Source organism: Povalibacter sp., assembly GCF_036735925.1.
Taxonomy (GTDB): domain Bacteria; phylum Pseudomonadota; class Gammaproteobacteria; order Steroidobacterales; family Steroidobacteraceae; genus Steroidobacter.
In genome coordinates this window covers 1-56,677 of sequence record NZ_DAINNK010000020.1, presented here as the reverse complement: position 1 = coordinate 56,677, position 56,677 = coordinate 1, and the positions used below count along the sequence as shown (strand labels likewise).

Sequence of the window (56,677 nt, the reverse complement as noted above, 5' to 3'; positions counted from 1 at the left end):
AAATCCGCGCCACGGCGCGCTGGCCGCTGGATACCTTGAAGCGTCCGGCGGCTGCAGGCCAGTAGGACTGGTCTATCATTGCGCCCCCTCGTTCAACGCCCCTCCCGGATTCCATGGACAAGATTTTTCTCAGCGCGCTGAGCGTCGAATGCATCGTCGGCATCTGGGAATGGGAGCGCCGCGTCAAGCAGACGGTCGTGATCGATATCGAGATGGCGACCGACATCCGCAAGGCGGCCGCGACGGATCGCATCGAAGACACCATCGACTACAAGAAAGTCTCGAAGCGCCTGCTCGCCTTCGTGGGCGAATCGCAATATCACCTGGTCGAGACGCTCACCGAAGAGATCGCGAAGCTCATCGTCACGGAGTTCGGCGTGCAGTGGGTGAAGGTGCATCTGAACAAGCAGGGCGCGATTCGCGGCGCGCGCGATGTCGGGATCGAGATCGAGCGCACGGCGGCGGACTATGCCTGAGGTCTTCGTCGCCGCGGGCAGCAACGTCCAGCCGGAAATCAACCTGCGCAAGGCGCTCGATGCGCTCGAACGCATCTACGCGCCGCTGACGATTTCTCCGGCGTATCGCAACAAAGCCGTGGGATTCGAAGGCGAGGATTTCATCAATCTCGTCCTCGGCTTCATCACGACGGATTCGCTGATCGATGTGCGCCGGAATCTGCAATCCGTCGAAGCGCTTTGCGGACGGGTCCCTGATGCGCCGAAGTGGGCGCCGCGCTCGATGGATCTCGACATCCTGCTCTACGACGATGTCGTGAGCGACGAGCCGGGCTACCTGCTGCCGCGACCGGATCTGGTCAAGCGGCCCTACATGCTGAAGCCGATGGCGGATATCGCGCCGGATCGAATGCATCCGACGCGGCGGCGGACGATGCGGGAGTTATGGGCGGCGTTTGATCAGGGTGGGCATGAAATGAAGGAAGTGCGCGTCTAGCCTTCTGCTTGTGGGGCCGGCTTCAGCCGGCCTGAGAACTGTCAGGCTGAAGCCTGACCTACAAAAGGAATCACACACTCCTCCCGCCATCCACCGCCAGAATCTGCCCCGTCACATACGGCGCATCGACGGCAAAGAACAGCGCCGTGCGCACGATGTCGTCCGGCCCGCCGCGACGCTTCAACAGCGTTTTCTCGACGATCTCCTCCTGCAGCTTCTGATCGAGCCCACCTTCCGGCCAGAGGATCGGGCCGGGAGCGATGCCGTTGACGCGCACGTCCGGGCCGAGTTCGCGCGCCAGCGACTTCGTCAGCATCGCGAGCCCGGCCTTGGCGCTGCAGTACACCGGGTGATTGCGCAGCGGACGCTGCGCGTGGATGTCGATCATGTTGAGGATGAGTCCCTTCGCGTCGCGCAGCGCCGGCCTCGCGGCCTGCGACAGGAACAGCGGCGCCTTCAGGTTGGTGCCCATCAGATCGTCCCAGTCCTCGAGTTCGATGCTGCCGACGGTGGTGGGATAGAACGTCGAGGCATTGTTGATCAGCACATCGAGTCGACCGAACGCCGCCAGCGTCTGTTCGACCAGGCGCGGCAACTGCGCCGTATCGAGCAGGTCCGCGCTCATGGCGATGGCGGAATTCTTCCTGCTCGTGTTGAATTCGTCCCGCAGGCGCCCGGCCTCGCCCGCCGAGTGATGGTGGTGAATGGCCACGCTGGCGCCGGCCGCATGAAAGCCGCGGGCCAGCGCAGCACCGAGGCGCTTCGCCGCTCCGGTGATGAGCACGACACGGCCCGCAAGAGAGTCCGAAGTAATCATGACGGTAATGTTCGCCGAACTGGCCCTGGTTGCAACAGCACGCGAGGCAACGTGAGCGCGGCCGCCGATCTGCCCCCGCTGACCCCGGAGGAAATCGCTCACAGCGAACGGCTGGTGCATCGCATTCGCGACGCCATCGACGCGCACGGCGGCTGGATCAGTTTCGAACGGTTCATGGAAATGGCGCTGTACGAGCCGGGGCTCGGCTACTACAGCGCCGGTTCGACCAAGCTCGGCAGCGCGGGCGATTTCGTCACCGCGCCGGAAATTTCATCGCTGTTCAGCCGCTGCCTCGCCTCGCAATGTGCCGAAGTGCTGCAGACGCTGGGCGGCGGCGACGTACTCGAACTCGGTGCGGGCTCCGGCACGATGGCCGCCGACATCCTGGCCGAACTGGCGAATCAGCAATGCCTGCCCGATCGCTATCTCATTCTCGAAGTCAGCGCCGATCTGCGCGAGCGCCAGCAGCAGACGCTGGCAGCGCGCGTTCCCGAACTGCTCTCTCGCGTGCAGTGGCTGGACGCGTGGCCCGTCGCGCTGAGCGGCGTCATCGTCGCCAATGAAGTGCTCGATGCGCTGCCGGTGCAGCGCTTCTGCATCCGCGGCACGCAGGTGAATGCCGTCGGCGTCACGTGGCAGCTCGGCCGGCTCGACTGGTCGGAAGTCCGCGCCGATCCGGCCCTGGAACTCGCAGTGCGTGCGATCGAGCGTGCGAACGGCGAGCCGTTTCCCGATGGCTATCTGTCCGAGGTGAATCTGCGGCTCGTGCCGTGGATTGCCGGACTCGCCGGCGCGCTCGCCGCGGGTGCCGCGATCTTCATCGACTACGGCCTGCCGCAGCGCGAGTACTACCGCGCCGAGCGTCGCGAAGGCACGCTGCTGTGTCACTACCGTCATCGCTTTCACGATCTTCCGCTGATGAATGTCGGCGTGCAGGACATCGGCGCGTGGGTGGATTTCACCGCCGTCGCCAGCGCGGCGAGCGATGCCGGCATGAATGTCGCCGGTTTTACGACGCAGGCTCATTTCCTGATCGGCTGCGGCATCGAATCGTTCATGGCGAACATTGCCGAACAGCCGGTGACCGAGCGGGTGCAGCTGGCGCGGCAGGTGATGGTGCTGACGCTGCCGGGTGAGATGGGCGAGCGCTTCAAGGTGATCGGACTGACGGCGAACTACGATTACCCGCTGCGCGGCTTCGGGGTTCGCGATCTCAGCGGATCGCTCTGAGGATCTGCTCTTGCTGTGGGGCCGGCTTCAGCCGGCCTTCTGCAATCAGAGGCCGGCTGAAGCCGGCCCCACAGCAAGAGACGACAACCGCGCGATCCGTTCCTTCCGCACCCGCTCCGCAATCTGCAGTCCATCCATCCCCGCCCGTTCCTCCGCGCTCAGGCGCACGCTGGCCGCCGCTTCACGTACGCGACGCAGATACTCGGATTGCGGATACTCGCGCGCCTCCAGTCCTTTCCTTCCGCGCGCATCGGCTTCGCACGCCAGCACGTACTGTTCGAATCGCTCCGGACGCCGGAAGGCATCGAGATGTTCCAGCAGTTCGAGCAAGGTCGATGGCCGCAGTTCGAGCGCCTTGTGCGCGAGCAGGTGATGCCGGCCGACCTGTACCGCCACGTCGCGATACGTATTGGGAATGCGCAGGCGCGTGCAGAGCGATTCGATCAGCTTCGCGCTGCGATGCTCGTGTGCGATGTGTCGCGGCCATTCATCGGGCGGCGTCGTGCCCTTGCCGAGGTCATGAACGAGGGCCGCGAAGCGCACGACCGGGTCCCTGCTCAGTCGCGCGGCCTGCTGCACGACCATCATCGTGTGCACGCCCGAGTCGATCTCTGGATGCCATTTCTCCGGCTGCGGCACGCCGAACAGCGCATCGATCTCCGGGAAGATGATCCTGAGCGCGTGCGTCTCGCGCAGCACTTCGAAGAAGACCCACGGGGCGTCCTGTTCCAGCGCGCGCTGCGTTTCCTGCCAGACACGTTCCGGCACCAGCGCATCGAGTTCGCCGCGCGCCGCGATCTCGCGCATCAGGGCGATCGTTTCGGGGGCGATGCCGAAGCCCAGCGACGCGAAGCGCGATGCGAACCGCGCCGTGCGCAGCACGCGCACCGGATCTTCGACGAACGCCGCCGAGACGTGCCGCAGTACGCGCGAGGCGATGTCGCGCCGACCGCCGAAGGGATCGATGAGCGCGCCGCTGTCGGGATCCTTCGCGATCGCATTGATCGTCAGGTCGCGTCGTTCGAGATCTTCCTCGAGCGTCACGTCGGGCGAGAACCGGGTATCGAAGCCCCGATATCCCGGCCCGGTCTTGCGCTCGGTGCGCGCCAGCGCGTACTCCTCGCCGGTCTGCGGATGCAGGAACACCGGAAAGTCCTTGCCGACGGGCTTGTAACCGGCTGCGGTCAGTTCTTCCGGGCGTGCGCCCACGACGACCCAGTCGCGCTCGCGCACCGGCAAGCCGAGCAGTTCATCGCGGACCGCGCCGCCGACCAGATAGACCTTCATGCCGGGAAGTGTAGTTGGGGAGTGTCTTCCTGTGGGGCCGGCTTTAGCCGGCCTGAGAGAGTCAGGCTGAAGCCTGACCCACAGGTAGAGGGGCGCTCTTCCGTCGCCTTCGTCACTTCCGTCACTATCGGCGCTTTCCTCACCGGACTCGCCATGCCCCTGTCGCTCAGTGCACGCTGTCTCCTGATTCTGCTGCTGAGCGCGCCGTCCCTGTCCGGTTGCTACCTGCTGCAGGCGGCGCAGGGCCAGATGCAGATCGTGTCGAAGCGCGAGCCGATCGGCGATGTCATCGCCGATCCCGCCACGTCCGACAAATTGCGCGGACGGCTGGAATACGTTGCCGCGGCCCGCGATTTCGCCTCGCACGAACTGGGTCTGCCCGACAACGACAGCTATCGCAGCTATGCCGATCTCGGCCGTCCGTACGTCGTCTGGAACGTCTTTGCGACTGACGAGTTTTCCGTCGCGCCGCGTCGCTGGTGTTTTCCGATCGCGGGTTGCGTCGTCTATCGCGGCTACTTCAAGGAGCCGAGCGCGCAGCGCTATGCCCGCAGGATCCGCAGCCACGGCGGCGACGCCATGATCGCCGGCATTCCCGCCTATTCGACGCTCGGGCATTTTCGCGATCCCATCCTCAACACCATGATGGGCTGGAGCGACGCGCAGCTCGCGGCGACGCTGTTTCACGAACTCGCGCACCAGGTTGTCTACGTTCCCGGCGATTCGGAATTCAACGAAGCCTTCGCCACGGCCGTCGAAGAAGCCGGCCTGGAACGCTGGCTCAACGAGCGTGGCCGTGCGCAGGACATGCAGGCGTGGCGCAGCCAGCGCGAACGGCAACAGCAGTTCATCGACTTGCTGCTCGCGACGCGCGAGAAGCTGAAGGATCTCTACGCCTCGAAGATGCCTTCACCCGACATGCGCGCCCGCAAGGCCGAGATTTTCGGCCAGCTCAAGTTCGACTACACGCAGCTGCGTGCGCAGTGGAACGGCTTCGCCGGCTACGACGGGTGGTTCGATCGAGCGCTCGGCAATGCGCATCTGGTGTCGGCCGCGACGTATCACGGCTGCCTGCCCGGCTTTCAGCGGCTGCTGGCCTCGGTGCATGGCGAGCTGCCGAGGTTCTATGAAGAGGTGGAGAGGATTTCGAAGCTGCCGCAGGAGCGGCGCAGAGCGGCAGTGTGCGAAGAGATGGTGCGATGAGCAACGAGCGACGAGCGATGAGCCAGCGTCCGTTCTGGCTCACCGCTCGTCGCTCACCGCCGTCCGCTATCCCTGAATCGGAAACACCAGCGTCGCGTTCCCGCGGCGGATCGTGACCGTAAACGCCTTCGCGTCCTTCACCGCCGCGCGCAACTGCTCCAGGTTCGCGATGCGATTGCGACCGATGCCGACGATCACGTCGTTCGGACGCAGGCCATTCGCCGCCGCGGGGCTGCCTTCGGCCACGCTCTGGATCTGCACGCCGCCATTGCTGCCGGCATTGCTGAGGGCGGCGCCTTCGAACGCGGCATGGACTTCGGCGGCGCGGTCGCCGGAGGCGTCGTCGCGCTCGGCGATCACGGCGGTCACGCGGCGCGGCTGGTTGTCGCGCAGCAGGCCGATGTCCACTTTCTCGCCGATGCGCAGCAGGCCGATGAGGTTGCGGGTTTCGGAGGAGTTCGACACGGTGCGGCCGTTGATCGACGTGATGATGTCGCCGGCCTTGATGCCCGCTTTCTCGGCGGGCGAGTCTTCGACCACCTGACCGACCAGCGCGCCCTTCGAACTGTCGAGGCCGAGGCTCTCGGCGATGGCGGGCGTGAGATTACGCAGCTGCACGCCGAGCATGCCGCGCTTCACTTCGCCGTACTGGATGAGCTGCGTCATCACGGCCTTCACCATGTTCGACGGAATCGCGAAGCCGATGCCGATGTTGCCGCCGCTGCGCGAGAAGATCGCGGTGTTGATGCCGACGAGCTGGCCGTCGAGGTTCACCAGCGCGCCGCCGGAATTGCCGGGGTTGATCGAGGCGTCGGTCTGGATGAAGTCTTCATAGCCTTCCGGGTTGATGCCGGAGCGGCCGAGCGCGCTGATGATGCCGGAGGTCACCGTGTGCTGCAGGCCGAAGGGATTGCCGATCGCGATCACGAAATCGCCGACTTCGGCCTTGTCAGAGTCCGCCAGCGACATTGCGGTGAGACTCTTTGCCGGCACCTTGAGCACGGCGACGTCCGAACCCGTGTCCTTGCCGACGACTTCGGCCTTCACCTGGCGATCGTCCTGCAGCGACACCGTGATTTCATCGGCGTTCTCGATCACGTGCGCATTGGTGATGAGATAGCCGTTCTTGGCATCGACGATCACGCCCGAGCCCGCACTCTGGAATTCGCGCTGCCGCGGCACGTTCGGCGCGTCGAAGAAGCGGCGGAAGAACGGATCGTCGAGCAGCGGATTGCGCGCTTCCTGGATCTTGCCGCGCGTCGCGATGTTCACGACCGCCGGCGAAGTCTTCTTGATGATCGGCGCCAGCGAAGGTACCGGCGTATCGCCGACCTTTTCCGGCAACTGCGCCTGGGCGCTGAAGCTGGCGAACATGACGAGAGCGGTGAGCGCGCTGAAGGCCTTTCTCATGGAGTATTTCTCTGTACCGGATGCAAAAGCGCCGGGGATTCTAGCCGTGAACCCGCGGATCGTGCTTGCAGGAGAGCCTGCGGCGATGCGGAAAGTTCCGGGCCTGGCACGATGCTGCACAACTCTGTGGACAACCCGTGCATCGCCTGTGCGTGGACTGTGGTCTCGCTGTGCGGTCTCATTCTGCACCACAATATCTTGTGCTCGATCGGGTGCCGCCTTTTTCCTACGTACCAACCCTTGCATTCGGAAATTTGCGTTTGGAATACGGCAATCCATTAATTTCAAACATCTTTTCTGGTCCGTGAACCACTTAACATTGGTGTTGACGGCCTTGTGACAGCGGCATAGATTTCCTCCCCTGACACAAGATGTTGTGGTAGGCGATCACGGGTGATACCCCGTTCCGCGGACTACGGAATACCCCGGTAATCCAGCCTGGATCGACGCCCGCATGGAGTCAGGAAGGACTGTACGCAGCCTCGCCCGCCCACCGCACAAGAGCGGGGCGCAGTACAGGTGGAACCCAGGGTTTCCCGCCCTCATAAACACGGGGAGCGCACACCGGCATGAAGACGACGGCAATCAAGCTTGAGCCTATGGACGTAAACAGCATTCCATTTCAGGAGGCCTCGCTCGATATCTGGGAAAAGAAGTATCGGCTGACTGCCAAAGACGGCACGCCGATCGATCGCACGATGGACGAGACATACCAGCGCGTCGCCCGTGCGCTCGCCGATGTCGAACGCGAAGAAGTCCGTACCGAGTGGTACGAAAAGTTTCTCTGGGCGCTGCGCAAGGGAACGATCCCGGCCGGCCGCATCACTTCCAACGCAGGCGCGCAGGAGCACAAGCCCGCGACGTCCACGATCAACTGCACCGTGTCGGGCACCATCACCGACTCGATGGACGATATTTTAGCTAAAGTTCACGAAGCAGGACTCACGCTCAAGGCTGGCTGCGGTATCGGTTACGAATTCTCAACGATGCGGCCGCGCGGCGCCTACGTTTCCGGCGCGGGCGCCTACACGTCCGGCCCCCTGTCGTTCATGGATATCTACGACAAGATGTGCTTCACCGTGTCCTCGGCCGGCGGCCGTCGCGGCGCGCAGATGGGTACCTTCGACGTCGGCCATCCCGACGTGCTCGAGTTCGTCCGCGCCAAGCGCGAGGCGGGCCGCCTGCGCCAGTTCAACCTGTCGCTGCTGATCACCGACGAATTCATGAATGCGGTGAAGCACGACCAGGAATGGAAGCTCGCCTTCCCGGTCACCCGCAAGGAAGCCGACGCCGAAGGCCTCGATCTCTCCGACACCGCGCAGTACATCTGGCGCGAATGGCCGACCCGGGAATCCTACGTTGCCAACGAAGCCGGCCTGGTCTGCTGCCGCATATATAAGACAGTGCCGGCGCGTCGGGTCTGGGACGTGATCATGTCCTCGACCTACGACTTCGCCGAACCCGGCTTCGTGCTGATCGACCGCGTTAACGAAATGAACAACAACTGGTGGTGCGAGAACATTCGCGCGACCAATCCCTGCGGCGAGCAGCCATTGCCGCCGTACGGTTCCTGCCTGCTCGGCTCCATCAACCTCACGCGCTTCGTCGTCGATCCGTTCACCGAAGACGCGCGCTTCGACTGGGAAGAGTTCCGCAAGGTCGTCAAGGTCTTCACCCGCATGCTCGACAACGTCGTCGAGATCAACGGCCTGCCGCTCGGTCAGCAGCGCGATGAAATCATGCGCAAGCGCCGTCACGGCATGGGCTTCCTCGGCCTCGGCTCCACGATCACGATGCTGTGCATGAAGTACGGCTCGAAGAAGTCGGTCGCCTTCACCCAGAACGTCTCGCGCGAAATGGCGATTGCGGGTTGGGAAGCCGGCCTCGATCTCGCCCGCGAGAAAGGCCCCGCGCCGATCATGCTGGAAGAGTTCGAAGTCACGCAGGAAATGCTGCGTAAGCGTCCGGAAATGGCGCGCGATGGCTGGCGCGTCGGCCAGCAAGTGCCGGGTCGCACGCTGCACGCCAAGTACAGCCGCTACATGCAGCGCGTCGCCGAAGCCGCGCCCGAACTCGTCGACGAACTCGCCGAGATCGGCGCCCGCTTCACGCATCACAGCTCGATCGCGCCCACCGGCACGATTTCGCTGTCGCTCGCGAACAATGCATCGAACGGCATCGAGCCCTCGTTCGCGCATCACTACTTCCGCAACGTGATCCGCGAAGGCAAGAAGTCGAAGGAGAAGATCGACGTCTTCTCGTTCGAACTGCTCGCCTATCGCGAACTGGTAAACCCGCGCGCCATGCCTGGTTCCACCAACGCCGCCGAGAAGCTGCCCGACTACTTCACGACGGCGGACGACATCACGCCGAAGGAACACGTCGACATCCAGGCGGCCTCGCAGATCTGGATCGATTCCTCGATCTCCAAGACCGCCAACGTGCCGACCAACTACGACTACGAAGACTTCAAGGACATCTACCTCTACGCCCACGAACAGGGCCTGAAAGGCTGCACCACCTTCCGCTTCAACCCCGAAGCGTTCCAGGGCGTGCTGGTCAAGGAAGAAGACCTGAAGAACACCACGTACGTGTTCACGCTCGACGACGGCACCGAAGTGAAAGTGAAAGGCGACGAAGAGATCGAGTACGACGGCGAGAAACACACCGCCGCGAATCTGTTCGACGCCATGAAAGAGGGCTACTACGGCAAGTTCTGAAGCCGCCTCTTCTCCTCTTCCCCTCCTCCGCGCAGCGGGGGAGGGCAGGGAGGGGGCCTTCCGAAATCTCAGTAGCCCAAATGTAAGCAGCGCAACGCGCCGCTGGAGCAACAAACATGTCGATCAAGATTGACAAGAGAATCACGAAGTACCGGGTGGAGAAGCCCGAGGACAAGGCGGCGGCTGCCAAAGCGGCCGCCGAACCGCGCAAGGAAGCCAACGTCGTCTGGATGCACGAGAAGCTCGAGCGTCCCGAGATGCTCATCGGCTCCACGTACAAGATCAAAACCCCGGTGTCGGATCACGCCATGTACGTGACCATCAACGACATCGTCCTGAACGAAGGCACCCCGCACGAACAGCGTCGCCCGTTCGAGATCTTCATCAACTCCAAGAACCTCGATCACTTCCAGTGGATCGTCGCCCTCACGCGAATCATTTCGGCCGTGTTCCGCAAAGGCGGCGACGTCACGTTCCTGGTCGATGAAATGAAAGCCGTGTTCGACCCGCGCGGCGGCTACTGGCAGGCCGGTGGCAAGTTCATGCCGTCCATCATCGCCGAGCTCGGCTACGTGGTGGAGAAGCACCTGCAGATGATCGGCCTGCTCAAGAAGCCGGAGCTGGACGAGGACCGCAAGAAACTCATCGAAGAGAAGAAGGCGGAGTACGAGGCGAAGACGAAACAGGTCGATGCGTTTGCGAAGAGTCACTTTCCGGATGGCGCGCAGCTGTGCCCGAAGTGCAGCACGGCGGCGGTGATCATGATGGATGGGTGCATGACGTGTCTAAACTGCGGCGACAGCAAATGCGGCTGATTTCTTCCGCTCTCCCTGGGGAGGTGGCAGCAGCAGGCAGGGTGAGGATCTTTTGTCCCCTCCTCCGCAAAGCGGGGGAGGGTTAGGGTGGGGGCTTCTTCCTGTGGGTCCGGCTTCAGCCGGACATCACCTGAAGCATCCCTCGTTCGATGAGTAATTTCGAGAACTTCCTCCGCAACGATCCTGCCAAAGCGGGTCGGCAAGGAAAGTGCGAAGGGAATGCGAAGCCGACTGACGACGATGCGGGGCTTTGAGTTGAAGAAATCGATGGCGTGAACGCCATCACTGCATCGCGTCGTCGCGACAGGTTTTTAGTTTGATGGTCGAAGGGGACTAGCCTTGACCGATTGAAGCCCCGCCGAAGAGCGGGGTTTTTTTTGAGGAGCATCGAACAGTTGCGATATAGCTGGTGCAAAGCGCTCACTATCTGGATTCTTTCAATGACTGTCGCCGCAGCGAACGGGGGTGTCACGCTGACGATAGATGGCAAACCAGCTGTGGTGCCAATGGCGCCTACGAACCTGCGTGTGGATTTTTCGCCAACAGCCGAACTTGTGAATCGGATCTTCTCCAACGAGGGAATTTCCAAGAATGCAAGAACGCTGGTCTATGCTCATGTGACGAAACTTGAGAAGGGCGACCTAATTGCTTTGACGAAAGGCATGCACCCAAGTGAGTTGGGTCTCGCGATGCCTTCCGATATTACTGAGGATCGGTGGATGCGCCTTACAGGTGCATATGCAGAGGCAATTCTCTCTGATCGCGCACGAAGATTTGAACTTTGGCAGAACGTCGGTCTTGCGGTGCTCGGTATGCTCCTTGGCGTAGTAGGGACATTGTTGGCTCTGCGTCTGGCAAGGCCTGCGCCAGCAGTCACTCCACCTATACCTCAAGTTACTGCGAGAGGAAGTCGAAAGAAGCGCCGCAGACGATGAATAGGGTCTCTGATGGAACTATGACTTCCACGGCCGGTTCAGTTCGGGCAAGCATGACACATGCATGCAAACGTTGAACTAACGAGATTCGAGAAGGCGGCGCTCGACACGGCGACACGAACAAGAGATATCCGCACGAGAAGGTTTCACCGGAGAATTTAGCGTATGGCACGTGTCGAGCCTGAATATGACAGAGAGGCCGTGAATAGGGCAGGTCTGATTCTGAGGGACGTGTACAGGAAGCCAGAGACACTCACGGACTCGGCCGCTGACGCATGGGTCCATGCCGTGGGTGTTGTTAACAACTGGCGCAGTTCGCATGCATACCCGCTGAACGCAATCAACATGACTTTGCGCAGCACGGCCAAGAGATTTGATGACGGGGCGCTAGTCGCGCAGCGAATAAAGCGACTGGTGTCTATCTCGCACAAACTCGACCGATTTGAAAGCATGAGGCTTTCGCAAATGCAGGATCTTGGCGGGTGTAGAGCGATACTGAGGTCTGCGGCTCTGGTTCAGGATCTGTGCTCTTATTACAAGAGCATGAGTCGTCAGAAGCATGAGCTAGCAACTATCGACGACTACGTTGCAGAGCCAAAGAAGTCTGGGTATCGCGGAGTCCATTTTGTCTTCCGGTACCACTCCGACAAAAGGGCGAATCGAATCTTTAATGGATTGAAGATAGAAATGCAGCTTCGCTCAAGATATCAGCATGCGTGGGCTACGGCAGTAGAGACGGTAGGAATGTTCTCCGGGCAGGCTCTGAAATCCAGCCTTGGGAGCGCAGAGTGGCAACGTTTTTTCTCGCTTATGGGGTCAGCCATCGCCATGCGTGAGAAGCTCCCGCTGATACCTCATACACCGCAGACTCGGTCAAGTTTGCTGGCTGAGCTCGCTGAGTATTCGAAGAAGCTAAATGTCGTGGATCGACTGCACGGGTATCGCACGGCCGTGCGGGCGATGCAGGCCCCCACTCGGTCTGACGCGTCATACTTCCTGTTGCAACTTGATCCAACGGCCGGCACGCTAAATGTTGTAGGTTATCCGGCGGATAGAATCCAGGAAGCTGCCGATAAGTATGCTGAGGCGGAACAATCTGCCGCTCGCGGAGAAAGGCATGACTCAGTACTGGTATCGGTTGAGTCGGTGGCAAATCTGGCGCGGGCGTATCCAAACTACTTTGCCGATACCCGTATGTTTTTGCAGTTGCTTGAGCAAGTGCTGAGTGGACACTCGCGCGGTATCGCTATTCCGGAATTGCATATTGAAACCGAACCAGGTCCACCCCAGGGAGGTAGAGGTGCCGGGTTGTAGCACAGCGCATTCGCCGTAGGAATACAACGCCACGGAGCGTGTTCGAGTCAGCCTCATTCATACTCGGGCAGATCCACGAATCTGGCCCCCGCAGTACTGACGAACCAGTGATGCCCTCGAGGGCTGTTGGGCGCGACGGGATATGTCTGTCCCACATGCATTTTCCCTTGAGTTATAGGAGTTCTTCGGAATGGTTGCTCAGCCTCTCCAGCCGCTAGCACGACAGTTTCTTTTGGGCAGGGACCGGAATCGGATTTCCTTGGCAGGATCTTTGGGGATCCAAGACGTTCGTAAGGTCTTGGCGGCGCTGCATGACACCATTAACGTGCGGGGCTATGCGGATGTTGTGCTCGATTTTTCGCGATGTAGCGCTGCTTTCTCAAATGGGATGCTTCCAATTTGCGCTCATGTGCTTCAGCTGCAGGCCGCGAAAATTGATGTCCAGTTTATTCCGCCTGAGGATTCCCGTATTCGGCGCTTATTCGTCAATACCGGTTGGGCACATCTCATCTGTCCGAGGGATGCTGATCCGCCAAAGCGCGACATTACTTACCGTCAGTTTCCGGCGGTCCAATATCGAACGCACGATGAGCAGGGTGCGCTTCTCAACGAGTTGTTGGAGAAGCTACTGGCTGTCATTCCCAACTTCAATCGAACTGCATTCGCTGCAGTGGAGTGGGCATTGAACGAGATATCGGACAATGTGATCAATCACAGCCAATCCCCAATAGGCGGCCTACTGCAGCTTTCCGTGTTTGACCCGATGCGGCATCGAATCGAGTTCACTGTTTCAGATGCAGGCTTGGGAGTTTCGGCGACGTTACGCTCGGCGCGCCCAGAAATACGTAGTGACGTCGATGCTTTGATGGAGTCCGTCAAATCTGGTGTAACTCGCAACGCAACGGAGTTTCAAGGCAACGGTCTATATGGGACGCTTGAGATCTGTCGAGTAGGAGGAGGCAAGTTCTCAATCAATGCCGGCAATGCTGCATTGATCTGCGCGGAGGCAGTTGTTCAATCGCGCAATGAGGCGGTTCCGTTTAGCGGTACGACCGTCGATGCTTTCATAGATTTCTCTGAACCTGAGTTGCTCGAGAAAGCATTGGCAATTGATGGTAGGCCACATAGACCTATTGATTACATCGAACTCAGGTATGAGCAAGACGACCTTGGTTCGATCATGTTCAAACTGAGCGAACACACTTCGTCTGTCCGTTCGCGTTATGCAGGGCGTCCCGTCAAAACAAAACTCGCGAACATCATTGAGGCCTGCCGAGGTCAGCAGATAGTTGTCGATTTCGAAGGAATATCAGTCATCTCCAGTAGCTTTGCAGACGAGGTCTTCGGAAAGTTGTTTGCGGAGTTGGGACCAATGCGGTTCATGCAGTCAGTCCGCCTTGTCAATGTAACTCCCACGGTCCAAGCGTTGATCGATCGCGCGATGACCCAGCGACTACAGTTGTAAGCGCCTCCGACCCGGCAACGATTCCGCCGATTCCGCGGCATACGCTTGCGACAGCCCGGCCCATATCGGTCTTCGGTGCCGGCACCGTTCCCGCCCGTGAATCGAGCGAGCACCAGTGGAAGGCAACCATCGCTTTCGTCACTCTGCTTGGGGATTGATGGTCGAAGAGGACTAGCCTTGACCGATTGAAGCTTTGCCAAAGAGCGGTCTTTTTTCAGAACAAGGATCAATGGGGTGCGCCACCGATGAATGGCATGGAATTGATCGATTCTTTCCTCAGTAACAAATGGAAGGACCTGCTCAAACGACAACTCGAGGGCGGACAAGGCGAGCAAAGCCAGGCGTACGCAGAGCTGGAGCGTCTCGTCCACGAGGCGCATCGGGCGAAAACAAGGATCTTTGGATCAACTCGGCAGATGTGCCGCGCCTGATACAGATCGGTATGACCATGGATTTCCCTGTTCCAGAGGGCATGGAGTAGTACGGCTTCGGTACCTAGCGGCTTCGGTACCGCGGATTAGCGGATTCGATTCGAGCAGGAAGTGAGGTTCTGTGTATTTCGACACGGTGGATCTGCGCCGAGAATCACAGCACACGATTTTCTGGGTAGCTCCGGGCGAAATCCGCGAATCACGGCCCGGCGTCGACTCGGGCAGGGCACCTTGGATTCCACAATTCAGGCAAGGGGAGTGAACATCAATGAGCTGTTCCAGCGAGCCATGCACGGAGACCTTTACGGCGGAGGAGCGACTCGCGCTGCTGCGAAAGTTGCTGGCCGAGCGCCGAGTCCCGTATGCAGAGGAGTGGCTACGTCGGGAGCAAACATACGGCAGAGAGCGGCGAACATTGGAGCTGGCCGCGTTCCTGAATGGAATCTGGGAATGCGCGATGCTGAGGGTGGATGATCCTTCGTGGATCGAGCGCAGGCTGGCAGACGGTTCCTTCTGGCAGCTCGAATTCGTGGCCAGTCTTTCGAAGGATGAGGCACAGGCCCTGCTCACGCGAGTGCAGCAATCAAACATCGATCGTCGTGATCTGATGGCAATGATGAAGGTCGCACAGGCCATGTTGTTGCAGTACGTGAGTACGCTGTTGGATGGCGGGACGAGCGTCAGCTACTTCGGATGGCTGCCTGTCGGCATTCATGTTGTCGATCGGTTGGAGTCGGGAGATTTCGGTCCACCGCAGCCCGTGAACGGTCTGTACGACAATTGGGCTTCATTCGATCCCGAGGCGAACGGCGCCCCGCAGGATCAGGGCGGCGCGTAGATCGCGGGGTTGCGGTGCCGGCACCGTTCTTTCGCGAAGCGCGACTCGACATCGACGCACGATCTATACTGCGGTTGCGAGCCATCTAGAACCCCTGAAACAAAACAAAACGACTCTGGCGGCGGGGACGAAATCATGTTGAAGCACGGTATCCGTGTGCCCTTGCTGGGCAAGTTGGTGATTGCCTGCGCATTCGCTTTGGCCGGGTGTGGCGGGGGCGGTGGAGGTGGCAACAGTGGCGGAGGCAGTCGGAACGGCACGATCACCGTCTCGCCGGGCAGTTTGACGTTCATCGCCAATGGACCCTCCGCCCCGACGCCGGCGCCGCAGTCGCTGGTGGGTACGGTCAGCGGTGTCTCGGGCGGAACGCTCTACATTACAGTCGTTGGCTCCGGTCCTGCGATCTCGACGATTTCCTCGGTTTCGTTGATCAGCGACACGGCGGGACAGGCAAAAGGCTCCCCGCCGTCCCCCCCCCCCCCCCCTCATTCCCCCAAGAACCCCAGTTTCCCCCGCCACGCTGGGAGTCGGTACACATACTGGAACCATTACCGTCCGCGCATGCGTCAACGACGCAAGTTGCAGCAGCGCGAATCTGCAGGGAAGTCCCAAGACGATTCCCGTCACGTATCACGTTGCTGCGATCCAGCCATCGGCGAGTTCGCTCGACTTCAGCGTTGGCAACACGCCTGCTGCTTCCGATTCGTCACGCCAACTGACGGTTACGACCGTTCCGGCTGAGAACTGGACTGCCGTGAATTCCGTAGCCTGGTTGAGTGTCACGCAGGGCGGTGGCAGTGGTACGAGCATGGACGTTTCGCTGGTGCAGGCCGCCGTCGACGGCATGAGCAACGGCACCTACATCGGAAGCATCCGACTGCAGCATTCGACGGTAGGCGGTCTCCAGCTCGATGTGCCCGTGACGCTGCGGATCAATCGCACTCAGGTGAATCATGTCTCGCCGTATGTCGCGTACACCGGGACGCCGAGCGATGTGATCATTCGCGGCGACGAGTTTTCGCAAATCACGATCCAGGGCGTGTCTTTCGGTTCGACGCCGGCACAGTCATTCACGGTCGACAGCGCGACGCAGATTCGGGCACGAGTCCCTGCGCTGCCTGCTGGCCGCTACCCGGTAAATTTGCAAGGCAACTTCCCGGACGTCAGGCGGTTCGCAGAGCTGGTCGTCGTTGCGCCGCCGGCGTTCACCGCCGCCACTCTTCCGTACGCCACTCCAGGAATTCCCCACGCTCTGCGATACGATGCAGAGCGCGCTGCCGTCGCGGTCAGTCTGTGGACGGCCACGACCGACGGCGATGGTTCGCTATGCTCGCGATGGCAATGCGTGGCAGTCCCCGGTGTCCAGGACGTTGACGAATCACTTCGGTCTGGCGCTGGCCGCCGATGGCACCGAGTGGATCGCTGGAGCTGACAAGCAGGTCGTCCATCTCGATGCGAACGATCTCGCCATCGTGAGGACCGTCGACTCGCCGCTGTTTCCCGGCGGCACGCAGCACATCGCTGACATGGCCGTTGCCAACGATGGCACCGTCGCGATGTTTGGCGACGTCAACTACAACTGCGGTGCCCACTTGCTGCTGTACGACGTCCGCAAACAGTCCTTTGCGCTGCCGGAGCCGGTGCACGTGGTGTGCCGTGGCAACATTGGCGCGTCAGCAGACGGAGCCCGCCTGCTGCTGGCAAACCAGTTCATCGAGTTCTCAGGTGACGATATCTCTGTGCTGGACACTGGAAGTCGGACCGTGACGCCGACGGGCATTCACCAGTTGACCGCTGCGCCGCCACAGATGAATCAGGACGCATCGCGCATAGTGCTGAACAAAACGCGCGTGTACGCTAGTTCGTATGCGCTGCTCGGCACCTTGCCTGCGACGAATGATGTCGTCGTTCTGAGTCCGGATGGCAGTCGTGCGTATGCCTTCGAGAAAGTCGGGCTGCGGCTGCACACCTACGACCTCACGGCCAGTCCCGCAACTCCGAATGATCTCTTTCCCGAGATCGGTGCGCCGACGGTAGTGCCTGATCCCGGTATCAGCAGCGGCTCGTCTCTCTTCAATGATTCCACCGTGCTGATGACGATCACGCCAGACGGCGATACGCTGTTCATCGCGGGAAGCGAGCGAATCGTCGTACAGCCGGTGCCATGAGAGAACGAGCGCAACGGTATCGGCACTGCAATTCTGCGAAAGCGTATGGCATGTCTACATGCGGACATGATCTCCGCGAGTTCGCTGCCAAGCACAACATTCCGTTGCAATAGCGACTTGGCGTCTTCGGCCGCGACATACCCCGAAGACCCGTGCGATGACCTTCCTGTCAAATGTGCAGGGAATGCGGGCTGGCAGGCGAATTCCTCGAGCCCCATTGGCAACGGGTGGTAGCGGCCCTCGGTGCGAGCGCAAGGCTGCTCGCGCCTGATAGAGAACTCTGGTAGTAGACTACCTGGCGATGCGGTCTTGCTGGGCCACTGTCGTCGCATCTGATTGGAGCAGCTGGCGCTCGACTGGATACAGCTTGTCTAATGTGGGGAGTTGGGAGGCATCATGGATGAACGGAATCAGGGGTCGAGAGATGAATCCGACCGGCAAGAACGAGAGCGCAGTGAGCGCCGCAAGTCGGGATTTCGCGGCTTCGTCGCGGGTCTTGCGCTTTCGGCATTCGTGGCGCTCGGCTACTTTGCCGGCAAATACGAAGCACCGCCGCCTGCGCCGGTTCCGATCGTTCTCGCCACAACTGCAGATGGTCTTGATTCTGGCTTCACGGTGAAGGTGAAAATAGAGAAAGCCAGCGACAACGTTCCCGACTGCCCGCCACCCCTTGCGGAACGGATCGACGCTCTCAAGCAGCAGCTTGATCTAGTCGGCATCCGCGATGAAATCAATGCCTGGCACCGGGCGCTTCCTGCAGAGCAGCAGGTTCGGTACGAACGAATACAACAGATCGCGAACGACGGTGTCACCTTGATCGAGTTCATTGCAGGTTGCTGATCGCAACTTGGGGCTTCGGTGCGGGACTTCGGTGAGATCCCATCGCTGCGTGACTCTGCTCCAATCAGTTCACAACAACTCAGCACGGACGTGATCCATGAAAGGTCTTCTGATTCTCATTCTGCTCGGTGTCGGCGGATATTTCGGTTACAAGCACTACCAGGAACGGGTCGAGGGGGCGGCACCCGAGGTCATCACCGATCCCGTCTACGCGCAGATGCGAATGGACGCGAAGATCCAGGGCCGCGAGTTCAACTTCCTGCTGCTGGGCAAGATGGCAGGCGATGAGGATTGTCGACTGCGTTCGAACCAGGCATGGAGCGACGTGATCAACGGCTGTGCCGAGTGCACGAAGCAGGCGGCCACGTGCACGGCGACGCTCGAACCCCGTTATCAGCGACTGTTCGACAACGTCGCCATCCATTCGACGTACATGAGCTTCGAGCGCGAGGCGCCGCGCGAACGTGACGGCCGCATGGTGATCTACGGACTGACGGCGGATGAGGGCGACTTCATCTGCGAACAGCTTCGCGCAAAGTTTCAGAATCACTACACCGGAAAAGTCGAGTGTGTTCACGCCCGGCGGGACTGAGCGCAGCAGGCCGGGTCTGGTATGGCGTGCGCGGCGGCGTACGGATGCTCATTCGGATCCATGTCCGTACCTGATGACCATCGCAGTTCGCGCGGCCTACCCACAGCAGGGTGCCGTGTCCTAGTATCGCCAGTTGCACTTACAACGAGAACGCGAGGGGTAGACATGGCCGCAGAGATGTGGAGGGTTCCGGTTTCCGTCGTGAAGCTCGGCAGAGGGGGATCGGTCATCGAAGACCGCGGCGTGTTGCGCAGGGCATTGACGGCCAGCAACGGCAAGTATCTGTTTTCCGAAGTGGGTGCCGGAGTCCAGTCTCTGGCGCTGGTCGGGCTGTGGCACGAAGTATTGAATTTCCTGGCGAAGCGGCCTTCGTGCGGCATCGACAATCGCATCAGGGATCTGCCCGAGATCTACATGGGCATGTGCTACTACCGCCCCGGACAGCGTTTCGTCGGTCTGTTTCCGGTTCAGGAGGCGGTGAGCGCCGTCGTCGGCCAGGTCGTGGGCATCGCGGGTGCGGGATTGGGGAATGTGCTACCCGGCGCGACCTCGCTGGCTGGCGAGATCACGAGTTCCGTGACCGAGGTGATCGGAGGCGTCAAGGATGGTCGCGACGTCTACTCGGACTCCCGCAAGGGAGTCATCAAGACGAAGTCACGTTCCAAGCCGGACAAGAACATGAGCCTGGCCGCCAATGCGGTCTACATCAAGTTCAGCTATCTGCAGGAAAAGGACATGGTGAAGATCGGCTCGAAGAGCATCAGCTTCGAGACGCTGCATCCGATCGTGCTGAAGACACTGTCCGCGCGGGCCTGATCGTGGCGCCTCCCCCCGTGTCCGCGTGGTTTCGGCGCCGGGCACCAAGGCGTTCTACATGTGCCTGAATGATGATGAAAAGACTGTCGCCGCCATGGGCGTTCTCGCGCCCGGCATCGGCGGATCGCAGCGCGAGGAGCGTATCGACGTGCCAACCAGCGGAGGCAACTGACAATGTATGCGATGAACTCCAGGAAAAAATGCCGCGAGATCGGCCTGCCCGTCCTGATCGCCGCGTTCCTGTGCATCTCACTGTTCGGAGGAGGCAGCGTGCAAGCTCAAACGCCTTTCACCGCGGGACAGCCGCAAAGCACGATGGTGCGGCAGCTCTGGTTCGGCTATCTCAACGGCGTGGAGAAAATGGAGGGCGAGCGGTGGTATTTCCGCCATCACGCGCCCGAGTTCATCCGCTGGTACGGTCCGTGGCTGCGGCGCTATGAGACCTTCAATGCTTTCGATCCGCCGGCCGACGCCGTGCAGCGCTATGGCGCGCGTCCCGGGAAATACACGGAAATGTGGTGGGGAAGCGTCGACGACTACCGCGATTCGCGCTCCGGCACCTCACGCCCCTACACCCCGGGTACCTGGAAGCTGAGCACGGAAGTCATTCTCACCGCGATGACGATGATCCCCGCCTATCCCACTGACATTCACGCCGGAGAAGAGGTCAATCCCGATGTGCCGGTGGTCCGCTGGATGCGGGTCCTGCGATATCCGGAGGGCGTGTCGCAGGAAGAGGGCGACGAGTGGTATCGCACCGTCTACGCCGAGGAAGCCAGGAAGCTCCCCGGGCTCCTCTGGTATGTCAGCTACAAGACCGTGGATTTCCGCGCGCCGCGACCCAGCGGGCCCTACGTGAAATGGCACCGCGTGGACGAGATGTGGTTTCCGGACATGGCCGCCTGGAAAAAAGCAGCGCTGGAAGGGTCGGTGAAATTCACGGCGCCGCACTGGGCAAAAGACAGGAGCGAACCGTTCGTCGAGATGTACAGCAATCTCATCCGCGTGAAACCGGATGTGGATTTCCTGCACGATCTGCCGAACATGAATCTGCGATAGCGCGGCGCCTTGAACGGAGGCGAGCGTTCCGGTAGCAGAGCGCGCTGCAGCGGCGGTGGCCTGAAAGAAAACCAACAAGTTTTTTCGGTGCCTGGTCAGGTTTCGGGCTTGTCGACCAAAGTGGCCCGGAGCGGCTTCGGGCAGGCTGAACTCATCGCTGCCGAGAATTCATCGACCGTTCGCATTGCATTCGTTGAGCTGCGAGTGTGTATCGACACATTCGCCCACGGCCCGGCGCGCCTCGCTCATGTGCCCTTTGGACATTGGCATGCGTCCAGCCAGAGGAGCAGCATCGAAGTCGCTCATTGCATTGTCCAGGTGACCGCCGCCGGGAAAATACAGTCGTCAAGGAGGCGCCGATGTTCCGCACAGATCAGGCCTCGCGCGTGGCGGCATATGCGCAGCGCCGGGGACGGATGGCACTGCTGCTGTTGCTGCTGACGCCGCTCGGTGCCAGCGCCGACCGCTTCGACATCGCCAGCTTCGAGGCTCCGGCGGGCTGGAGCCGGAAGGAGCGGGCTGATGGTCTGGTTTTCGAATCGCGGCAGGTGGGCAGCGACTCAGTCTGTCTCATGACCGTGAGCAGAGGCTATTCCGCGACGGCGTCATTGCGCGAGGAACTCGACCGTGCCTGGACTGCGGTGATGGAAGGGCGGACCTTTGCGGACGATCCAGAAACTCCCGCACCGCTGGACATCGGCAACGGCGTCACGATCGCGCGCCGCATCGCGCCCGTGCAAACCCCCAAGGGAATTTCCATTGCGGCGCTCAACCTGCTGCGCAAAGGTGATCGACTCGTGCTGGTACTCGTCTCGGTGTCCGATGGGGAGGCATGGGACCGTTGCGGCAACGTACACGGCGATTTCCTCGCCAGCATGCAACTCGACATGACGATGCCTCTCACAGAGCCCGCCGCACTTGCGAACGCAGACAGCAGTGCAACGCACCCGGACAGTACCGTGCGCCCCGACAGATTGCCGGCACAGGGCGGACCGGATCCGCAGATGGCGGCGAAGTTCAACCATTCCGTCGTCGGAGAGTGGCAATGGGTGCTGACGACGATCACCTGGGGTCCCGCACCGGTGAAGTTCCGCCATGTGTTCAATATCCGCTTCGAGCGCGACGGCAAGTATCGGATCGCGTCGCAAAACGTGCCGACCGAGACCGGCACCTATCGCCTCGACGGGCAGCGCATCCTGATGCGGCCGACGAGCGGCGCTGACTATGTGCTCGACTGGTACTTCGGCACGCACCCCGAGGCCAGCGCCAACTGGGGCCTGATCCTGCGGTCGAACGTGGATTGGGCCGCAGGCGACACGGGGGAGTGGCGCGCGTTCAAGCCGCCTGAATAGTCCGCCAGCGGCAAGGCGTACGGATTTGAGAACGCGCCTGGAACAGGCAGTTGGAGAGGGTGCGGCATCCATGCCTCTGCGGTGTACGCGTCGAGAGAATTGCGGCACACGAGTTTCTGGGTAGCTCTGCGAGGAATCCGCGAATCCGCGGCACCGCCGCTCCCGCGCGTTGGCGGTCATCTCCGCCCTGCAGCGAGAAGGAAATTCTGTTTAGGGTGGCTGTCGATACAGAAGATACACGGGCGCACGCCGTGGCCCAGGCAGTGTAGAAAGCAGACGCATCTTCCGCAATGGCATGCAGCGCAAAGTGCGACTCAAATGCGCGCGCCCGAAATCCGGGTCACGCATCTGATCTGCGAGGACAAATGAACACGACTTTGCATGGCCTGCTACTTGGAATCGTCGTCAGCACCGCATGGAGCGCTCCACAGAGCATGAGTGGAACGTGGAAGATCACCGTCGAATCCGCGTCCGCGGGCACGACGAAAGCCTCGTGGGTACTCGAGCAGTCGGATGAGGAGATCGCCGGTGTCTACGAAGGCCTGTTCGGCACGGCGCCCATCGCAGGCACGCTGAAGGGCGATCACGTGAACCTGGTCGTCGAGACCGAAGTACAGGGCGTACCTGTCCAGGTGGTCTACGCCGCAACGCTCATGGGAAATACCGTGAAGGGCAGCATCACGGTGACGGGATATGGCGAGGGAACGTTCACCGGTACAAGAGAATAGCTCCCGGAAACACGCGCCGATTTCCGGATGGCCATCGGATGCGCAGCACGGCGCGTGTGGATCTCCGCGCCGTGCTGCGCGTAAACTCCGCTCGCGATCGAACAATCACAACAATCATGCATCGCGCCTCGTCGCGAGCCGACGTCCCAATGAACCAACCAACGTCTCCATCGACCGCGCGCTGGACCTGGCTCGGCGTTGCGATCGCATTGTTCGCGGTCCCGATCATCGCGGCGGGATTTCGTCACCTGTCGACGGATTTCACTACGGACAGGGACCGGGCGGCGTACTGATCGCGCTGCTGATGGGAATCGCATTGACCAGCGTGTACCTGTGGAAGCGGAATGTGGTCGCGGTCATGCTGGCGCACTTCCTGGTCGATTTCATTCCGATTATCGTCCTGCCGCTGCTGTCCGGCGACTGATCCGCCACGGCAGGTTCAAGTCACAGAAGGAGTCGCGGTCACATGACGATCAGCGCGCCAGGCTTCGTTCGGTTCCTGATGCTGATGGCTGCCGCTGCGTTTGCCGGCCCTGCCGCTGCTCGGCCCGTCGTGATCGAACTCTTCACATCGCAGGGCTGCAGTTCCTGTCCGCCGGCCGATATGTTGCTCGGCGAGCTGGCGAAGCGGCCCGATGTCATTGCGCTCGCGTATCACGTGGACTACTGGGACGATCAGGGCTGGAAGGATCGTTTCTCGATTCCTGCTGCTGCGCAGCGCCAGCGCGGCTACACGCGCAGATTGTCGAGGGCTGGTGTGTTCACGCCGCAAGCGGTGATCAGCGGCGACACGAGCCTGATCGGTTCGAATCGATCCGCGATGAATGAAGCGCTGGCGGAAAAGCGCGATACGCTGGCGATTGCGCTGTCGAAGTCCGGCAGCCAACTCGTGATCGATCTGCCCGAGCGTTGGCGGGAGACGCTGGACGTCCACGTCGTGTCGTATCTCGAGCAGGCGGTGACACTGCCGGGTCGCGGCGAGAATGCGCGTCGCGAACTGAAGGAGTACAACATCGTTCGTTCCTTCCGGTCTCTGGGCAGGTGGAACGGCGCGCCGCAGCGAATGAAAACGCCGCTCGCGTCCCTGCCGGACGATGCAACTGCCGTCGCGGTGCTGCTCCAGCGTCCGCAGCAGGGCGCCATTGCAGGCGCCGCCACGATCAGTCTGCGCAACTAGCGGCGCCAAAGCCGCAGCGACGCCGGTAGTTGGACCTGGCGCTCCCTGAGGGCAGTCGGGGTTTCTCTGCAGCGACAACCGGCCAGAATTCGCCCCCGACCATCACTCCGCGGCCCGATTCCTCGGCTATGCTGCGGCTCATCGAACAACAATGAATCAGTCTCGGCCCAGGGAGTCTTCCAAGTGAGATCGACACGGCTGTTCCCCGCCATCTGCGGCAGTCTCATCTTCGTTGCGACACTCGGCGCGCAGGCCGCGGCATCGCTCTCGGGAACGTTGCAGGCGCAGGTGCGCAAAGCGACGTTCGAGATCGTGATGCAGAAGCCCGAGGTCGACTCGCTCTCGTACGAAAAGCCGTTGCCGCTGGATCTGCTGCCTTTCAAGGAGCGCAACGAGAAGTACGTGTCGATCGGTTCCGCGTTCGCCATCGGCGACAATCGTTTCGTGACCGCGGCGCATGTGCTGTCGCGCGGCTTCCGCACCCAGTTCGGCGAGCCGGCGGTGCGCAAGTCCGATGGCTCGGTTCATCCGATCAGCCTCGTTCACAAGTTGTCGACGCAGCAGGACTTCGTCGTGTTTTCCTGCGACACCTGCGGCGCGGATGCTGTCCTGAAGGTGAATCGAGAACCGGCGCTCGATTCCGGGGTTTTCGCGGTCGGCAATGCCCTCGGCGAGGGCATCATCATTCGCGACGGTCTGCTCACGTCGATGACGCCGGAGACGCGCTATGGAAAATGGAAATGGCTGCGCTTCTCGGCCGCCGCGTCGCCCGGCAACAGTGGCGGTCCGTTGCTGGACGCCCAGGGACGCGTCATCGGTGTCGTGCTGCGCAAGTCGGAAAGCGAGAATCTAAACTACGCGCTGCCGATCGCCGAACTGCTGGACGCGCCGGAGAACGTGGGTCAGCTCGACTCGGAGATGCGCTACCGGCTGCCGTTTCTCAGCGTGCCCACTTCAGGCCACCGAGAGAAAACCATCGAGCTGCCGCGCACGTACGCGGAAGTCGGCACCGAGGTCATGGCGTTTTCCGACGACTTCATCGATGCGATGTGCAAAGAACTTCTGCAGAAGAATCCGGACACGATGTTTCCGCGCGGCGACGGCGCGGCGCAACTGCTGCAGCTGAACATCGGCATGGAGAGCCTCGCCGTCATTGCGCAGAAGGAGGATGGCATGTGGGACGCGTACACCGGCGAGAATCCGCAGTCCGTTCAGCTCGCGGAGAACGGCTACGTATCGGCGTCACAGTTCGGGCGCCTGCTCCTCGTCAAGATCCGGCGCCCCGATTCGGCGGATGCGGCGCAGTTCTATAGGGACTCCACGGCCTACATGGACACGCTGCTCAAGGGCTGGTTGTGGAAGCGGGCGGTCGGTCGCGATCAGGTGCGCATCACTTCGCTGGGCAACGCCAGGGATGAATCGGTGCACGTCGATACCTACGGGCGCAAATGGCAGGTGCGCAAGTGGAACATCGAGTATCAGGACGTGGTGGCGCTATCCGTCGCTCTGCCGACGCCCGAAGGCTACGTCGGCATGGTCGGCTGGGCCGCGACCGCCGGCGAACACGACCTGATGGTCGATCTGCGGTCCACGACCGATTTCGTCCACATCTCGCTTGGGGGAACGCTCAGGCAGTGGCAGGACTATCTCGCGCGCACCGATCTGCTGCCGCGTACGATGAGCGAGTCCAGCCTGGCTTTCGATTTCGGCAAGCGTCTGAACTTCCGCTCGCGAAAATTTGCGTTCAGCTATAGCGAGGCGCAGCAGAAAATCCTGCCGACCAGTCGCCTGCTGCTGACGACCAACTACGTTCCTGACGCCAACGGTTTCACCTGGGATGTCACGGGCCTGTCGGCCGTGGAGGATGCCGCCGGCGATGCGGTCGTCGTGATCAACCGCCTGAATGCGCCGCCGCCGGGTCTGCCGCAGAACTACGGCGTCGAGTGGCAGAAGATCGTCCGGCGGCAACAGCCGCTGGATGGCAAGGTGCAGATGGAGGGTGGTGTGTCGACCATCGGCACGGTCCATCCCTATCCGCAGGGCAAGGCGCCCACCGATCCTTCCGTGCTGTACACGCTGGTGTACGCCAAAACCGGTGCCTTCAAGGACCGGGCGATGCAGGCGGAACTGAAGAAGTGGTCCAGCGGCCTGCAGATCCTCGAGTAGATCGTCGTAGCTGCTTACGGCACCGACACAGCATCCGCGTGGCTGATCAGCCCCTTCCAGTCGGTCACGGAATCGGTGCTGCACGAGAACCCGCTCTTGTAGATGCCGATCTTGGTCCCCTTGCGCACGATGCTGCCGTTCTGTGGCGCGGGATAACAGAAAGCGATCTTCTGCTTGAAGCCGACGATCCTCACACCGAGCAGTTTGTTCAGCGCCGTCAGCAGGCCGGTCGACTGGCCGGCCTTGCAGCCGTACAGCACGAAGACGGCGTCCTTCGCAAAGCGGTCGCGCACGTCATCCAGCGTGTAGGTCTTGTTGCCGTAGGTGAATGACAGGCCGCTGGCTGCGTAGCCGTCGATGTCCTGCCTGGTCACGAAGACGTCGAAGATCACATCGCCGTCCGTGGTGTTGCGGCCCATGATGCCGACGGTGTCCGAGTCCGCGTGCGTCATGAAGTTCACGCGCTTGATGCTGCGCGGCGCGTACTTCACCAGCTCGCCCATGATGGCTTCGAAGTTGCCCATGCCGTTGTTGGCGTTGCTGCCCATGACGGCGAGGAAGTCCACGGTGGCCGGGCTCCACTTGTTGTTGGTGCGCTGCTGGATTTCCTGGGCGTCATCGAGCTTCGGATCCCAGACGAAGTAGCCGGCCAGGTTCACTTCGCCATTGGCGGGCGAGGGCGGCGTACCGCCGCCGCCCTTGAGCGCATCGCCCGCCTGTTCGTACGCAGCGTTGATGAAGTTCTGTCCGGACGTGCCCATGCCGCCCCAGTTGGCCGCGAGGATGCCGGGGTTCTGCGAGTACTGCCACGAGCTGCCGGGCATCGAATCGCTGAAGACCATCATGCCGTTCGACAGCGGCATGGGTTCGCCGCCGCCGGAAGAACCGCCGCCTTCGACGGCATTGACGCTGCCGCCGCCAGCACCATTGCTTTGGGCAGGCGGCGCCGGCTGTTTGGTCTTGTCGAAGTAGTTGATCTTCGCGCCGTCCTGCGAGTGACTGCTGGCTGCGGGTCCACCGCCGCCGCCACCACCACCGGCCATGCCGCCGGTGTAGACACTGGCCGCCGTGCGCGCGAGATCCTTGATCATGTCCGCCGCGATGCGCTGTCGCTCGGTGGTCGCCTGCAGCTGGTTCTGCTGATTGACGCCAGCCTGTTGCGCGGCTGCGGCTGCACCGGCTGCGCTGGCCTGCAAGCCGGCCTGCGCCAGTCCGATCGTCGCCTGCAGTCCGCTCATGTCGCGGAACATGTTGCCGTTCTGGATCGCCGCGAGCGCAGCGGCCGTGCCCACCGGATCGGGCAGGCTCGTCGGCTGCGTGATGCTGATGATGGGGTTCGACAGCTGTCCCGGTTTCACATCCTCCGGCGCTTGCCGCGAGCCGGTCTGGATGGCCGCGATCTCCGGCGGCTGGATCGGAATCGGCGAGTCCTGCCAGTTCCAGAAGCGCGTGATGTCGAGCTTCTCCGCGCAGTTGAATCGTCCCAGCACCGCTTCCGCAAACGTTCCGCCCGTGCCGAGCGGCACGATGTCGCTGCGAATCGAACCGATGCGGATGCCGCGTTCCTCCAGCCATTTCTGCCAGGACGCATCGTGTTCCGAATCGCTGTTCATGCGGAAGGCGAGGAAGTTGCCGATGAAGCGGATCGGGCGCGGATCGATGAGCTGCGACACCGGCACCAGCCGGTCGCCCGCCTGCACGCCGAAGCCCGACAGCAAGGTCGCGAGCTGCGTGCTGTCGAGCGAGCGGAAGACGGCCTGGCTGTAGTGCAGCTTGTTGGCGTTCAGGTGCTGCTTGAGATTGCTGTTCACGCCGCCGGTCGAGAGCTGCACCAGTCGCGTCTCGCCGCTGGTGCCGGCAGGAATTTTCACCGCCGGCAGTTCGAACGGAAAACGCACGCCGTTGCGGTTCAGCGTCAGCGTCATCATTCCCGAGACTTCGTTGCTGGCATTGCTGCCGGCGATGGCGATGCGCACGATGTCCATCAGCGCGACCGGCGCCTGCGGCGTCACCTCGACGCGTCCGCCGGCGCGCTTGTAGAACACCGGCTTCAGCGCCGCATCGCCCGAGACGGTGGCGTTCTCCACCAGCACATCTGCGGGCAGATAGAGCGCGTTCGAATCCGGCCGCAGCACGCTGCGATCGAGCAGGCTCGCGAGCCTCGCGACCTGGTCGCTGGCCCACAGATGATCGTTCGCGAGCTGCACGGCGGGGATGTAGGCAGACGCGCGTATCTGCAGCGGCGCCGCGGCGAGCAGCTTCGCTTCCTCGGCAGCCGGCTGGTCGTCTTCGTCGGCAGCGATCGCCAGCGCCACCGGCTTCAGGGCCGCCGCCCTCAATGTGACCCTCGGCTTCGACACCGCTTCGCGCAGGAAGATGTTCAGGTTCTTGTCCAGTGCGGAGAACTTCGCCGTGCGATCGGGCGATACCTCGATCACATCGAGATTGCGCAGAGCGTCGCGGATGTCCGGCGCCAGCGCCGCGCGCGCCAGCGACGGCCGGAACGAACGCACCACGTCGTCCTTGTTGAAATCGACGAGCTGCAACGGGATGAACACCACGCGGTCGGCCCGGCGCAGCATCACCTCGACGCGATAGATCTGCACCACTTCGTAGTACTGCACCGTCAGTGCATGCATGTGGTTGTAGTTGGTCAGTACGCGGGTGCTGACCTGTTCGTGCTCGGACTGCGCCACTTCCTTGACCACGGAAGCGCGGCGGCTGCGGCTGGAATGCGCATGCTGGTGAGTCCGATCGTTCACGTCCTGCATCATGGTGCTGCCGATCTCGCGATGGCCCCACGACGAGGAATAGCTTTCGGCGCTCGATTCATTGCTGGCCCGCGAACTCGAGAAGGCGGTGGAGCCGCTCGGTCCACCGAACAGGCCGCCCAACGGCGCACTGATGTCGAGCGATCCCGCCTCGCCGGACTGCGAGGACTTGCTGGACGTATTCGTCGCGGAGAAGCCGCCCTGTGCCTCGTCGGCGACGGCGCTGGTGACTTCGCTGATCGAGCGGTTGTGCGAGGTATCGCTGGTCAGGTCATCCGTTTCCTGGATGACCTCGGTCTGTCCCGCGCGGCTCTTGCGCGACCAGTCGATGACGGCGATGCGCGTGCTCTCGCCGGGCCCCAGCGCCGTGCTGTGCAGCAGCTGTCCGAGCGTCACGGCCTGCGCATACCAGGATTGATTGAAGGTCAGCAGCGCGCCATAAGCCACGTGCTTGAAGCCGGCGTTGAGCTGCGTGAGCTTGTCGATGCTGATCGGCGTGAACGCCTCGCTCGCGAGATCCACCAGCGCGTCGTTGGGGCCGAGCCGGATCTCATCCATGAGCAGCGTGGTGTACTGCACACGCTCGGTCGGATATTCACCCGACTTCGGAATGAGATCGGCAGGCGTGTCCGGATCGAACTCGGGCTGGTTCTCCGGAAAATAGACCGACTCCAGAATGAACGTCGCTGCGCGATAGGGTGGAAACAGCGAAAGGTCGCGAACGACGGCAGTATCGAGCGCGGCGGCGATCGCATCCGCCTCGGCTTCCGGCACGGTCTGCAGGATGCTGATGGGGCGGAACTGCAGCTCGTTGAGCGCATGCCCCTGCATCTGCCCTTCACGCACCAGGTCTGCCGGCGGAACTCCGTGCTGCGACATGGCGGCACGCGAATCGGTGCCGGCCGCCGTGAGTTTCGCCGCATCGTCGAAGACCTTCGATGTCGCCAGGTCGAACACCGATGTGATGTCCAGCGTGGCGAGCGCTGCTTCCACCCCGTCATCGACGCCGAGCAGAACCGACGTGGGCTTGCGCAACAGTTCTCGCGCATCGAGCGTCCTGAACTCGTTGCGCACCAGAGCTGCAATCTGCTGTGCGCGTGACAATTGCGCCATGACTCACGCCTCCGTGTCGATGACGGGGCAGAGCGTGACGCGCGGAACCGTTGCGGCTCAATTGTCCGCACGGGCATCGCCCCATTGGGATGTGCGGCGGTTTGGTTTACGCTCGCTGTCCGTTGCAGACAGGCAGGGAGTGCATATCAGCATGTCGATCAGAACGATAAAGGGAGTGGTCTGGATCGCAGTGGCAATGGCAGTCGCGATGATCTTCGCCATCGCATCGCCTTCATTCGATCGCAACGAATCTCTCGCGTTGTTTATCGGCGCGTGTGCCGTGCTCGTCGTTGTCATCCTCTGGTATCGGCGAGTCATGCCCGCTGCCGAAGCGCGCGAAGAGGAAGAGCGGGCGGCGCAGGTGGCTGCACTCAAGCAGCAGGTCGCGCTTGCCGGTCAGCCGGTCGAAGTCAGGGCGTCGACCGGCATGCCGTTGCTCGTACTGATGCTGTCGATCGCCGCTGCAACCGGATATGCGGCGTTCACGACGCCGGGCCTCGAGTCCAAGGCGATGTTCGCTGCGGCGATTGTCCTTGCGGTGTTCGTTGCATGCTTTTCCATTCCTGCCCTCGGTAAACCCGCGCTGGTGATTCAGCGCGACGGCTTGTCCACTGCCGTGATGGGGGCCTTCGGCTGGGAGGAGATCGAATCGATCGGCCTGCGCAGTCAATCGAACAACGGTGCCACCTCGCATTCGCTGCATATCGGTGTTCCCCGGTTGCATGAAAGAGAGAGCTCGTTGAGTTTTCTCTCCAGGATGAGGACGCGCATGACGCGTGGTGCGGAACGCAACTTCGTGGTCGTGCTGCTGACTTTTCCATCGCATCCCGCGACCGTGGTTCATGCGCTGTGCCATGCCTTGTGGAAGGAGCGCACCGGCCGCACGAGTCTGGCGACGAGTGCGCCGTCGCAGGCGCTCATCGAGATGAAACGGTGCGCCGATGAGCAATTCGCAGCGCTCGAGCGCGCTGGAGAGCTCGCCAAAACAGATCCCGAGGAAGCGATGAAGCTGCTCGATGAGCTGAAGCAGAAGTTCCCGCCGCAGCAACCGCCGCCGCGCCGCCCGCTTGCAGCCGGCAGGAAGGCGAAGGTCGATGCGCTCATGGCCGAAATCAGTACTGTCGATCCACGGGATGAAGTTGCCCGCAAGAAGGTCGTCGACAGGCACGTCAAGGCCGAGGTGCGCCGGGGCACGACCATGGCCATGATCCTCATCATCGTGGGATTCGCGCTGGTGATGACGGTAGCCGTGCTCTGGAACGGCTGACAGTCTGCTGACCACGCTTCGGTCGTCTGCTTCCGCATGCGTTGCGCGTAGCCGTCCATCCGCTTACTGTTGCCGGCCTATGCGCATCGCAACATTCAACGTGAACAGCATTCGTGCCCGGCTGGAAAGTCTCCAGCGCTGGCTCAGCGAAACCTCGCCCGACGTCGTGTGCCTGCAGGAACTGAAGGCCTTACACGAAGCGTTTCCAGAAAGCGCCATTCGCGAGGCGGGTTACGGCGTCATCTGGCATGGGCAGAAGAGCTACAACGGCGTGGCGATTCTCGCGAAGGGCTGCGAACCGGTGGAGATCCGCCGCGCGCTGCCGGGCGATCCCGAGGATCAGCACAGTCGCTACATCGAAGCCGTCGTGCGCGACGTCGTCATCGGCTGCCTGTATCTGCCGAACGGCAATCCCGCGCCCGGACCCAAGTTCGATTACAAGCTGCGCTGGCTGGAACGGCTCATCACGCACGGCGCCGAACTCTTCGGCAGCGAACGTCCCGTGGTACTCACGGGCGACTACAACGTCATTCCCACCGGCAACGACGTCTACAAGCCGGAGCGCTGGGTGGACGATGCGCTGTTCCGCGTCGAGACGCGCGAAGCCTTCGGACGGCTGATGGCGCAGGGCTGGACCGATGCGCTACGACATCTGCACCCGGACGCGACGATCTACACGTACTGGGACTATTTCCGGAACTCGTACGAGCGCAACACCGGGCTGCGCATCGATCATCACCTTCTGAACGCCGCCGCCGCGCGTCGATTGACGAGTGCCGGTGTCGACCGCGACGTGCGCGGCTGGCCGAAAGCGAGCGATCACGCGCCGACGTGGATCGAACTGGCCGACTGACACTCGACCGCAGCGCCGGCGCATCGCGAATCACGATCCACGATCTTCCGGGAACTCTGCCCGTTGCGATTGATCTTACGATCTCCCTGACGAAGGAGATTGCAGATGAAATGCCCGGTGTGTCCCGATGCCACCCTGTCGATGTCCAATCGCGAAGGCATCGAGATCGATTACTGCCCAGCCTGCCGCGGCGTATGGCTCGACCGCGGCGAACTCGACAAGATCATCGAGCGTTCGGCCGGCGAGTCTCAATCCCGCGGCGAGGCAAGACAGGAAGCACCCTATGCGCCCCGCGGCCGGGATGACGATCGCTACCGCGAGCGCGACTACGACGACAGGTATCGCGATCAGAACTATCAGAAGCGGAAACGCAAGGGGCTGCTGGGCGAGCTGTTCGACTTCGATTGAGGCGCGTTCACTCGACGGACTGATAACGGCGTTCGCGATACAACCAGGCGGGCATCAGCACGTTGGCCAGCGCCCGCCGGGCCGCTCCCGCATTCGCCGTCGGCGCCGGTTCCAGCGTACGGGCGGCCCGGTCGTAGAGGAATTCGCGCGAACCGCCATCGGGCAGCAGCACCGTGACCTGGTTGTCCTCCATCCACGCATAGTTGCGGTCGAACTGCATCATGGCGCGCGGTCGTACCGGCGCCGGTGAGTTGCCGAACTCGGGAAGAGTGCGGGTGAGGTCGCGTCCGGGAAAGGGATGATGGCTGTCGATGCCGAGCAGCGACAGCAGCGTGGGAGCGAGATCGATCTGGCTGACGAGGGAGCGGACGCGCAGCGGCTGCGTGTCCGCTCCCAGGATCACGCCGGGGATGTGGAACTTGCTGACGGGCACCAGTTCATCGCCGTACACGCGCGTGTCATGGTCGGCGACGACGAGAAAGAGCGTGTTGCGCCAGTAGTCGCTGCCGCGGGCGCGGTCGATGAACCTGCCGAGCGCATGATCGGCGTAGCGGACGGCGTTGTTCACCGTCTGTTTCTCCGCGTCCACGAGTTCGATCCGTCCGTCCGGGAACTCGAACGGCGAGTGATTGCTGGACGTGAACACCAGCATGAAGAAGGGATGGGCGCCGGCATCCAGCGCGCGGATGCGCTGGTCGGCCATGGCGAACAGGTCTTCGTCGGATACGCCCCAGCTGCCGACGAACTGCGGCGACTTGAAATTCTGGCGATCCACCACCGTGTGGAAGCCGTTGCCGAGAAAGAACCCGCGCATGTTGTCGAAATGCGATTCGCCGCCGTAGACGAACTCGTTGCGGTAGCCGGCGCGTCGCAGAACGCTCGCCAGCGTCTCGAAGCCCTGCTGCGACTTCGACAGCTTCACCACGCTCAGCGCCGGCGTCGGCGGAAAGCCCGCGACGATGGCTTCGATGCCGCGCACCGAACGCGTCCCGGTGGCATAGAGCTGGTCGAACCAGATGCCCTGCGACGCCATGCGATCGAGGTTGGGCGTGATCGGCCGGCCGCCGAGCTGCTGCACGAAGCCGGCGCCGAGGCTTTCTTCGAGCACGATCACGAGATTGAGCGGCGCATCGCGTCGCACGCTGGCGAACTGCCGATGCAGCGTCGGGTACTTGTCGGAAGTGAAGCTGGTCGAAGGCAACGCCATTCCTTCGCGAACCTGCTGCACCATGTCTGCGAACGGCAGCGAACCGTACATTTCGCTCGACCGGGTTTCGTTCTTCAGGCCATAGAGCGCCGACAGCACGGAGTACGTCGAGTTGACCACCAGGCTGTTGACCATCGCGTCGTCGCACAAGGCGAACGAGGCGATGTTGGCGGGCCGGTGCTGGAAGCTGGAGCGGATCAGCACGAACAGCAGGAGCACCGCGAGCGGCCATACCAGCAGGATGGTGCGCGTGTGCCAGGGAGTGAGGCTGGCGGGATATTTCCTGAAGTAGCGGAACGACCCCCAGATCACTGCTGCGCTGGCGATGGCCGTGCACAGCAGCAGGCCGCGGTAGCCGTTCCACAGCATCGCGGACACTTCGCGCGGATACACCAGGTACTCGACGAAAAGCCGGTTCGGCCGGCTGTCGTATTCGATCAGGAACTGCGGTGTCGCGAGTTCGAGAAAGAAGACCGTGACCAGGCAGACGCCCAGCCATACGCTGGCTATGCGCACCCACAGCTGCACGCGCCCGAGCGCCAGAAACAGCGGCAGCGCCAGCACGGCAGGGGCGGCGCAGAGTGCGATGGTCATGAGATCGTTGCGCAGACCCTGCAGCAGCAGCAGCCACAGATCATCGGTCGCATCGACACGCTGCCACTGCCAGGCGATGAGCGCGCCGCGCGACAACGTGAGCGCGATGACAGCGAGCAGCGCAAAGCCGCCGACGCACGAGTAGGGGCCCAGCCTGCGTACGGGCTGATCGAGCGAACGCACGGATGCGAGGGCTGTGCCGAGCCTCGGCAGGGCAATGCTGATCATGATCTCGTTTCCCGCCTGTGCAGCGACGGACCGGCGTGTCGCAGGCGCATCGGCTCACGTTCTGGTTATTGATTCAGCGACCGCCGATGGCGTCCGGCGCGAGCGCAGTGCTTGTCAGCGTTCCCCGAAACTGCCTCCCCCCCGGGAACGCCGCTGCATTGTATGGAAGCGCCCGCAGCAGACGGAATCAGGCCATCCCTGTCACGACGCGGGAGACTAACGGGATTTCTCTTCATCCGCACAGGTGCGGCCCGGAAGGCGGTACGAAACGTGATGGAGGTCGCGTGGTTTCCTGCGCGGCGCCCGCATCTGCGGATTTGTACTGATTCTTGCGCGATCCGGAATCGCAGCATCCTACGGCCCGCCGCCGCCGTGGCGGCGATCCAGTACACACGACCAGTGTCGGCAAGGGAGTGCTTGCATGAGACTGTTCAGCCATCGGAGAGAACGACCATGCAGCCACCCAACCTGACCCAGAACCTCATCCTGGCGCAGTACGCCGTCAAGCACGTCGAAACGATCATGAGTCAGGGCCCCGGTGCCTTCAATCGCGACGAGTCGCTCATCCACCGGGTGCTGGCCGACAGGGCCAGGGCGAATCAACCCTTCCCGCAGCCGCTGCAGGGGCCCGAACCCGGGCCTGCGAACTGGCTGGAAGCGCAAAGCAGAAAGCTGATCGACTCGCCGTGGGTCGCGAACCAGAAGGCGTTGACCGCGCAACGAGACGAGTTGCTTGGCAAGGCGAAGGACGAGAAGAAGGCCGAGATACAGAAGGCGCGCGATGTGCAGAAGGAGAAGCTGTTCCATACGATCAAGCATGCCGATCCCGTCATGCATACGTTGATGATGGCGTGCGAAATCGAGAAAACCGGCCTCGGCAACTGCGGCGAGCAGTCCATGGTCGCATTCAAGTACCTGGTGACGAAGTCGGCGCCGGGTCTTGCGATCATGCAGATCAAGGGCGGCAATCATGAATTCGTGGTGATCGGAATGGACGTGACCGTGCCGGCGATCACCAAGGGGTCGCTGACCTTTCCACCGAAATGGGGGCACAATGCCGTGGTGTGCGATCCGTGGTACCACGAATGGTTCGAGGTCGGGTCGCTGGACTGGCAGCCGAAAATGAAGCGGATACTGGGCGAGACGCTCAACATCGCACCGCAGAGTCCGCAGCTGAACAAGAGAGAGGTCGTGAGCAGCGATCAGCTGCAGCGCTACGCCAAGGAAATGACGAAGGAATGGCAGTTCGAACGTTGCGTGTGGCTGCCGCACGGCACGCCGGATCTCATCGAGTTCGCCAGCGTGAACAGAAATTCCATTCCTCTGCAGCAGATGCGCGCACCGCACTTTCAGGGTCATCCGCTTTGATGCCGAATCGATGCCCGGTTTCCGGATCGGTGGCGAGGCTGATGCGTACAAGTCATTTCGGGGATTCATGCATGCGAAATTTTCCGCTCCTGACTCTGCTGCTCCTTCTCTGCATGGCCCTGCTGTCGGGCTGTGCATCGGCGCCGGCGTATACGAGCACCTGGAAATCACCCGAAGCGACGCCGTTGGGATTCAAGGGCCAGAAGGTCGTGGCCGCCGTCATTGTCAAAGACGATGACCAGCGCCGCCTCGCAGAGAACAGGCTGGCGCAGCAGATCGCCGCCTACGGCGCGGAGGGACGAACCATGCACTCGCTGCTGCCCGGAGCGGCTCCCGGCAACGAAGCAGCGATTCGCACGGCGCTGGAAGCCGCCGGTGTGAAGGGACTGATCGTGCTGCAACCGATCTATATCGACCGGGATGTCCGCGTAACGCCCGCCTACGAGGGGGGCGGCAGTGCAAGCCTCTGGGGCAGCAACTACGGTTCCGGCTTTGCGTTGTCGTACTCCTCGCCCCGCGAGGCCTCGGTGAGCGAAAAGACCGTCGTGTATCTCGAAACGCGCGTGTACTCGCTCGACCAGAACAGGCTGGTCTGGGCCGGCCAGAGCAAGTCCACCAACCCGGAGACGCTGACCGAGCTGATCGAAGGGATCAGCGCAGCCACGGTATCCGAACTCGAGAAAGCGGGATTGGTCAGGCAGCAGGCATCACCGTGAGGAGGGAACGACGGTGAGACCGCAGAACGCTGACTGGGCAACTGCCTGCGGGAAAGGCGCTCCTGTGCTCATGTGGCCGGGGTATGCACCAATGGCTTTTCAGTATCCGCTTTCCGGACTTGGCTGGTCCGCGCTCTTTTCTCAACAGCTCGCGCTCGAAGACCTGGGATCTGCGCATCCGGCGCGGGTGGCCTGGGTGATCGATACGCCCGGCATGCGCGAACTCAAGGTGGGCGCGATCGACGAGGGACTGCGTTCGACCTACACCGACATCGAACGACTGGCGGAGCAGTGTCGATTCCGGGATTGCGATCATCGGCGTGCCGCCGGTTGTGCGATTGTCGCCGCAGATCGCGGCCGGGAATAGATGACGAAGCCTAGATCTCGGGCTGGCGCCACAGCCACAGCGCCACGACCAGCATCAGCAGCGGTGCGCCGACTCGCAGCCACAGCGGCGCCGGCGCGAACTGCAGGCCGATCGCGCTGACGGCCATCATCGATGTCGAGGCCATTTTTGCCTTGCGCGGAATGACGCCGCGTTCACGCCACACGCGGATGTGTGGACCATACGTCGAATGAGCAAGCAGTCGCTGTTCCAGCACCGGCCATCCCTTGCCGCCCGCCCACGCTGCCAGAATGAGGAAAGGAACCGTCGGCAGAACCGGAATGGCGACGCCGATGATGCCGAGCCCGAGCGCAAGCAGTGCGGTGAGGCGCCAGAGCAGGATCTGGGTCGAGCGGAGCATGCGGCATTCTACTGCTCGAGCCGCTGCGAGAATCCCTGAACGATCGCAAGTGCAGGGATGCTGTCGGTTTGCTGCATTCTCACGCTATAGTCGATCTGCGTTCTAATAACGGCTCCGGATCATCGGTTGCAGTTCGCCGATGCCAGAAGGAGCGTGCCAAGGAAAGCGCTCATGTCTCAAGCACGGTTCTCTGTGTATGCCGCTCTGATTGCCGGTCCGCTGTGTGTAACAGCTGGCGCGGCCGAGATGGTCCGCGACATCAACACGGTTTCGATAACTGCCAGCAATTCCTCCAGTGCGCCTCTCGACATCGGGTCGGTCGCCGTATTTGCATTGGACGATGGCATCCACGGCCTCGAATTGTGGGCGTCGGATGGGACGGCTGCCGGTACGACGCTCGTGCGAGACATCAATCCCGGTGCAGCGTCGTCGGGCGTGGAATCACTCACGGCGATTGGCAACGTAGCCTATTTCTGGGCCGACGATGGCACGAACGGCAGAGAACTCTGGCGCTCTGACGGAACGAAGGCAGGCACATTCATCGTGGCGAATATCGGCCCTGGCGCTGCCGACTTTGGCGGCTGGTACGTCATCAGCCGGCCGATTCACACGATGAACGATATTCTCTATTTTCAGGCTGACGATGGTCAGACGGGTGGAGAGCTGTGGCGATCCGACGGCACCAGAGCCGGGACATATCGGCTGTCCGACATCCGCCCGGGATCTGCCGGTTCCGCCCCGGAGCGTTTCGTCTTGGCAGGTCCGAGATTGTTCTTCACCGCTGACGATGGCGTGCATGGACGCGAACTCTGGAGTACCGATGGGACGCCGGCCGGTACGTCGTTGGTGTTCGATGTCGCTCCAGGAGCTTCTGACGGGTCTGACTCGTATGACGTCGCCGTCGTCGGCGACTCTCTTTTTTTCATGGGCACCAATCCGGCATATGGCAGCGAACCGTGGCGTGTGTCCGTCACGGGTACCGGGGCTGCGATGGTCGCCGATATCAACACGGTGCGGAATCCTCCGGTTCCTGCGCGTACCCTGGGGTCGGAGCCGGCCTATTTCACACCGGTTGGCGACGGCGTCGTCTTCACTGCGCTGACGCCGGTATATAACGCGACGCGCACAGATTACGTTCTGGTCTGTCGCCTTTACTACGTTGACGCCGCAGGCTCCTCGATCACGGTGCTTGTCGACTCGATGCCTTCGGTCGCGATATATCCGTTTCTCACAGTCGGGCGCCAATTGCTGTTTCGCATGGCAATCGATTCCTATTCAGAACTGTGGGTGACCGACGGGACGAGCGCCGGAACCCACCCGTTGCGCCCGGGCGGGCAGAGCCTGACGCCAGCGGCGACCACGTCTGCGACGGTCGTCGATGGCGATACCGCCTATTTCTATGCGTCCACCGGCGGCCCCGGCTCGCCACAAAGCATCTGGCGTACCGATGGCACCGCTGCAGGGACGCGCGAGTATGCAGCACTACCCCAGCCAGCCATTGCCGCGGAACTGGTGAAGCTGAACTCAAGGCTCTATTTCCCTGCCGGGCACTTTTCCGACAGCGCCGGCGGCGAACTATGGACCACCGACGGCACATCCGCCGGTACACAGCGGGTCGCCGATATTCATCCGGGGCCGGGCAGTTCATCCGTGCGGGATCTGGCCGTTGCGCGTGGCCGTTTGTTCTTTCGTGCGGATGATGGGGTTACGGGACTGGAGCTGTGGGTTTCCGATGGTTCGGCAGCGGGAACGATCAGTCTGGGTGATCTGAATCGTTCCCTTCGAACTGCGAGTTCAAAACCTTATGCACTGACTCCCGCGGCGGGTGGCTTGCTGTTCGTGGCTGATGATGGCGTGAGCGGTGCGGAGGTGTGGACGACGGATGGAACGTCCGCCGGTACTCACGAAGTGTTCGATATCGCACCCGGTGCGAGTACCTCCATGCCCGGGCCATTCCTGCGACTGGGCGACTTCGTGCTCTTCCAGGCCAATGACGGATCTTCCGGGCGCGAGCTGTGGCGTTCCGACGGGACTGGCTCGGGAACAGTGCGAGTTGCGGACATCGCTCCCGGTTCCGCGCATGGCAGTCCGTTCACGTACGGGGACGGGGCGGTACTGGATGGTGTCGCGTACTTCGCCGCGAACGACGGAACACACGGCACCGAGCTCTGGCGGTCGGACGGTACCGCGGCAGGCACGCGGATGCTGGCCGAGCTGACGGCAGGGCCGGACAGTTCGATCATCCTCATGATGGGAACGCTCGCCGACAAGGTGATCTTCCGCATGCAGAACGGCGAACGCGGCCGGCTCTGGGCTACGGATGGAACCGCGCAGGGAACGGTCGAGTTGCGCTCGGATCTCGAGGTGACAGCGTCCCTCGGCGACCGGGCTGTCGTCGGCGATTACCTTTATTTCGCCGGCAACGATGATGCTACAGAGAAGAGTGGGCTCTGGCGCACGGATGGAACGAGTGGCGGTACTCAGCCCGTGACGACGCAGGATTTGATGGTGTATCAGCTGCGTGCGTCAGGCACCACGTTCATATTCAGCGGCTGTGACAGCAGCTCCTGCGCGCTGTATGGCAGCGATGGAACCGATGCTGGAACACGCAAGATTCTGGATAGATCGCTCGCGTCCGATACCGTTGGCGATGGTTCTCGATTGTTCTTCATCTTCTCGGTTGCCGGTAAGCCGAAGGTGTTCGTTTCCGACGGCACGCCGAACGGCACGAAGGAGTTTCTGCCCGCTCAGGTCGACCTTGGGGGTGATCCCGTCTCGCTCGGCTGGCTCGACGGCAGACTGTTCATCACAGTTCGCGATGCCGAACGCGGTCCAGTGATCTGGCGTTCTGACGGTACCGCAGCAGGAACCCTGCTGTTTGCCGATATCGACCCGGGTACGGTCGTAGACGATTCGCCGCGGCAATACACGACCGTGGGATCCCGGATGTTCTTTACCGCCGGTCATGTCGACTCAGGTACCGAGCTGTACGTGATTGAAACCGGACGTCCATATGCCAATGCCGACCGGGTTCAGGTGCCCTTCGAGGCTGCGACGCGCATGAATGTTCTCGCCAATGACGTGCCGTTCACTGGCAACCTGGTTCGCGATTCTGTCCAGGTGGTGCTGGCTCCCCGTTTCGGCAGCGTCAGCGTCGATGCAGCCAGCGGTGAGATTGTCTATACGCCGACAACAGGCTTCAGCGGTCAGGACTCGCTCGAGTATCGGGTCAGGGACGACGAATCACGCTGGACGAACGTCGTTCCGGTTGCGATCACGGTTACTGCGAAGTCGGGCCAGGGACCGGGCTCCGCGCCGCCACCTCCCGCTACGGGTGGTGACGGCGGTGGCAGCAGTGGTGGTGGCAGTGGTGGCGGAAGCAGCGGCGGTGGAAGCAGCGGCGGTGGAAGCAATGGTGGTACAGGGAGCAGCGGTGGAGGCGGCGCGTTCGATTGGCTTGCGCTGACAATATTCTTCCTCATTGCCACCGCAACAAATCGATGTCGCCTGTTCCGTCTTGCGCTGGATGCGTTGACCAGTTCCGATGCAACGTCTTGCATGGTTCATCCCGCGGACTGCGTAAGTCGCGCTGCCTCGCCCCGAGGCTCTCCGGCCTTGTCGCGTGCATCGCGCCGTTGATGACGTCCCTGCGGGTGATGCTCGCGCCCATGCCGCGAGCACGAGCGTGCTTATCCCGATTCTGTTTACTCATGAGATTCGCGTGCGCCGCACGCTCCGGCATGCTCGGCGGACTGATCTTTCGATAGTGTTTCGATAACGATGCAGCAGGCGAGCCTGCTATCGTTCCGATGCGGCGCGGACCGCAGGAGTGAACAAGAGATCGGCTCAGCATGAAGTACCGGGTAGCCGAATACGTCATCGACACCGCCCGATACCGGATCAGCACGGGAGAGGTGCCGATTGCGGTGGAGCCCAAGGTCTTCGACCTGCTGGTCTACCTGATCCGGCATCGCGACCGCGTTCTTTCCCGGGAAGAGCTGTTCCAGGAAGTCTGGGAGGGACGCGAGGTTTCCGATACGACGCTGAGCAATCACGTCAAGAACGCCCGCAAGATCCTCGGTGACAGCGGCGAGCTGCAGAAGACGATCCAGACGATCCGCGGCCGCGGCTATCAATTCATCGCGCCGGTCAGCGAAATCGCCGATGACGTGGCGAGTCCCCAGGCGAACAAGGCGCTGCCGCCGTCGCCGGCAGCGGAACAAGCCGGCAAACCGGCTGCGCGAGCATGGCGCATGCCGCTGGCCATCGCCGTCGTGGCGCTTCTCGCCGTCGCGCTGTTCGCGTGGGTCCGGTTCGGGCCTGCCGACGCGCCGGCGGATGCTGGTGCGCCCTATGTTCTCGTCGTGCCGTTCGATGTGTCCGCCGACGCGTCTGACACATGGCAACCCTTCGCCGATCAGGTCACGCGGGAAGTGATCCGCAACCTGCGCAAGATTTCCGGACTGAGAGTCGTCCCGACGCCTTCGGCATTCTCGTTCAAGGACGACAAGTCGCACGGGCACATCCGCAGCCAGTTGCCGGAGGTGCAGTACGTTCTCGATGGCGTTGTGAGCATCTCCGGCGGCAATGCGCTGCGCATCACCGCGGAACTGGAGGATCTGAAAGAGGGACGGCTGGTCTGGGACAAGGACTACGAAGGCCGCACCGACGACACGAATCTGTTCGCCATGCAATCGCAGATCGCCGCCGCCGTGTCGGATTCGCTGAAGGTGGCGATCCTCGCCGAGGAGCGGCGCGCCCTGAAGGAATTTCCCACGACCAACCTCAAGGCGTACGAGTTGTACGTGGCCGGCACGCACGAGCTGGAACTGCTCAATCAGGAATCCCTGCCGCGCGCGATCGGCCTGTTCGATCAGGCCATCGCGCTGGACCCGAATTTCTTCGACGCCTACATCGCCAGAAGCGATGCCTACCGGCAGTTGTTCGTGTACTTCGAGCCGCCGGCCAGCATGATGCCTGCCGTGGTCGATTCGCTCGCGGCAGCGCAGGAACTGCGTCCCGACTCTGCCGAGGTGTGGTCATCGCTCGGTCTCACCTACGTCATGGCTTGGCGCTGGAAAGATGCCTGGATCGCGTTGAACAAGGCGAAGCGCAGCGACCCGAGGCTGGCGCAGACCGAACTCGGTTTTGCGCTCTACTACTCCGGCCTGGGCGATGCAGAGAAAGTGAAACACGCGCTGGCCGCCGCCAACCGGCTCGATCCGCTCAACGCGGAAATGGCGGACTGGGGCAACTGGGCGCTGTTCATGGTGGGGGAAAGTGCGGCGGCCCGGGCCTGGGTGGAGGAGAAAATCAGGCAGCACCCGGACATCGGCGTGCTCTATTCGGGCGCGGGTGTTGGCGCCTACATCGCCGGCGATCTGGAACGGGCGGTGGCGCTGGCGGAGCGCGGTGCGCAGATGGATGGTTCGCCCGTTGCGCTGATCATGCTGGCCCAGGCGTACGGTCATGCGGGGCAGAAGGAGAAGGTGCTGCCGCTGCTCGCCAAGGCTGCCAGCGCCGGTACCTATACCTGTCCTTACGAGTCGGCGGCAGCCTATCTGAGCATCGACGACAGCGAGCGCGCGATCGCGCTGCTGAACGAGGCCGTCGAGAAGCGCTCGAACTGCCTGATCTTTCTGCGCAACGATCCGCGACTGGCCGTTTTGCGAACGGATCCTCGCTACGCAGTGCTGCTCGCGCGTGTTGGACTCGACGATGCGGCACTGGCGTCGTACAGGCGCTGAGTGCATGTCACTTCGTGAATCGCCTGCATTCCGCGTCGGCCTGTCGATTGCGGTCGCAACGGGTCTCTACGGCGTTTCCTTCGGCGCGCGCAGCTCGGGCTGCGCCTGTGCAGACCGCAGCGACGTCCAGGCGAGCCACGCCAGCGGCAGCAGCACCAGCGCATAGGTCAGCCACTGGCCATAGGGACCTTCCGGACCGTACGGCTCGGTCGTGAGATGCCAGTAGCCGTTGTCGATCGGCAGCAGTCCCGATTCGGTCAGTTCGTGGAAGCTGTACACCAGCAATTGCACGACGAAGAGCAGCAGGAAGACGGCCGTGACCTGCAGGAAGCGTCCGAGATCGACGCGATGACCGAAGCGGCCCCACAGCACGGCGAGCGTCGCCGCGCCCAATAGTCCGAGCAGCGCACCGAAGAAGAACGGCCGCATGGACGTTTGCACGTACGTCGAACTAAGCAGCAGTGCAGCTTCCATTCCTTCGCGCGTGATCATCAGCACGGTGAAGGCGAAGATGCCGAGCGCCGCCCAGTTCCCGGGGCGCACCGCGGCTTCCTCGATGCGGTTCTCGATGTCGCGTCGCAGGTGCTTTGACGTGCGCAGCACCTGCCCCGTGAAGGTCGCGACGAGGATCGCCGTCACGAGCGCGAGCACGCCTTCCCACAACGGCTGGTTGTCCGCGCGTGCGAACCACAGCGACGCGAGATAGCTGGCGAGGAGCGCCACGACGACTCCGGCATGGACGGCCGGGCTCAGCGATGCGCGTCCGGTCTTGCGCAGATAGGTCAGGGTGATGGCCACGATCAGAAAGGCTTCGATGCCTTCGCGCAGCGTGATCATGAATGCGGTGAACATGGAGGTGCATCCTTCCGGCAGTCAGCCCGGTTTGCCGTCGGCTCGCGCGCACCACAGGATCGGCGCATACACCGCGAGATAGAGTGCGAATGCCATCGCCCAGAGCGCGCCCGCGACGAGAACGGTATCGAAGTAGTCGGCGATGGCCGGCGCCCACACGCGCACCGCAACGGCCGCGGTGAGGACGACGTACGACAGTGCGGTCGTGCGGCTGACGACGAGAGGCCGTCCCGTATGACCGAGCGAGGCGCGCGTCATCACTGCGAGAATCATCGTGCCGAAGGTGCCGAGCGTGAGGGCATGCAGCCACTGCGCACTCCACGGCATGCCGGTGAGCACCCACACGGCCTTGAGGGCGAGACCGACCGGCATCCAGGCATAGCCCACGTGCAGTACCCACAGGATCGGCTCGCGCCAGATTCGCCGCACGCGCCATCCAGACAATCGCAGCGCGTGCGCACCGGCGGCGATGGCTGCGAGCACGCCAGCCAGGTGCGAATCCGGCCAGCCGACATCGACGATGGCGATGGCCACCATGATCGCGATGACGAGCGGATCGAGCCACGGACGCACGACGATCTGTATCGTCTCGCCGCGCCGGCGCAGCGCATTCGCCGTGAAGGCAGGAACGATGCGGCCGCCGATGACGGTCACGAGAATCAGGATGACGTCAATGGCGAGCCGCAGCGCGCGCTGCGCGAGCAGTGCATCCGTCGAGCGCATCGCGACGATGAACGCCACGTCGGCCAGCCACAGCACGCCGATGACGGCGAGCAGGGGCGTGTTGCGGTTGCCGCCTCGCACGAGCGGCGGCGCGAGCAGGGCAGCGAGCGCGGGAAGAAATGCAAGTTCGGCGACGCCGACCAGCCATGTCGGCAGCCAGGCCGCGGTGACCATCGCACCGCGCCCGGCAAGCCACACCGCGACGAGCAGGATCAGCGGCCTGCCGCCGAAGCCGCGCGATCCGGTCCAGCTCGGCACCGCGGTGAGCAGGAATCCTGCAATCGCTGCGACGATGAATCCGTACAGCATCTCGTGGCCGTGCCACAGGTGCGGTGGCAGGCCGGGCAGCACAGCCACGCCGTGCGAATACACCCACAGCCACAGCGGAACCGCAGTGAGCGCATAGAGCCCGGCCAGCAGGAAGAACGGACGGAATCCATACTCGAACAGGGCGAAGCCGCGCGTTCGTGAGGAATCCGCTGCAAAGCCGGCGGTGTCTGCCTGCCCCGGCGGCGGGGACTGAGTGATCGTCATGGCGCCAGTGTGCGGTCCGGCCGCTGGCGGCGCCCTGACCTGGATCAGTTGCCCTTGCAGTTCGAGGGTGCGCAGATCTCGGTGCCGAGTCCGCAACCGCAGCCGGAATGGTTCTGCGAGATCGGTTCGAGCCGCGCCAGCGCCTGGTGGAAGATCTCCTCGAGCGCGCGGGTCAGGGCGTCATCCGATGCCTGTGCCGGCGCTCGCGCCATCAGCTGCAGGGTTTCGCCGAAGACCTGCAATGTCAGTTTCACGGCGAAGTCCGGCTGTCGCGACGACTGCGCCGGCGCAGGCTCGATGGCGATCGAACAGGACGTGATCGATGCACAGTAGCGGCCGAGCCGATTCGTGAAATCGAACACATGCTGTTCGAGGTCCGGAAAGCAATTCGTTTCTGGCAGGAGAATGGCGACGCGCATGAGGCGGCGAGTGTGCGGACCGTCGCGCCGGAATCCATCCGGGATTCCTCGGGTGGGATTTCGGTGTCGCCGCGAGCGGTGCGTCGATGGATGTCAGCGGCAGTGCCTAGTCGCTTGCGGGAAGCAGCGGATACCTGCAACCGCACAACAATGCTAGCTTCCGCGCTCTCCTTATCTTTCAGAGGTGACATGATGATTGCATCGAAGACCCTGCTCGGCGGACTGATGTTGGTGGCGCTCGGCCTCGGAGCCGGCGTCGCATCCGCCAAGACCTGCGACGTGAGCATCGAGGGCAACGACGCGATGAAGTTCAACCTCGATCGCATCGCGCTGGCCGCGGATTGCACCGAGGTCCAGCTGACGCTCAAGCACACGGGCAAGCTGCCCGCGGCGGCCATGGGACACAACTGGGTGCTGACGGAAACCTCCGCATTCCAGCCGGTCGCGACTGCAGGCACGGCTGCCGGTGCAGCGGCAGGCTACCTGCCCAAGGACGACGCCCGGGTCATTGCCAGCACGAAGCTCATCGGCGGCGGTGAATCGACGAGCGTGCGCTTTCCGACTTCGAAGCTGAAGAAGGGCGGCGACTACACCTTCTTCTGTTCCTTCCCGGGTCACTGGACCGTGATGAAGGGCAAGCTGACGTTCGGCTGACGGACGTCACTTCATCGCTTTCGCTCGAGCACCACCACCGGAATCTCGCGATCGGTCCGTTGCTGGTAGCTGGGGTAGGGCGGATAGATGGCCGACATCATTTTCCACAGCCGTTCGCGTTCTTCGCCGGTGGCGGTGCGCGCGACGGCGGGAAATCTGTCTGCGATCACCTGCACGCCGACCTGCGGGTTGTCGTGCAGGTTCAGGTACCAGGCCGGGTGCTGCGGTGCGCCGCCCTTCGAGGCAACGATGACGTAGCGATCGCCGTCCTTGCCGTAAATGAGCGGCATGGTCAGTTGCCGGCCCGACTTGCGGCCGGTCGTGGTGAGCAGGAGCGTCGGCGTATCGGCATATCCGCCGACGGCGGTGCCATCCCACAGATGGCCCTTCTCCGGAGACTCTGCGTAGCGACGCAGGTGGTCGACGATCCATTTCGGTAATTCTTGCTTGTCGGTTGCGGACTGGTTCGTGCTCATCGCTGTCTCCTCATCTCTTCATCATGCCGGGCTGCAGCTTACCGGGCTTTCAACGCTGCGACATCGGGACAACCCGTTCACGTCGTGAGGCGGCCCATGCCGTCTGGCCACAGCCGCGTGTACGGCGTGATGGCGCGATAGACGGCCGTGCTGTCGATCTGGCGATTGTCGCGGCCGACGAACTTGATCAGTCCGCCCGCGCGGCCCAGGCGCGCCTTGTGATGGTAGCTCTGCGTGATGACCCGCTGATAGAAGAATTCCCACTTGCCCTCGACGCGCCGGCCCATGACGAAGCACAGGGTGTCCGAGACGATGCCCGTGAGCTTGCGGTTCCGGGCCGCCAGCTGCTGTTCGATCGCTGTCTCCTCGCGCGAGATGCCGCCGGCGTCCAGCTTGTAGTCCTCGCGCCCGAGACGCAGCGCGTTCTTCGTCTTCACGCCGGAGTCCTTCAGGACCTGCTGGTACTTGTCTTCGTACTCGCCGGCGTCATCGCAGTTGATGTGACTGACATAGGGTTCACGCGGATCGCCAGTCACCACGAAGGAGCAGCCGTTCATCTGCCCGGTGAAAAACGCGTCGGCGCGCGATTCCTTGCGCAGCTGCATCGTGGCCACGCCGTTCTGGATCCACGGGAGCATCAGACAGAGGAACCAGTGCATGCTGGCCCGGTCGTCGTCCGACAGCCTGTTGGTCGAGGCTGCCGAGGTTCGCACGATCAGCGTCGCCTTCTTCTGCGCTTCATCGACCTGCCACGCCGCATTGTGCGCGAGCGCGCTCACGTGCACCGAAGACTTCGCCTGTTTGAACTTGTGAAAGGACTTCGAGTGCGAGGTTCCCATGAGATGCGACTTGGCGCCCTCGATGGGTTTGAACGTGCTCTGCATCAGTTCCATTTTCCCGATCTTGCCCGCTTCCTCGGGATTGCCGGGCAGGTTGATCGAGTAGCTCTCGAAGAACGCTTTCGGATCGTCGAAAAACATCCTGCGATAGTTGGGCATGGCCGTCGCTCTCCGTTCTTTATGATCCGGCGAGGATAGCAGCGTCGCAGGATGCGCCGGTCGCTGTCGTCGTCTGCGACCGGACGCCGCTCCAGCCACCTGGCCTTCTGTTCTTGCCCCTCCTCCGCTTGCGGGGGAGGGCAGGTGGGGGCCGGGTCGTACATGTGTAGTTGTTGCCTCCCCGGGTTTCCGCCTTCCGCCTGACCTGGATCAGGGGCGCATCGATACGGCTTCGGCATCCTGTGTCCGCCGGAAGCCCTCGTCGACACTGCTCATGCGCTATCCCGTCCTGGTCGTCCTGCATCTGTTCGCCGCGCTGATCTTCGTCGGCGCGGTGTTCTTCGAAGTGCTGATCCTGCGTGGCGCGCGCAAACACGCAAGCGCCGAGGCAATGCGCGAAGTGGAGCGTGCGGTCGGTGCGCGCGCGCGTCGCCTGATGCCGTTCGTATTGCTGGTGCTGTACGGCGCCGGGCTCGGACTCGCCTGGCAATATCGCGCGGTGCTGGCGCATCCGGGCGGCAGCGTGCTGGGCACGCTGCTGACGATCAAGATCGTGCTCGCGCTGAGCGTGCTCGGTCACTTCATTCGCGCCATCACCTGGATGCGCAGCGGCCGGATGACCGCGCGTCGTTCGCTGATCATCCACGTCAGCGTCTTCTGTCACATGATCGCGATCGTGCTGCTGGCGAAGACGATGTTCTACGTCGGGTGAAGAAGCGCTGCGCTGTTCGACAGGCGATTCCCCCGCGGCATCTGCGCCGCTGGTTCGCCACATCCCGGGTTCTTGCATGCTCCGTGGCGAGAACTGTACATTAATACAGTATCGCATCGCAGGCAGGGAGGCCCGCATGTCCAGTCACGATCAGAACTTCAAGAACCTGATCCTCGATTACCCGTTGCAGGCGTTGCAGCTGTTCGCGCCGGAAGAAGCAGCCCATCTGGATGACGCGGTCCGCTTCACGCCCATCCGCCAGGAACAGCTGAAGGACCGGCTCAGCGACCGGTTCTACGAACTCGATATTCCCCTGCTGCTGGAATGGCCGGACGGCCGTCGCGAGGCGCTACTGTTCGTAATCGAGCAGCAGACCGATCCGCGCCAGTTCTCCACCCACAAACTGGCGCGTTACTGCCTGGAGATCGCCGAACTGCTGGCAACGGATCGCGTGGTGCCCGTCGTGATCTTCCTGAAGTCCGTCCGGAACCGCGGCAACCAGCTCGCGTTGGGCAACGAATACTTCCGCTATCTGCAGTTCCGCTACATTCAGGCGGTTCTGCCCGAGATGCCTGCGGAGCAGCATCTGGAAAGCCCGAACCTGGTTGCCCGTCTGAACCTGCCCAACATGCGTTGGCCCGCCGAGCTGAAGCTGGCCATCTACGCCAGCGCCATCCGCGGTTTGAGAAGCCTGGAGCAGAATCCCGACAAGCAGATCAAGTATCTTGAGTTCGTCGACATCTACACCGCCCTGGACAACAATGAGCGCCAGGCGTTCGAGCGACGCTATCCGCAGGAGGAGGACACCATGAGCAGCTACATCGCCACCGCACTGGAAAAAGCCGCGCAGAAGGGAATGCAGGAAGGCATCGAGAAAGGCATCGAGAAAGCCATGCTGGAGATGGCAAACAACCTGCTGGCCCAGGGCCTGCTCGACGATGGGCAGATCGCCTCGGTTTCAGGTTTGCCGCTTGCGCAGATTCAGGCGCTGAGAAGCCAGCAACAGCACTGACCGCGCGCTGTTCAGCCAGGAGGCGCGTCGTTCGCCAGCGATGCCGCGAGTTTCCGATCACGCGAGGAGGACCATCATGACGGCAGCCAGAAAGAAATCGACCCGCAAGAAAGCGACTGCGCCCGCAAAAGTGAGCTGGGCCGACACCATGAAGAAAGCGCTGGACAGCAAGCGCCCGGCGGGCGGCTGGCCGGATCAGGGCAAGCCGCGCGATTCGGCGGTGAAGAAGCTGAGACAGAAGGCGTTCTGACACCGTCCCGAGGCGGGTCCATCAGGCGCCCGGTCCTTCACAGTTCTCCATCGTTCCGGCATGCCGATCGTTGCCATGTCAATTGACAGGATCGGCACTGCGTTCTAGCGTCCTGCGCTCCCCGTGCGTCACTTCATGCAGGATCGCATCATGACCTACGCGACTCATCACCTGTGCTGCGATGCAGACAGTCACATCATGGAAACGGTCGACTGGATCGCGCGGCACGCCGATCCGACGATCCGCGAACGGTTGCCGGAACTCAGTCTGGCCAAGTCGGGGACCAAGAGTTACGACTTCATTCACGACGCCGTCGACAGGCAGCAGCAGCGGGCGCGCAGCGGCGAAACGCCGCGCGACGTCGTGAAGGGCGTGAAGGGCTGGAATGCCTACGGTGCCTTCGATCCGCGCGAACGCAGCCGTGCGCTGGATGACCTGGGTTTTGCCCGGCAGCTCGTGTTCTCCACGTTCTCCGGCAGCCAGTATCTGCAGCACGCGGACATGGATGTGCGCTACGGCGGAATCCGCGCGCACAATCGCGCCATGGCGGAGTTCTGCGGCGGGGACGCGCGACTGATCGCCGTCGGTCAGTTGTCGCTCGCGGATCCGCAACGCTGCGTGGAAGAACTGCGCGAAGGCGCCCGGCTGGGCTGCGGCGCGTTCTGGATCCCTGCCATGCCGGTCGAAGATCGCTCGCCGGGCCATCCCGATTTCGATGCGGTATGGCGGACGTTGAGCGAGCTGAATCTGCCCTTCATGCTCCACGTCGGGCCGAACAGCGCAATCAAGATCGCGGCGTACGAGAACAACGGCAAGCCGCGCCCGAAGGACATCACCGGTGCGGAACAGGGCGAGAACCTGCGCGTGCGCGATTTCATGGTGCTGTCGATCGCTCCGCAGCAGTTCCTCACCGCGCTGGTGTTCGACGGCGTGTTCGAACGGTTCCCGGCGCTGCGCGCGGGCGTGATCGAACTCGGTGCCGGCTGGGTGCCGGAATACCTGCGGACGCTCGATATGAGCCAGAAGATCTTCAAGCGCACGGACGAGTCGGTGGCGTCGCTGCCGATGAAGGCGTCCGACTACATCCGGCGAGCCGTGCGGTTCACGCCCTTCCCGGGAGAGGACGTCGGTCGCATGATTCGCGACGCCGGCGCCGATCTGTTCCTGTTCTCCAGCGACTATCCGCATCCGGAAGGCACGGATGATCCCATCGGGCGTTTCGAGCGCACCTTCGGCGACCTGAGCGAGAGCGATCGCCGGAAGTTCTACGTCGAGAACTTTCAGATGATGATGGATGGAAGATTGTCGGCGTAGCGTCTGCTGTTCGGGCTGGCACGCTCATGCTGCGCCGATTTCCTCTGCTGCAACACGTCGTATGAGATCGAGCGCGAGCGATACCGGTTGCGAGTCCACCTTTGCGGGAAAGCACAGATACGCAGGCAGGCGGAACTCCGGCGCACTGGCGACGCGATGCAAGCGGCCGGCGAGTTCGTGTTCCCGGATCAGTCGCTCGGGGAAATATCCGGCGCCGCCATGCGCCAGGATGTGCTGCAGCCCCAGCCAGCCGATGTTCACGTTCAGCGTGCTGCCGCCGAAGTTCGGAAACGCCAGGCTGTGATGTGCGAGGAATTCCGGGCCCCAGTCGACGTAGACATAGTCGCGATCCGGTTCGCCGCTCGCTTCCGGCTGCGTTGACACCATGATCAGCCGATCTTCCAGCAGCGTCTCGATCGTCAGTCCCGGCCGCGCCTGCGGCGCGTACATCACGCCGATGTGTGCGCGTCCCTCGATCAGCGCCTGCATGAGATCTTCTTCGAAGCCGATGAGCGCGCGTACCGAAACGTCCGGTGCGGACCGGGCGTAGGCCGGCAGCCAGCGCAACAGCAGGTCTTCCCACAGTCCGATGCGGCCGCCGATGGTGAGCGTGTGGCCGAAGTTGCTGACCGTACCGATTTCCTGGCGCGCCTGTTCGACGATGCGGGTCAATGCGCTCGCGTGACGCTGGAACTGCCGGCCGGCAGCGGTCAACGCCGTGCCGGCCTTGTTGCGGACGAAGAGTTCGGCGCCGAGCGTGCTCTCCAGTCGCTGGATTCGAGCGCTCACCGTCGACTGCGTGACGTGCAGCCGCTCCGCGGCATTCACGAAGCTGCCGGTCGCGACCACCACGAGAAAAGTTCGTGCGAGCTCGGTATCCATCGCAGGTGCCGATACTTCGCGCGAATTCCCTTCGCTTGTCAATTCGGCGACGGGCGGCGAGCGCTGCGTGCGCGGATGCCCTCAGCTCATCGCGCCGATCGCAAGCGCACCGAACAGGATGGCAAACGCGACGGTGATCATCCACAGCGGGTTGACGGAGAATCCGTCATCGTCTTGAGTGGCGTCCCGATTCGCTGCTGGCCGGGTGCGAGCGTCGTTCGGGATGACGCCTGTGAGAGGCCGGTTCGGGAGAGAGGGCGAGATCGCTGCTTGCTGTCGACGTGCCGTCGTTGCTGTGCTCATGCTGAACCTCCACGCAGTCCCGACCGATCTCACGCGAGATCGCGTGCGAAGCATGCGTGGACTGCAACGACAAGGTAGGAGTCGTCGGCAGGTGCAGCAAGCGAAGAATATTGGTGCGTGCCATCGGATTTGCCGATGGCATCGGTTCACGAGCGGACGCTACTGCTTTCCTCGCGTCACAGCGCCAAACGCAGCGAAGAACGGAGCCATGCCGTCGCTCATGTCGTCGCAACCCGCGTCTGTGGATTCGCCGAGTAGTGCGTGAACTTCGTCGAGAGCCTCGGCGTGCACCGCATCGGCCGGCACCTGCGCGCAGGCGGCCGCAAGTCGTCGATCGAAGCCATCGGCGTCGTCCGCATGATCCGCCAGCATGCGTCTGTTCAACGCCAGAAAGCGCAACAGCATCGCGATGCTGCGGTGCTGCGAGGCCGTACAGGCCCACAGGTCGATGCCGAGGCGGCAGCCGAGCCACGCGTTGTTGATCAGGCCCTGGGCGAGAAAGAGTCCGTAGTGCAGCGGACGGGTGCGCTGCAATTCGTGGATCGGCACCGCAAATGCGCCGAGTTGCGTCGCGAAGCGCAGCGGCAGATCGGACAGCACGTCTGCCGCGCGGACGTGCCGGCCGACGAACGCCGCCAGCGCCGCGACGACGAGATCGTTCCAGACCGCGATGTTGTTCGGCTCGCGTCCGATGTTGCGTGCATCGACGTCGTCGAGGAAGACCTCGAACCAGCCCTTCAATGCCCGTTGTTCGGCATCGCTCAACAGGCCGGCGCGCGTCGTGAGCGTGATGGCATCCAGCAGCGGCCAGAAGCCGCGAAAGTCGACGATGCCCCAGACGTTGCCCGATTGCATGTTCCGGGGCGTGACCTGCGCGAACCGCATGTGCGGATTCATGCGTGTATCGGGCGCGATGAACCACGTCCGCAACATGCGCGCGGCATGTTCCAGCAGCGTGCGATCGTTGCCGATCGTGCCGGCCAGGGCGGTGACGCAGGCATCGGACACCAGTCGGTCGAGCGCGGCGCGATCGTTGGCGAGACTTGCAACGGTGTCGCGGGTGGCTGCGTCGTTGCGCTCTCCATCGAGGTGCTGCACGACGCCGGCTGCATCGACATGGAAGTACGGCGCAATGCTCAGATAGTCGGCGGGATCGCCGCTGGCGGCGCAGCCCGTCTTGTCGCGCACGCTGGGCAACGGTCGCTGCAGTGCGGCTCTGGCCTGCGCAATGAGCGAGGCTGTGCGCGGGTGACCGACTGCATCTGCGAGCATCGCGTCGTCGTAACAGAGCAGTCGTCCCGGCGGATTGTGTGCGGCGACCAGGCGCGCATCGAGCTGCCGGCACAGTCGCTCGACGCCTTCGAAGCGCGACCGCCAGCGCAGCCGTTCGTTGCCTTCGATGCGTTCCTCGGTCGTCGAGGCCAGACGCGCGACCCACGCGCCTTGCACGAAGCGATTCCGCTCCGGGCTGACGGCGCCGGGTTGCACGTCCCACGAAGCGGTGCGCCACGCGTGCCACGGCCCGGGCACGCCGAGACTTTTCAGCAATGCCGCCTTGTTGAGATTGCCGTAGCGCAGGCTTTCGTCGAAGCGCGCCTGGCTGTCGTCGCGAAAGCCGAGCTGCGGCTCAGTCAGGCTGGCCGAAACCGAACCCGCGCGCAGCAATGCGGTGTTCTCGCGGATGCGCAGCAGCGGGACGACCAGGTGCAGCGCGTTCGCGTCACTCGCGGCAAGCTGGCGAACCTGTGTCCAGGCATCGCGCGTGATGAAGCAGGCCGCGTCCCACGGCAGCGTCCAGCGCGCGATGGCGCGGCCGGTGTCGAGCGCGATGTTGCGCGCTTCGTTCAGGCCGATCGCATACAGGTTCTTGCGACGGTATTTCCATTCGATCGCGAAGCTCGAGGCGTCGAACGCAACATCGCTGTGGTTCGGATCGATGCGTTCGACGCCGGGCGGCAGATCGGAGAGGTCGTTGAAGTGCTGCGCGTAGCGATGCATCTCGAAGGGCAGGCGGATGCATTCGTGTCCGGCGCGACGGATGAGATCGAGGCAGGTTGCTTCGACTTCCGCATCGGCAATGCGGTTGAGCACCCAGTGTTTGCGACAGCCCGGCAGTTCGGGTTCGTGTTCGAGCGTGAAGCGCAGATGCGCCAGCATCTCGTCCGCGCCGTGCCGCGGCGGCAGACTGTTGCCGAGAATGCGGAACAGTGCGAACTCCAGCGGCGTCGTCGATGCGGGCGTGGTCATGGGCGAAGATTGTGGGATGCGCGTACAGCGAACGGCGAATCTATTCTGACCGAAGCAGCAGGCTGCGCGCGATTGCCAGCCGTGGCTGTTCGTGCACACGTCGTTCGCCCTGCACTATGCGCACGAATACTATTCGACGCGCTCCGACCCGAGCGCGCCCTGCCTGCAGTTCCCCGGCGAGAAGTTCCGTCCGGGCTATGCCGACTTCATGTATTTCTCGTTCACGGTCGGCGCGACGGGGTAGACCTCCGACGTCGCGATCGCATCGACCGTCATGCGCCGGCTGATGCTGGTGCACGCGGTGTTTGCGTTTTTCTTCAACACCACGCTGCTGGCGATGGCCGTCAACATCGCGGCCGGCCTGGCCTGAAGCGCAGCGGTTTCGAACGGGAGGTTCCTCCCTCCATCCGGCGTTCCGGTCTTTCCCTCGTCCGGGGGACGGCGAGGTCCAGAACATCGAAATGAGAGTCATTATCAATTACAATCCGCGTCCCTTCGCGCAGGTAATTGATTGACAACAGGAATCGCTCCGAAATGAACACCAGGAAACCCTGGGTCGTGGCCCTGGCCGGCCTGACCCCCTTCGTCTGCATCGCTGCAACCGATGCAGACATCGTGGAAGAAGTCGTCGTGACCGGCAGCTATACGACCCAATCCATGAACAGCGCCACCGGCATCACCATGACCCTGCGCGAAACGCCGCAGAGTGTCACGGTCATCACCGAACAGATGATCGAGGACAAAGGTCTGGTCGACATGGAACAGCTGCTCGACCACGTGCCCGGCGTCAGCAAGGTCGGCGATGCGTCGGAGGACAGCATCATCTACGTGCGCGGCTTCCAGCTCGACACCGGCGTGCAGGTCGACGGCATGATCACCACGCCGGCGAACCTCACGTATTCCGGTTCCATCAGTCAGGGCATCGACCCGGTGATCGCCGAGCGCGTCGAAGTGCTCAAGGGCGCGGCCGGCATCATGAGCGGCCTCGGCGAACCGTCCGCGACCGTCAACATGATCCGCAAGCGTCCGACGAATGACCTGCGGGCGGGCCTGATGCTGAGCGGCGGCAACTGGAACACCTGGCGCGCGGAAGGCGACGTCGCCGGACCGCTGAGCGACGATGGCAGCGTGCGCGGCCGCTTCGTCACCGCGGGCCTCTACAACGAGTCGTTCCTGGATCGTTACGATCGTCGCAAGAACGTGGTCTACGGCATCGTCGACAAGCAGTTCGAGCAGGGCACGAAGCTGTCGCTCGCCGTCGATCGCGTGCAGTCGAAGTGGGCCGGCGTCTACAACTGGAATTCGAATCCTGCCTACTACAGCGACGGTACGCTGATCGATCACGACATCTCGTTCTCCACCGGCCAGCCCTGGTCGTATCGCGAGATGACCGAATGGAGCGTCATGCCCGAAGTCGATCATCGCTTCGACAATGGCTGGCGGGTGCGCAGCGCCTATCGTTATGCCGAAGCGACGATCGACGTGCTGAATGCCACCCTGGGTTCCTACGTCGATCCGCAGACGCTGGAGCTGGTCGATCCCTGGAACACGCCGAATGCGCTGCACTCGGATCGCAAGTCGATCACGCAAAGCTTCAACCTCGTGGCCACCGGCGATTTCGGCCTGTTCGGTCGCGAGCATGACGTCGTCGTCGGCTACAACGCGGCGCGCAACGAATTCACCCTGCTGAGCAGCTACTTCGATGTGTTGCCGGCGACGCTGGATGACGTGGTCGTGCCCGCGCCCGACATGTCGTCGCCGACGAGCGTCTACGGCAACGTCGATACCTCCACGCAGGGCGGCTTCTACGGCACGCTGCGCTTCAGCATCGCCGATCCGCTGAAGGTGATGGCGGGCGGACGGCTCAGTTTCTGGAAGCTCGACTCCGACGATGCCTTCACCGGCGAGCGGATCAGCTCCGCAAAACGCAGCGACGTGTTCACGCCGTATTTCGGCGTCGTCTACGACC

Annotated in this window: 53 protein-coding genes and 2 pseudogenes (1 of these 55 cut by a window edge); 40 read left to right on the top strand and 15 right to left on the bottom strand. The window is 62.7% G+C overall.

All coding sequences use genetic code 11. The features are described 5' to 3' along the window. The 3 genes in view from tsaD to folK are tightly spaced (at most 48 nt apart) and all read left to right on the top strand, a layout consistent with a single transcriptional unit that may run on beyond the window. Positions 1–65 carry the 3' portion of a tRNA (adenosine(37)-N6)-threonylcarbamoyltransferase complex transferase subunit TsaD gene (gene tsaD / locus V7D81_RS08660; RefSeq protein WP_349257636.1) on the top strand. 964 nt of this gene lie to the left of the window's left edge, so 65 of the gene's 1,029 nt are visible here — the last part of the coding sequence; its start codon lies beyond the left edge, outside the window; the stop codon is at positions 63–65. A gap of 48 nt (positions 66–113) precedes the next feature. After that, on the top strand, positions 114–476 hold the full coding sequence (gene folB / locus V7D81_RS08655; protein WP_324315769.1) for a dihydroneopterin aldolase: 363 nt from the start codon (positions 114–116) through the stop codon (positions 474–476). After that, positions 469–951, top strand: coding sequence for a 2-amino-4-hydroxy-6-hydroxymethyldihydropteridine diphosphokinase (gene folK / locus V7D81_RS08650; RefSeq protein WP_324315767.1), 483 nt, complete (start codon positions 469–471; stop codon positions 949–951). The genes folB and folK overlap by 8 nt, the downstream gene beginning before the upstream one ends. A 70-nt stretch (positions 952–1,021) precedes the next feature. On the opposite strand, the gene V7D81_RS08645 is transcribed toward folK, so the two are convergent. Further along, entirely contained in the window at positions 1,022–1,768 is a 747-nt protein-coding gene (locus V7D81_RS08645) for a pteridine reductase (RefSeq protein WP_324315766.1), read from the bottom strand. A 51-nt stretch (positions 1,769–1,819) separates the two neighbouring features. Between V7D81_RS08645 and V7D81_RS08640 the strand changes: the two genes are divergently transcribed. Next, positions 1,820–2,998 (top strand): class I SAM-dependent methyltransferase, encoded by a 1,179-nt coding sequence (locus tag V7D81_RS08640; RefSeq protein WP_324315765.1) that lies wholly within the window; start codon positions 1,820–1,822, stop codon positions 2,996–2,998. Positions 2,999–3,043: 45 nt separating this feature from the next. Here the strand turns inward: V7D81_RS08640 and V7D81_RS08635 are convergent, their stop codons facing one another. Next, positions 3,044–4,285 (bottom strand): multifunctional CCA addition/repair protein, encoded by a 1,242-nt coding sequence (locus V7D81_RS08635; RefSeq protein WP_324315764.1) that lies wholly within the window; start codon positions 4,283–4,285, stop codon positions 3,044–3,046. Between the two features lie 153 nt (positions 4,286–4,438). Here V7D81_RS08635 and V7D81_RS08630 point away from each other — a divergent pair, with 153 nt between their 5' ends. Continuing rightward, positions 4,439–5,488 carry an aminopeptidase gene (locus V7D81_RS08630; protein ID WP_324315763.1) on the top strand — a complete coding sequence of 350 codons (1,050 nt, stop codon included), beginning with the start codon at positions 4,439–4,441 and terminating at the stop codon, positions 5,486–5,488. A gap of 66 nt (positions 5,489–5,554) precedes the next feature. Here the strand turns inward: V7D81_RS08630 and V7D81_RS08625 are convergent, their stop codons facing one another. Continuing rightward, positions 5,555–6,898, bottom strand: coding sequence for a DegQ family serine endoprotease (locus V7D81_RS08625; protein ID WP_324315762.1), 1,344 nt, complete (start codon positions 6,896–6,898; stop codon positions 5,555–5,557). A 599-nt stretch (positions 6,899–7,497) separates the two neighbouring features. On the opposite strand from V7D81_RS08625, the gene V7D81_RS08620 reads away from it, so the two are divergent. From V7D81_RS08620 to V7D81_RS08590, 7 genes are all read left to right on the top strand, one after another. Further along, positions 7,498–9,618, top strand: a complete 2,121-nt coding sequence (locus V7D81_RS08620) for an adenosylcobalamin-dependent ribonucleoside-diphosphate reductase (protein ID WP_324315761.1) — start codon at positions 7,498–7,500, stop codon at positions 9,616–9,618. 116 nt (positions 9,619–9,734) lie between these two features. Next, the gene (locus V7D81_RS08615; protein WP_324315760.1) at positions 9,735–10,433 is read left to right on the top strand and encodes a TSCPD domain-containing protein; all 699 of its coding nucleotides are present in this window, start codon (positions 9,735–9,737) and stop codon (positions 10,431–10,433) included. A gap of 440 nt (positions 10,434–10,873) precedes the next feature. Next, positions 10,874–11,368, top strand: a complete 495-nt coding sequence (locus V7D81_RS08610; RefSeq protein ID WP_324315758.1) for a hypothetical protein — start codon at positions 10,874–10,876, stop codon at positions 11,366–11,368. Positions 11,369–11,533: 165 nt separating this feature from the next. Then, positions 11,534–12,682 carry a RelA/SpoT domain-containing protein gene (locus V7D81_RS08605; protein ID WP_324315757.1) on the top strand — a complete coding sequence of 383 codons (1,149 nt, stop codon included), beginning with the start codon at positions 11,534–11,536 and terminating at the stop codon, positions 12,680–12,682. Between the two features lie 298 nt (positions 12,683–12,980). Further along, on the top strand, positions 12,981–14,147 hold the full coding sequence (locus tag V7D81_RS08600) for an STAS-like domain-containing protein (RefSeq protein ID WP_324315756.1): 1,167 nt from the start codon (positions 12,981–12,983) through the stop codon (positions 14,145–14,147). Between the two features lie 254 nt (positions 14,148–14,401). Continuing rightward, a complete protein-coding gene (locus V7D81_RS08595) occupies positions 14,402–14,578 on the top strand; it encodes a hypothetical protein (protein ID WP_324315755.1) in 177 nt (58 codons plus the stop codon). A 268-nt stretch (positions 14,579–14,846) separates the two neighbouring features. After that, a complete protein-coding gene (locus V7D81_RS08590; RefSeq protein ID WP_324315753.1) occupies positions 14,847–15,416 on the top strand; it encodes a hypothetical protein in 570 nt (189 codons plus the stop codon). A 630-nt stretch (positions 15,417–16,046) separates the two neighbouring features. On the opposite strand, the gene V7D81_RS08585 is transcribed toward V7D81_RS08590, so the two are convergent. After that, complete coding sequence (locus tag V7D81_RS08585) at positions 16,047–16,226, bottom strand: hypothetical protein (RefSeq protein WP_324315751.1); 180 nt, start codon at positions 16,224–16,226, stop codon at positions 16,047–16,049. Positions 16,227–16,239: 13 nt separating this feature from the next. Between V7D81_RS08585 and V7D81_RS08580 the strand changes: the two genes are divergently transcribed. The 12 genes from V7D81_RS08580 (at position 16,240) to V7D81_RS08525 (ending at position 26,314) form a co-directional block, all read left to right on the top strand. Then, entirely contained in the window at positions 16,240–16,848 is a 609-nt protein-coding gene (locus V7D81_RS08580; RefSeq protein ID WP_324315750.1) for an IPT/TIG domain-containing protein, read from the top strand. Continuing rightward, positions 16,787–17,584, top strand: coding sequence for a hypothetical protein (locus V7D81_RS08575; RefSeq protein ID WP_324315749.1), 798 nt, complete (start codon positions 16,787–16,789; stop codon positions 17,582–17,584). The genes V7D81_RS08580 and V7D81_RS08575 overlap by 62 nt, the downstream gene beginning before the upstream one ends. A 396-nt stretch (positions 17,585–17,980) precedes the next feature. After that, positions 17,981–18,424, top strand: coding sequence for a hypothetical protein (locus tag V7D81_RS08570; RefSeq protein ID WP_324315747.1), 444 nt, complete (start codon positions 17,981–17,983; stop codon positions 18,422–18,424). A gap of 97 nt (positions 18,425–18,521) precedes the next feature. After that, positions 18,522–19,016 (top strand): hypothetical protein, encoded by a 495-nt coding sequence (locus tag V7D81_RS08565; protein WP_324315745.1) that lies wholly within the window; start codon positions 18,522–18,524, stop codon positions 19,014–19,016. 165 nt (positions 19,017–19,181) lie between these two features. Then, positions 19,182–19,832 (top strand): hypothetical protein, encoded by a 651-nt coding sequence (locus tag V7D81_RS08560; protein ID WP_324315743.1) that lies wholly within the window; start codon positions 19,182–19,184, stop codon positions 19,830–19,832. A 25-nt stretch (positions 19,833–19,857) separates the two neighbouring features. Next, entirely contained in the window at positions 19,858–20,004 is a 147-nt protein-coding gene (locus V7D81_RS08555; protein ID WP_324315742.1) for a hypothetical protein, read from the top strand. 11 nt (positions 20,005–20,015) lie between these two features. Beyond that, a complete protein-coding gene (locus V7D81_RS08550; RefSeq protein WP_324315740.1) occupies positions 20,016–20,891 on the top strand; it encodes a hypothetical protein in 876 nt (291 codons plus the stop codon). 359 nt (positions 20,892–21,250) lie between these two features. Beyond that, positions 21,251–22,243, top strand: coding sequence for a hypothetical protein (locus V7D81_RS08545; RefSeq protein ID WP_324315738.1), 993 nt, complete (start codon positions 21,251–21,253; stop codon positions 22,241–22,243). Between the two features lie 434 nt (positions 22,244–22,677). Then, positions 22,678–22,971, top strand: coding sequence for a hypothetical protein (locus V7D81_RS08540; protein ID WP_324315737.1), 294 nt, complete (start codon positions 22,678–22,680; stop codon positions 22,969–22,971). Then, positions 22,937–23,395, top strand: a complete 459-nt coding sequence (locus V7D81_RS08535; protein ID WP_324315736.1) for a CPBP family intramembrane glutamic endopeptidase — start codon at positions 22,937–22,939, stop codon at positions 23,393–23,395. The genes V7D81_RS08540 and V7D81_RS08535 overlap by 35 nt, the downstream gene beginning before the upstream one ends. Before the next feature lie 42 nt (positions 23,396–23,437). Then, positions 23,438–24,148, top strand: a complete 711-nt coding sequence (locus tag V7D81_RS08530) for a DUF1223 domain-containing protein (protein WP_324315735.1) — start codon at positions 23,438–23,440, stop codon at positions 24,146–24,148. Between the two features lie 183 nt (positions 24,149–24,331). Continuing rightward, positions 24,332–26,314 (top strand): S1 family peptidase, encoded by a 1,983-nt coding sequence (locus V7D81_RS08525; protein WP_324315734.1) that lies wholly within the window; start codon positions 24,332–24,334, stop codon positions 26,312–26,314. Between the two features lie 14 nt (positions 26,315–26,328). On the opposite strand, the gene V7D81_RS08520 is transcribed toward V7D81_RS08525, so the two are convergent. Then, entirely contained in the window at positions 26,329–30,198 is a 3,870-nt protein-coding gene (locus V7D81_RS08520) for a hypothetical protein (protein WP_324315733.1), read from the bottom strand. Between V7D81_RS08520 and V7D81_RS08515 the strand changes: the two genes are divergently transcribed. The 3 genes from V7D81_RS08515 (at position 30,197) to V7D81_RS08505 (ending at position 32,726) form a co-directional block, all read left to right on the top strand. Further along, complete coding sequence (locus tag V7D81_RS08515; RefSeq protein ID WP_324315731.1) at positions 30,197–31,465, top strand: hypothetical protein; 1,269 nt, start codon at positions 30,197–30,199, stop codon at positions 31,463–31,465. The two genes, V7D81_RS08520 and V7D81_RS08515, sit on opposite strands and share 2 nt — an antisense overlap. Positions 31,466–31,544: 79 nt before the next feature. Next, positions 31,545–32,318, top strand: a complete 774-nt coding sequence (gene xth / locus V7D81_RS08510; RefSeq protein ID WP_324315729.1) for an exodeoxyribonuclease III — start codon at positions 31,545–31,547, stop codon at positions 32,316–32,318. A 105-nt stretch (positions 32,319–32,423) separates the two neighbouring features. Next, a complete protein-coding gene (locus tag V7D81_RS08505; RefSeq protein ID WP_324315728.1) occupies positions 32,424–32,726 on the top strand; it encodes a TFIIB-type zinc ribbon-containing protein in 303 nt (100 codons plus the stop codon). Between the two features lie 7 nt (positions 32,727–32,733). Here the strand turns inward: V7D81_RS08505 and V7D81_RS08500 are convergent, their stop codons facing one another. After that, on the bottom strand, positions 32,734–34,755 hold the full coding sequence (locus V7D81_RS08500) for an LTA synthase family protein (RefSeq protein WP_324315727.1): 2,022 nt from the start codon (positions 34,753–34,755) through the stop codon (positions 32,734–32,736). Between the two features lie 453 nt (positions 34,756–35,208). On the opposite strand from V7D81_RS08500, the gene V7D81_RS08495 reads away from it, so the two are divergent. The 3 genes from V7D81_RS08495 to V7D81_RS08485 all read left to right on the top strand — a co-directional run bounded on the left by V7D81_RS08495 (position 35,209) and on the right by V7D81_RS08485 (position 37,206). Beyond that, complete coding sequence (locus V7D81_RS08495) at positions 35,209–36,123, top strand: hypothetical protein (protein ID WP_324315726.1); 915 nt, start codon at positions 35,209–35,211, stop codon at positions 36,121–36,123. Positions 36,124–36,236: 113 nt separating this feature from the next. After that, a complete protein-coding gene (locus V7D81_RS08490) occupies positions 36,237–36,839 on the top strand; it encodes a hypothetical protein (RefSeq protein ID WP_324315725.1) in 603 nt (200 codons plus the stop codon). Between the two features lie 91 nt (positions 36,840–36,930). Continuing rightward, on the top strand, positions 36,931–37,206 hold the full coding sequence (locus V7D81_RS08485; protein ID WP_324315723.1) for a hypothetical protein: 276 nt from the start codon (positions 36,931–36,933) through the stop codon (positions 37,204–37,206). A 10-nt stretch (positions 37,207–37,216) separates the two neighbouring features. On the opposite strand, the gene V7D81_RS08480 is transcribed toward V7D81_RS08485, so the two are convergent. Further along, positions 37,217–37,585, bottom strand: coding sequence for a YbaN family protein (locus V7D81_RS08480; RefSeq protein ID WP_324315721.1), 369 nt, complete (start codon positions 37,583–37,585; stop codon positions 37,217–37,219). A gap of 126 nt (positions 37,586–37,711) precedes the next feature. Between V7D81_RS08480 and V7D81_RS08475 the strand changes: the two genes are divergently transcribed. The 3 genes and pseudogenes from V7D81_RS08475 to V7D81_RS23215 all read left to right on the top strand — a co-directional run. Beyond that, positions 37,712–41,224: an ELWxxDGT repeat protein gene (locus V7D81_RS08475; RefSeq protein ID WP_324315720.1), complete on the top strand. Its 3,513-nt coding sequence runs from the start codon at positions 37,712–37,714 to the stop codon at positions 41,222–41,224. Between the two features lie 212 nt (positions 41,225–41,436). Further along, entirely contained in the window at positions 41,437–43,332 is a 1,896-nt protein-coding gene (locus tag V7D81_RS08470; protein WP_324315718.1) for a winged helix-turn-helix domain-containing protein, read from the top strand. A 4-nt stretch (positions 43,333–43,336) separates the two neighbouring features. Next, positions 43,337–43,426, top strand: a pseudogene (locus tag V7D81_RS23215) (AzlC family ABC transporter permease); the annotation flags it as partial. Here the strand turns inward: V7D81_RS23215 and V7D81_RS08465 are convergent. The 3 genes from V7D81_RS08465 to V7D81_RS08455 are packed head-to-tail and all read right to left on the bottom strand — an operon-like array spanning position 43,399 to position 45,860. Next, positions 43,399–44,184, bottom strand: a complete 786-nt coding sequence (locus V7D81_RS08465) for an FTR1 family protein (RefSeq protein WP_324315717.1) — start codon at positions 44,182–44,184, stop codon at positions 43,399–43,401. The pseudogene V7D81_RS23215 and the gene V7D81_RS08465 overlap by 28 nt on opposite strands. A 21-nt stretch (positions 44,185–44,205) precedes the next feature. After that, positions 44,206–45,441: an NnrS family protein gene (locus tag V7D81_RS08460; RefSeq protein WP_324315716.1), complete on the bottom strand. Its 1,236-nt coding sequence runs from the start codon at positions 45,439–45,441 to the stop codon at positions 44,206–44,208. Positions 45,442–45,485: 44 nt separating this feature from the next. Continuing rightward, complete coding sequence (locus V7D81_RS08455) at positions 45,486–45,860, bottom strand: hypothetical protein (protein ID WP_324315715.1); 375 nt, start codon at positions 45,858–45,860, stop codon at positions 45,486–45,488. Between the two features lie 189 nt (positions 45,861–46,049). Here V7D81_RS08455 and azu point away from each other — a divergent pair, with 189 nt between their 5' ends. Beyond that, entirely contained in the window at positions 46,050–46,514 is a 465-nt protein-coding gene (gene azu, locus V7D81_RS08450) for an azurin (RefSeq protein ID WP_349257634.1), read from the top strand. 11 nt (positions 46,515–46,525) lie between these two features. On the opposite strand, the gene V7D81_RS08445 is transcribed toward azu, so the two are convergent. Together V7D81_RS08445 and V7D81_RS08440 are read right to left on the bottom strand one after the other, a co-directional pair. Beyond that, positions 46,526–46,990, bottom strand: coding sequence for a nitroreductase family deazaflavin-dependent oxidoreductase (locus V7D81_RS08445; protein ID WP_324315713.1), 465 nt, complete (start codon positions 46,988–46,990; stop codon positions 46,526–46,528). A gap of 77 nt (positions 46,991–47,067) precedes the next feature. After that, positions 47,068–47,988, bottom strand: coding sequence for a hypothetical protein (locus tag V7D81_RS08440; protein WP_324315712.1), 921 nt, complete (start codon positions 47,986–47,988; stop codon positions 47,068–47,070). 274 nt (positions 47,989–48,262) lie between these two features. Between V7D81_RS08440 and V7D81_RS08435 the strand changes: the two genes are divergently transcribed. The 4 genes from V7D81_RS08435 to V7D81_RS08420 all read left to right on the top strand — a co-directional run bounded on the left by V7D81_RS08435 (position 48,263) and on the right by V7D81_RS08420 (position 51,276). Beyond that, complete coding sequence (locus V7D81_RS08435; RefSeq protein ID WP_324315711.1) at positions 48,263–48,700, top strand: CopD family copper resistance protein; 438 nt, start codon at positions 48,263–48,265, stop codon at positions 48,698–48,700. A 184-nt stretch (positions 48,701–48,884) separates the two neighbouring features. Then, positions 48,885–49,712: a hypothetical protein gene (locus tag V7D81_RS08430; RefSeq protein WP_324315710.1), complete on the top strand. Its 828-nt coding sequence runs from the start codon at positions 48,885–48,887 to the stop codon at positions 49,710–49,712. A gap of 76 nt (positions 49,713–49,788) precedes the next feature. Further along, positions 49,789–49,962 (top strand): hypothetical protein, encoded by a 174-nt coding sequence (locus tag V7D81_RS08425; protein WP_324315709.1) that lies wholly within the window; start codon positions 49,789–49,791, stop codon positions 49,960–49,962. 150 nt (positions 49,963–50,112) lie between these two features. Continuing rightward, positions 50,113–51,276, top strand: a complete 1,164-nt coding sequence (locus V7D81_RS08420; protein WP_324315708.1) for an amidohydrolase family protein — start codon at positions 50,113–50,115, stop codon at positions 51,274–51,276. 24 nt (positions 51,277–51,300) lie between these two features. Here V7D81_RS08420 and V7D81_RS08415 read toward each other — a convergent pair whose 3' ends face one another. From V7D81_RS08415 to V7D81_RS08405, 3 genes are all read right to left on the bottom strand, one after another. Continuing rightward, positions 51,301–52,158: a LysR family transcriptional regulator gene (locus tag V7D81_RS08415; protein ID WP_324315707.1), complete on the bottom strand. Its 858-nt coding sequence runs from the start codon at positions 52,156–52,158 to the stop codon at positions 51,301–51,303. An 81-nt stretch (positions 52,159–52,239) separates the two neighbouring features. Beyond that, a complete protein-coding gene (locus V7D81_RS08410; RefSeq protein ID WP_324315706.1) occupies positions 52,240–52,461 on the bottom strand; it encodes a hypothetical protein in 222 nt (73 codons plus the stop codon). A 159-nt stretch (positions 52,462–52,620) separates the two neighbouring features. After that, entirely contained in the window at positions 52,621–54,708 is a 2,088-nt protein-coding gene (locus V7D81_RS08405) for an alginate lyase family protein (protein WP_324315705.1), read from the bottom strand. Between the two features lie 91 nt (positions 54,709–54,799). Here V7D81_RS08405 and V7D81_RS08400 point away from each other — a divergent pair. Then, positions 54,800–55,078, top strand: a pseudogene (locus V7D81_RS08400) (DUF1345 domain-containing protein). Positions 55,079–55,242: 164 nt separating this feature from the next. Then, on the top strand, positions 55,243–56,677 hold a 1,435-nt coding region (locus V7D81_RS08395), incomplete at its 3' end, for a TonB-dependent siderophore receptor (RefSeq protein ID WP_324315704.1).

What these genes read in the sequence shown, in the direction of transcription:
- folB (WP_324315769.1), top strand. Translation starts at nt 114, where the DNA reads ATGGACAAGATTTTTCTCAGCGCGCTGAGCGTCGAATGCATCGTCGGC.
- folK (WP_324315767.1), top strand. Translation starts at nt 469, where the DNA reads ATGCCTGAGGTCTTCGTCGCCGCGGGCAGCAACGTCCAGCCGGAAATC.
- V7D81_RS08645 (WP_324315766.1), bottom strand. Translation starts at nt 1,768, where the DNA reads ATGATTACTTCGGACTCTCTTGCGGGCCGTGTCGTGCTCATCACCGGA.
- V7D81_RS08635 (WP_324315764.1), bottom strand. Translation starts at nt 4,285, where the DNA reads ATGAAGGTCTATCTGGTCGGCGGCGCGGTCCGCGATGAACTGCTCGGC.
- V7D81_RS08630 (WP_324315763.1), top strand. Translation starts at nt 4,439, where the DNA reads ATGCCCCTGTCGCTCAGTGCACGCTGTCTCCTGATTCTGCTGCTGAGC.
- V7D81_RS08625 (WP_324315762.1), bottom strand. Translation starts at nt 6,898, where the DNA reads ATGAGAAAGGCCTTCAGCGCGCTCACCGCTCTCGTCATGTTCGCCAGC.
- V7D81_RS08620 (WP_324315761.1), top strand. Translation starts at nt 7,498, where the DNA reads ATGGACGTAAACAGCATTCCATTTCAGGAGGCCTCGCTCGATATCTGG.
- V7D81_RS08615 (WP_324315760.1), top strand. Translation starts at nt 9,735, where the DNA reads ATGTCGATCAAGATTGACAAGAGAATCACGAAGTACCGGGTGGAGAAG.
- V7D81_RS08610 (WP_324315758.1), top strand. Translation starts at nt 10,874, where the DNA reads ATGACTGTCGCCGCAGCGAACGGGGGTGTCACGCTGACGATAGATGGC.
- V7D81_RS08605 (WP_324315757.1), top strand. Translation starts at nt 11,534, where the DNA reads ATGGCACGTGTCGAGCCTGAATATGACAGAGAGGCCGTGAATAGGGCA.
- V7D81_RS08595 (WP_324315755.1), top strand. Translation starts at nt 14,402, where the DNA reads ATGGAATTGATCGATTCTTTCCTCAGTAACAAATGGAAGGACCTGCTC.
- V7D81_RS08590 (WP_324315753.1), top strand. Translation starts at nt 14,847, where the DNA reads ATGAGCTGTTCCAGCGAGCCATGCACGGAGACCTTTACGGCGGAGGAG.
- V7D81_RS08585 (WP_324315751.1), bottom strand. Translation starts at nt 16,226, where the DNA reads ATGCTCGTACCACTGCCACCGCCCTGCGTGACACTCAACCAGGCTACG.
- V7D81_RS08570 (WP_324315747.1), top strand. Translation starts at nt 17,981, where the DNA reads ATGGATGAACGGAATCAGGGGTCGAGAGATGAATCCGACCGGCAAGAA.
- V7D81_RS08565 (WP_324315745.1), top strand. Translation starts at nt 18,522, where the DNA reads ATGAAAGGTCTTCTGATTCTCATTCTGCTCGGTGTCGGCGGATATTTC.
- V7D81_RS08560 (WP_324315743.1), top strand. Translation starts at nt 19,182, where the DNA reads ATGGCCGCAGAGATGTGGAGGGTTCCGGTTTCCGTCGTGAAGCTCGGC.
- V7D81_RS08550 (WP_324315740.1), top strand. Translation starts at nt 20,016, where the DNA reads ATGAACTCCAGGAAAAAATGCCGCGAGATCGGCCTGCCCGTCCTGATC.
- V7D81_RS08545 (WP_324315738.1), top strand. Translation starts at nt 21,251, where the DNA reads ATGTTCCGCACAGATCAGGCCTCGCGCGTGGCGGCATATGCGCAGCGC.
- V7D81_RS08540 (WP_324315737.1), top strand. Translation starts at nt 22,678, where the DNA reads ATGAGTGGAACGTGGAAGATCACCGTCGAATCCGCGTCCGCGGGCACG.
- V7D81_RS08535 (WP_324315736.1), top strand. Translation starts at nt 22,937, where the DNA reads ATGGCGAGGGAACGTTCACCGGTACAAGAGAATAGCTCCCGGAAACAC.
- V7D81_RS08530 (WP_324315735.1), top strand. Translation starts at nt 23,438, where the DNA reads ATGACGATCAGCGCGCCAGGCTTCGTTCGGTTCCTGATGCTGATGGCT.
- V7D81_RS08515 (WP_324315731.1), top strand. Translation starts at nt 30,197, where the DNA reads ATGACTCACGCCTCCGTGTCGATGACGGGGCAGAGCGTGACGCGCGGA.
- V7D81_RS08520 (WP_324315733.1), bottom strand. Translation starts at nt 30,198, where the DNA reads ATGGCGCAATTGTCACGCGCACAGCAGATTGCAGCTCTGGTGCGCAAC.
- xth (WP_324315729.1), top strand. Translation starts at nt 31,545, where the DNA reads ATGCGCATCGCAACATTCAACGTGAACAGCATTCGTGCCCGGCTGGAA.
- V7D81_RS08505 (WP_324315728.1), top strand. Translation starts at nt 32,424, where the DNA reads ATGAAATGCCCGGTGTGTCCCGATGCCACCCTGTCGATGTCCAATCGC.
- V7D81_RS08500 (WP_324315727.1), bottom strand. Translation starts at nt 34,755, where the DNA reads ATGATCAGCATTGCCCTGCCGAGGCTCGGCACAGCCCTCGCATCCGTG.
- V7D81_RS08495 (WP_324315726.1), top strand. Translation starts at nt 35,209, where the DNA reads ATGCAGCCACCCAACCTGACCCAGAACCTCATCCTGGCGCAGTACGCC.
- V7D81_RS08490 (WP_324315725.1), top strand. Translation starts at nt 36,237, where the DNA reads ATGGCCCTGCTGTCGGGCTGTGCATCGGCGCCGGCGTATACGAGCACC.
- V7D81_RS08485 (WP_324315723.1), top strand. Translation starts at nt 36,931, where the DNA reads ATGGCTTTTCAGTATCCGCTTTCCGGACTTGGCTGGTCCGCGCTCTTT.
- V7D81_RS08480 (WP_324315721.1), bottom strand. Translation starts at nt 37,585, where the DNA reads ATGCTCCGCTCGACCCAGATCCTGCTCTGGCGCCTCACCGCACTGCTT.
- V7D81_RS08470 (WP_324315718.1), top strand. Translation starts at nt 41,437, where the DNA reads ATGAAGTACCGGGTAGCCGAATACGTCATCGACACCGCCCGATACCGG.
- V7D81_RS08465 (WP_324315717.1), bottom strand. Translation starts at nt 44,184, where the DNA reads ATGTTCACCGCATTCATGATCACGCTGCGCGAAGGCATCGAAGCCTTT.
- V7D81_RS08460 (WP_324315716.1), bottom strand. Translation starts at nt 45,441, where the DNA reads ATGACGATCACTCAGTCCCCGCCGCCGGGGCAGGCAGACACCGCCGGC.
- V7D81_RS08455 (WP_324315715.1), bottom strand. Translation starts at nt 45,860, where the DNA reads ATGCGCGTCGCCATTCTCCTGCCAGAAACGAATTGCTTTCCGGACCTC.
- azu (WP_349257634.1), top strand. Translation starts at nt 46,050, where the DNA reads ATGATGATTGCATCGAAGACCCTGCTCGGCGGACTGATGTTGGTGGCG.
- V7D81_RS08445 (WP_324315713.1), bottom strand. Translation starts at nt 46,990, where the DNA reads ATGAGCACGAACCAGTCCGCAACCGACAAGCAAGAATTACCGAAATGG.
- V7D81_RS08440 (WP_324315712.1), bottom strand. Translation starts at nt 47,988, where the DNA reads ATGCCCAACTATCGCAGGATGTTTTTCGACGATCCGAAAGCGTTCTTC.
- V7D81_RS08435 (WP_324315711.1), top strand. Translation starts at nt 48,263, where the DNA reads ATGCGCTATCCCGTCCTGGTCGTCCTGCATCTGTTCGCCGCGCTGATC.
- V7D81_RS08425 (WP_324315709.1), top strand. Translation starts at nt 49,789, where the DNA reads ATGACGGCAGCCAGAAAGAAATCGACCCGCAAGAAAGCGACTGCGCCC.
- V7D81_RS08420 (WP_324315708.1), top strand. Translation starts at nt 50,113, where the DNA reads ATGACCTACGCGACTCATCACCTGTGCTGCGATGCAGACAGTCACATC.
- V7D81_RS08415 (WP_324315707.1), bottom strand. Translation starts at nt 52,158, where the DNA reads ATGGATACCGAGCTCGCACGAACTTTTCTCGTGGTGGTCGCGACCGGC.
- V7D81_RS08410 (WP_324315706.1), bottom strand. Translation starts at nt 52,461, where the DNA reads ATGAGCACAGCAACGACGGCACGTCGACAGCAAGCAGCGATCTCGCCC.
- V7D81_RS08405 (WP_324315705.1), bottom strand. Translation starts at nt 54,708, where the DNA reads ATGACCACGCCCGCATCGACGACGCCGCTGGAGTTCGCACTGTTCCGC.